This is a genomic window from Salicola sp. AFF1, assembly GCF_056783195.1.
Map to the genome: position 1 here is coordinate 1 of NZ_JBXAYL010000021.1, position 54850 is coordinate 54850.

Sequence of the window (54850 nt, forward strand, 5' to 3'; positions counted from 1 at the left end):
TAGGAGAAAGGCCTCCGTGCAGAGGGATGGGATCGCATCTGCTAAGCAGCTAACGCTGCCCCTGGAGTCACCAGGGGATGAACCCAGGCCTGGAAAAGGGAGCGAACCTGACTCCGTTCAACCGTCGCCGTTGATGGCGCGCGTACTGAGCCGGGACAACCTCAGTCGCGCCCTGAAACAGGTTCAACGTAACAAGGGGGCGCCGGGCATTGACGGCATGACCGTCCAAGCCCTGCCGGATTACTTACGCCAACACTGGCCCGGGATTCGGCAACAACTGCTCCAGCAGACCTACCGGCCGCAACCGGTCCGTAGGGTTACGTGTGGAAGCAATGGGACCGAAGAGGGTATCGTGAGCTGAGAAAGCGTGGTGTCTCGGTCAAGCTGGCCTGGAACACCGCGAAATCGGCCCACGGTCCGTGGCGGCTGAGTCATTCGCCAGCCCTGCGGCAAGCCCTACCGGCCCGGTTGTTCCGGAGCTATGGACTGCCCGAATTGGCAGCACGGTAACGGGTTGAATCAAGCCACTGAATCGCCGTGGTACGTGATCCCTATCCCGATTATGCCCATCTCAGCTGCATCATCTTGCCATAATCACGCTTTACGTTAATAACGCGACGCGTTACCCTTAGGTCATGATCATCTCGTTCAAGTGTAGGGATACCGAGAAGCTGGCCAGCGGGCGGCGCGTCAAGCGTTTTGTGAATTTGGAGCGGGTCGCGCTGAGGAAGCTCCGCCAACTTCAATTAGCAAACCAGCTGGAGGACCTTAAAGTGCCGGCCGGCAATAGGTTGGAAGCATTGAGTGGTGATCGCCGAGGCCAGTACAGCATCCGGATTAACCAGCAATTTCGACTGTGCTTCCGGTGGACGAAAGCTGGCGCGGAAGATGTCGAAATCGTTGATTACCATTAGGGGGTGATTTATGCGCGATATTGATCCTGTAACGCCTGGCGAGTTACTGAAGGAAGAGTTCCTTGATCCTATGGGGATCTCTCAATATCGCCTCGCGAAAGAAATTGGGGTACCGGCTCAGCGTATTGGGCAGATCATTGCCGGGAAGCGCTCTATAACCGCGGATACGGATCTGCGACTCTGTCGTTTCTTTGGGCTATCCAATGGCTATTGGCTTCGGGCACAAGCTGCTTATGACACCGAAGTGGCAGAAGATGCTCTGGCCGATCAGTTGAACAATATTCGGCCTTGGAATTCGGGTTCCCCCGCAGATCGCAGGGCATAACCAGTCGCGCCACACGGACGCGCTAAAGCGCGCCGGTGCGCTTGGCCGTTGAATCAGTAGTGATATCGAACCTGGGCGATAAGTAAGGCGTCATCCGTGACCTTGTAAACCATTCGGTGTTCCTCATTGATTCGGCGAGACCAGTAACCGGCGAGGCTGTGCTTCAGGGGTTCTGGTTTACCAACACCTTCGAACGGTTCTCGTTTGGTCTCCTTGATCAGCTTGTTGATTCGGTTAAGGATCTTTTTGTCGGTTTTCTGCCAGTACAGATAATCTTCCCAGGCGTTCTCAGAGAAGATGAGTTTCATTCAAGAAGTTCCTTTTCTTGACCCCCGTCTTGCTCCAGCTCGGCAACAGATTCCATCAAACGCCGGGCGTTTTTGGGTGCGCGCAGAAGGTAGGCAGTTTCTTGCAGCGCCTCGTAGTCCTCAAGGGAGATCATTACCACGGACTGCGACTTGCTCCGGGTGATGATCACAGGGGAATGGTCCTCACAGACCTGCTCCATGGTTTTTGCTAGGTTGGTTCTAGCGGCTGTGTAGCTAATGGCATCCATAAGGCGCCTCCTGTACAAAATGTTGATCCTGTACAGGATACCGTACGCTAAAGGATCTAACAATCGGCTGCACAGCGACCGATTTTCCGGCGCTTCGCGGCTCCAAACCGGCGCGTGAGCAGAGGCGTTAACATGCAGGATAAGGCCATGGAGGGAGAGTTGCTTACTCGGGACGAAGCAGGGAAAGCCTTGGATGTTTATCCGTGGAATGTGGTGGGATTAAGGAGGTCAAAGTCCTCCTGCCAGGCTCAGTCAATCTCCAGCCGGGTATCCAGAATGGGCGCATCAATCCGGTCAAGGATCGTCTTCTCAACCTCCTGCAGGCGGTGTTCCTGCAGCCTCGGATCCGGACCGGTGGTGATCACGCTCCATGTGGCCAGCCCCGGGTCGTCCTGGTCGGCAATCTCGGCCACGGCCAGGTCGGGTTCCTTGCCCCAGACCCGGCGCATGGCGGCGAAGACGCGTTTCTTGTCCCTGACGGTGTCGCAACCATAGACCTGGAAGCGCAGGGTCATAACGGCCACATGGGGGTGTTCCATCAGTCCTCCACGTTGGGCGTTGCGCGCTCAATGATGGCGGCACAGTCCACGTCGTCCGGCAGGTTGCCGAACTGGAAGTGGTCGCGCTGGCGCAGCCGGCCGGCGCAGAAACCGTGTGCCACCGTCTGGCTGCCGCCCCGCAGCAGCAGTGAGGCCTGGATGGCGAGCGCCATGCGGTCCGTGAGGTTGCGGGCCCGGTATTCCAGGTTGTCGCTGTGGCGGAATTCGCTTTCCAGCTCATTGGTGAACGCATCGAAGTCCGCATTGGTGCCGCGGGCCTGATTCACTTCCGCGAAGAAGCTGTCCAGCACGCCGGGTTCCTTGTTCATGGCCCTTAATACATCCAGGCACTGGACGTTGCCGCTGCCTTCCCAGATGGCGTTAACCGGGGATTCGCGCAGTAGCCGGGGCATGATGCAGTCTTCCATCAAGCCGCTACCGCCGATGCATTCCATGGCCTCATAGGCGTGCTGGGGGGTGCGCTTGCAGATCCAGTACTTGCCAACGGCGGTGACCAGGCGCACGAGGTTGCGTTCTTCCGGGTCCTCCTGGTTGTCCATGGCCCGGGCCATGCGCATGCTCAGGGCTACGGAGCCTTCGCTTTCCAGGGCGAGGTCCGCGAGGACGTTCTGCATCAGTGGCTGCTGGTTCAGGCGCCCGCCAAAGGCGTCCCGGTAGGCGCAGTGGTGCAGGGCCTGGGCGGCTGCCTGGCGCTGGCCGGAGGCGGAGCCGATCATGCAGTCATACCGGGTCATGGCCACCATTTCAATGATGGTGGCGACCCCCCTGCCTTCATCCCCCACCATCCAGGCGTGGGCGCCGCGCAGTTCCGCCTCACTGGAGGCGTTGGCCACATTGCCCATCTTGTTCTTCAGGCGCTGGATCTGGAGGGCGTTCTTGCTGCCATCCGGGTGCCAGCGCGGCATGAGGAAGCAACTGAGGCCACCGGGCGCCTGGGCCAGTACCAGGAAGGCGTCGCACATAGGCGCTGACACGAACCATTTGTGGCCCACCAGCTGATAGGCCTGCCCGGGGCCTTCTTCCGCCACCGGGTAGGCCCTGGTGGTGTTGGCTCGCACATCCGAGCCGCCCTGTTTTTCGGTCATGGCCATGCCGATGGTGACGGCCTGTTTCTCGGAATCCGGCACGTTGCGCGGGTCATACTGGCGATTGAGGATCTTGGGCAGCCAGTATTGCGCCAGCTCTGGCTGTTTCTTCAGTGCGGGTACGCACGCGAAGGTCATGGTCACGGGGCAGCAATGGGCGGCTTCCACCTGGCCGTGCAGGTAGTAGCGCGCAGCCCGGGCCACATGCGCCCCCTTGCCGGGCTCGGACCAGGGCGCGCTGTGGAGTCCGCCCTCCAGCGCCATCGTCATCAGCTCATGGTAGGAGGGGTGGAAGCGGACTTCGTCAATGCGATGGCCAAAGCGGTCGTGGGTATGGAACTCAGGCTTGTTGGCGTTTGCGCTGAAGCCCAGTTCGATGACGTCCTGGCGCCCGGTAATGGCGCCGTAGACGTCGAGTTCGCCTTCAGCCCAGCTGCCGCCTTCGCGGTGAACGGCTTCCTGAAGGGCAAGGTCTTCGCGGTAGAGGTTGTAGTTTTCCAGTGCCGGTGGCTGGTTGAAGACGTCATGGGTGTCCGCCAGGAAATGGTTATCGGGGTTGTTCTCAAAAGGTGCGTTCATTGTTATTGGCCTCCGGGTGCCCGTACGGACTGAAGACAGAATCGTACGATGTCATGGATTAACTGTTCCGCCTGGGACTCTTTCAGCCCCTCTGTCGCAGGCGACAGGGGGCCGATCAGTGCCTCGGCAATGGCACCTACTGTGGCGGCACTGCTGAGTTTGGGGTTCTGTTCCGGGTGGAAGCGGCCTTCGCGCATGCCCCGGACCAGCGTCTGTTCAAAAAGTTCCGCATAGGCCTGGCGGTAGCGAAGGCGTGCCTCCTCGACCAGGGGATCCACGGGTTCCGCAATCAGCGCCCAGGCCATGGTGGGGGCCCGGATGGCGCGTCGCGCGAAGACCTCCAGCGCGGCCTTAAGAGCCTGGTCCGCAGGCGCCGTGGAGTCCAGCGCTTCAGCTACCCGGTTGACCTCCACCTCGGTGGCACGCTGGAACACTTCCGCAAAGAGGTCGCCCTTGGAGTTGAAATACCGGTAGACGGAGCCGGTGGCGACTCCGGAGGCCTCCGCCACGCGGGCCACCGAGGCAGCACCAAAGCCGCCCGAGGCAATCATCTCATGGGTGGTTTCCAGGATGCGTTGGCGGGTAGCCTCCTTGCGGGCCCGCATCCGGGGTGTTTCGCGATAGGCCATGCTGTTCCGCTGTCACCGTCATTTCAAATAAGTGAATCACGGTTCAGTTTTTGGGTCAAGACGCATGACCCGCCTTCGGTAGCGGCAAAAAGCCGGGCGCGAGGCCCGGCTGAACAGTGGTTCAAGGGATAAAGGCCCGGCGCTGGGTGGGCACCCGACCTTGATTCAAGTCTAGATGGTGCAGGCGGGATGGGCCTGTGCAGCAACAAAATGTCACATGCCGGGGTGGGGAGCGATCCTGCCCGGGATCTGCCCCGGATCTGGCATAATGACGTCTGTAACCGGACCAACAGCAACAGGAGGCAAGCCGTGAGCCGCCATAGCCGAGAGTTTCCCGCGACCCGCATGCGCCGCAACCGCCGCGATGAGTTCAGTCGTCGGCTGGTCCGCGAGTCCCGGCTCGGTGTCGATGACCTGATCTATCCGGTCTTTGTGTTGCCGGGCGAGGGCCAGACGGAGGCGGTTCCTTCCATGCCAGGGATTGAGCGCCACAGCATCGACCGCCTGTTGGTTCACCTGGACGAGGTGGTGGAGCTGGGGATACCGGCAGTGGCGCTGTTTCCGGTGACCCCGGCTGAGCTCAAGAGCGAGGATGCCGCCGAAGCCTGGAACCCGGACGGGCTGGCCCAGCAGGCAGTGCGGGCCATCAAGGAGCGCTTCCCGGCGCTCGGTGTTATGACCGACGTGGCTCTGGATCCGTTCACGAGCCACGGCCAGGACGGAATCATTGATGACAGCGGGTACGTGCTCAACGATGAGACGCTGGTGGCACTGGTTCGCCAGGCGGTATCCCATGCCCGAGCGGGCGCGGACGTGGTGGCGCCGTCAGACATGATGGACGGGCGCATTGGTGTGATCCGGGAGGCACTGGAAGATGACGGTTGTGTGAACACCCGGATCATGGCCTATTCTGCCAAGTATGCCTCCAGCTACTATGGCCCCTTCCGGGATGCGGTGGGCTCGGCCTCCAACCTTGGCGGGGGCGATAAGCGGACGTACCAGATGGACCCGGGGAATCTGGACGAAGCGCTGGAGGAAGTGGCCCTGGATCTGCGCGAGGGCGCGGATATGGTGATGGTCAAGCCCGGCATGCCCTACCTGGATGTCATCAACCAGGTGCGTAATGAGTTTCGTGTGCCGGTGTTCGCCTATCAGGTGAGTGGCGAATACGCCATGCACATGGCGGCTGCCGAGAAGGGTTGGCTGGATGGTGATGCGGTCATGATGGAAAGCCTGAGCGCCCTGCGCCGTGCTGGGGCCAGTGCCATACTGACCTACTTCGCCGTCCGGGCCGCGCGCCTTTTGAGGGGCACCAATGAATAAGGACGTAGCATGAACCAGGCGGTAACCGATACCAGTGATCTGCAGCTGCCGGACCTGAAAGCGCCGGAGAATTACTTCAATCGCGAGATCAGCGACCTGCAGTTCAATTACCGGGTCCTGCGCCAGGCCTGTGACGAAAACCATCCCTTGCTGGAACGGCTCATGTTCTGCTGTATCTTCAGCAGTAACATGGACGAATTCTTCGAGATCCGCGCCGCTGGCTTGCGCCAACAGCTCAAGTATGGCCGGGAGGTTCCCGGGCCCGACGGTCGGGCCCCGCAGCAGACCCTCAACGAGATCTCGGACGTTGCCCACCGTTATGTGGCGGAACAATACCGGATCCTGAACGAACGGATCATCCCGGAGCTGCGCGAGCAGAACATCCACTTCGTGCGCCGCCGTGACTGGACCCGCGAACAGGCGGACTGGGTGGCCCGCTATTTCCGGGATGAGATCATGCCCGTGGTTAATCCCATTGGGCTGGACCCGTCGCATCCACTGCCGCGACTGGTGAACAAGAGTCTCAACTTCATGGTGGAGCTGGAGGGCAAGGATGCGTTCGGCCGGGAGACCGGTATGGCCATTGTGCCGGCGCCCCGTTCCCTCCCCCGCCTGGTCCGGTTGCCGGACGAGGTGTGTAGCAGTGGTGACAACCTGGTCTTTCTGTCATCCATGATCCATGCGCATGCCGACCTGCTGTTCCCGGGCATGCAGATTAAAGGGTGTTACCAGTTCCGCCTCACGCGCAATGCGGACCTGGAGCTGGAGGACGATCTGGAGGATCTGGCCTCGGCGCTGCGCGGCGAGCTGCTGAGCCGGCGGTTTGGGGATGCGGTGCGCCTTGAGGTGGCGGACAACTGCCCTCGGCACCTGGCGGATTTCCTGTTGCGCCAGTTCGGTCTCACCGAGCGTGAACTCTACTGGGCGAACGGGCCGGTTAACCTGGCGCGGCTGACCGCTGTCAGCCAATTGGTGGATCGTCCGGATCTTCAATACCCGGCCATGACGCCGGGGCTGCCCAAGAGCCTGAAGGGGCGTGACAGCACGCTTGATGCCGTCCGCCAGCAGGATGTGCTCCTGCTCCACCCTTATGAGAGTTTTTCGCCCGTGGTGGATTTCCTGCGCCAGGCGGCCCGTGATCCGCAAGTGTTGGCCATCCGCCAGACCCTCTACCGAACCGGGGCGGACTCTGAGATGGTGGAGGCGCTTGCCGAGGCGGCCCGTCGGGGCAAGGAGGTGACCGCCGTCATCGAGTTGCGGGCCCGCTTTGACGAGGCGGAGAACCTGGAGCTGGCGAGCCGGCTCCAGGAGGCGGGTGTGATCGTGGTCTACGGCGTTGTGGGCTACAAGACGCACGCCAAGATGATTCTGATCGTGCGCCGGGAGAACGGGCGCCTCAAGCGCTATGTGCACCTGGGTACCGGCAACTACCACGCCGGCAATGCGCGCCTTTACACCGATTACAGTTTCATGAGCTGTGATGACGCCCTGGGCGATGATGTGAACAAGATCTTCCAGCAGCTCACCGGCATGGGCAAGACGCTGCGCATCCAGAAGTTGCTGCATGCGCCCTTTACCCTGCACCAGCGGGTGCTGGAACTCATTGACCGTGAAACCGAGAACGCTCTGGCTGGCAAGCGGGCGCGCATCATGGTCAAGGTGAATGGCCTCACCGAGGCGGCCGTGATCCGGGCCCTCTACAGGGCGTCCTGTGCCGGTGTGCAGGTGGATCTCATTGTGCGCGGCATTTGCTGTCTCCGTCCCGGGGTTGAAGGGTTGTCGGAGAATATCCGGGTGGTGTCCATTATCGGGCGCTTCCTGGAGCACAGCCGGGTCTACTGGTTTGCGAATGCGGGGGAGCCGGAGGTGTATTGCTCCAGTGCCGACTGGATGGAGCGTAACCTGATCAATCGGGTTGAAACCTGTTTCCCCGTTGAGGACCGGCGCCTGGCCCGGCGGCTGCGGCGCGATCTGGAAGTGCATCTGCGGGATAATGCCCAGAGCTGGGAGCTCCAGCCCGATGGCCGTTATGTACAGCGTGAGCCCGCTCCGGGTGAGAAGCGTGTGGCCTCACAGCAGGCGCTCATGCGGCGATTGACGGGGTCGGGTTGAATCATGCGCTGGTTGCCCCTGATAGCGCTGGTGCTGCTGGTGGGGATTGCTGCCGGTGCGCCCTATGGCTTGGGCGCGCTGGCGGAGTCCGAATTCCGCTCGGCGGTGGCTGAGCTGGACGACCCGCAGCGTGACTGGCGAATCACCAACCTGGATTACGAGCGCGGCTATCTCACGGCGCTTGCCCGTTATGAACTGCGCTGGGCTTCCAGCGACGGGGGCGAACAGGTGCTTCCGCTGGAAACTCACTTTAATCATGGCGTTACGGATATCCAGACCCAGACCCGTCTAGCGGACCAGGCGCTTGATCCGCTGCGCAGCCTGATGCCGGAAGGCCAGCGCCCCAAGCTCCAGGTGGAGGTGGGCGTGGGGGGCAACGCCGATATCCGGCTGAGCGTTCCCGAGCTCAGGTGGGAACCGGATACCGACGTGCGCTGGCTGGCCGGCTCCAGGGGCCAGGTCTCGCCCATTGAGCTCACGGGCGCCTGGTCCTGGGGCGGTGAGCACCACCTGAGCACGGAGTGGCCGGGGCTGACCATGGACCTGGGGGATGCGCGCATCAAGGTGGGTAAGCTCAGCCTGAACCATAGACTCAGCCCGCTGGAGGACCACCTGTGGCAGGGCGAAAGCCGGCTCAAGGTGGATCAGCTCTCCCTGGATCCCGTGCTGGATGACCCGATTGTTGCCGATAACGTCCAGCTGCGCTTCCAGGCGGGAACCAGTGATGGCTGGCTGGACGCTGGCCTGGAGGGTGTGATCGGGGAGCTGCGTAATGCGGGGCGTTCCTTCGGCCACCAGGCGCTGGTGCTGAAAGCGCGCGAACTGCACACCACAACGCTGGACGCGGTGGTGGACAGCGCCATGGCGCTGAATGCGGCGCAGGCGCGGCACGATGGCGGCTCCATGGAGGCGCCCATGGCTGAATATGAGCGTCTTTCCGACAACCTCCAGGCGCTCTCTGCCCGCGGTGGCCGGCTGAGTCTGGAGGAACTGTTGCTGACCTTGCCGGACGGCACCGTGGAGGGGGAAGGGTTCATCGAATACCCTCGGCTGCCGGAGTCGGAATGGGAGGAGCCCGTCAGCCTGCTTCGCCACGCCAGGGCGGAGGGCGTGTTCAATGTGGACCGGGGCATGGTTTGGGCGCTGCCGCGCGTGGCCCGGCGTGTGCTTGAGCGGCTGGAGCGCGAGCAGGTGGTGACCCCCCGGGAGGGCCGCTACCATCTGGATCTACGCCTGGAGTCCATGGAGCTCCGGGTTAATGATGACCGCTTTGAGGTGCCGCCCCTACTGTGATTCTACCGCCTGGTGCGTGAAACCGGCGCGCCCGATGCCCCTGGGGTCGGCCGCTCCCTGGATGGCTCCCGAGCGTCGCTTCCTCTGGATCAACTGCATATTGCCGTAGGTCCGGTCCACGTCATGCAGGTTATGCCCCATTGCCCGTAGCGCCTGTTTTTCGGCCTGCGAGAAGGTTGTTGGCTCGTGCTCGATCCGGTCCGGCTCGTACTGGTGATGGAACCGGTCGCGCTTGACCACTGTTCGGGGCGCCTTGCCCTCAAGCACATCCAGGGCCGCCAGGAAGTTCATGGTGATGATCCGGCTGCCGCCCGGTGCGCCCAGGGCCGTGATGCGCCGGGGAGTCTGGATGATCAGCGGGCTCATGCTTGAAAGCGGGCGCTTGCCGGCTTCCACCTGGTTGGCAGCACCGCCAACCAGCCCCCAGGCGTTGGCGTGGCCGGGGCGGATACTGAAATCATCCATCTCGTTGTTGAGTACAACCCCCGTCTGCCTGGACGTTACCCCAGAGCCGAACGGGTAGTTGATGCTCAGGGTTGCGGAGACAATGTTGCCCGCCGCATCCATGACCGATAGGTGGGTCGTGTGGTGACCGTCGGTGCCTGGGCCGTTGAGATCCGCGCTGGGCGTGGCCTTGGAGGGGTTGATGCTGTTGGCCAGGGTCCGCAGGTAGGCGGGATCCCGCAGCCGTTCACGGGGGATGTCGGTGTAGGCCGGGTCGCCCATGTGCACCGCGCGGTCCCGGTAGGCCCGCCGCATCATCTCGGCCAGCCAGTGGACGCGGCGAACCCGGTCCGCGCCATCGGGCACGGGCCGGTGTTCCAGCATGCCGAACAGCTGGGCCAGGGCCATGCCGCCTGACGAAGGGGCTGGTGCGGTCAGCAGGGTGGCGTTGCCGTAATCAATGCGCACGGGGTTGCGCTCGATCACCTTGTAATCAGCCAGGTCTTGCGCGGTCCAGATCGCGCCGGCCTTACGGGCATCCGCCACCAGCTGCTGCGCCACCGGGCCCTGGTAGAAACCGGAGCGCCCTTCGCTGGCCAGGGTTGTCAGTGTCTGCGCCAGCTCGGGCTGACGGATTTCATGGCCTTTCTCCGGGACCTCGCCGGCATCCAGAAAGCGCTCACGGGTCCCCGGGTATTGCTGCATCACCTCCAGCCGGAACCCGGCCAGGTTGCGGTAGCGCTCGTCCACCGGAAACCCCTCACGGGCCAGGCGGATGGCCGGTGCCAGGCTCTGGCTGAGCGCCAGCTGGCCGTAGGCCGAGGCCATGTGGGCAAAGGCGGCTGGTTGCCCCGGAATGCCCGCGGCGAGTCCCCCGTTCAGCGAGGGCTTACCGTCTTTCACCTTGCCTTCTTCGTTAAGATAAAGCTGGGGATGGGCCTTGCTGGGGGCTTCTTCACGGGCATCAATGACGACGGAGCTGCCGTTGGCTTGCTGGATGACCCAGAAACCGCCGCCGCCGATGCCCGAGCTGTAGGGCTCGACAACGCCCAGCGCGGCGGCCGTGGCGATGGCTGCATCCACGGCATTACCGCCGTTTTCAAGCGCCTCAAGCCCGGCCTTTGTAGCCATGGGGTGGGCCGAGGCCACGCCAGCATTGGGCTCGGAGGGGCCCGTCAGGGCGCACCCGGTAATGAACAGCGCTGTCAGCGCCATGGTGAACAGGCTGCTGATGCGGATCATGGGGTAAGCCTCAGTCGTTGCGTTGCTGGAAGTGGCGGTGGAGGCTCCCGGAAACCTCGGGGTCCACAAAGCCGCTGACATCCCCTCCGAGGCCGGCAATTTCCCGGATCAGGCTGGAGGAGATGAAGGACAGGTGATTGGCCGGTGTGAGGAACAGGCTCTCCACGCCCGGGGCCAGCTCCCGGTTCATGTCCGCCAGCTGGAACTCGTATTCAAAGTCCGATGCCGCGCGCAGGCCCCGCAGAATGATGTTGCCGCCCTGCTCCCGGACAAAGTCCGCCAGCAGTTTGCTGAAGCCGACAACGCGGATGTTGGGGAGATCTGAAAGGACGTGTTCGCAGAGCCGGACCCGTTCCTCAAGGGGCAACAGGGGGCCCTTCTTGGTGCTGGCCGCCACGGCGACCACCACTTCGTCAAAAATGCGGGATGCGCGCTGGACCAGGTCCGTATGCCCGTTGGTAACGGGGTCAAAGGTGCCTGGGTAGATGGCAGTGTTCATCAGCGTTTCTCCAATGCCTTATGCGTTGCTCTGGAGTCGCCCAGCCTTGGTGTGACTGTTGCGTGCTGCCAGAGCATACACGGTCAGCTTCGGATTCGCACCCACGCTGGTGTGGCAGGTTAAGGCATCGCGAACCGGGAGGCTGCGTTCAGGAATCAGTCAGCCAGGCCTGTTCTGTATTCATCATAATCGTCGTAGTGGTCGTAAAGCTCCTGCATCCGGCCGGATTCCACCAGTTCGGGGAAGCGTTCGTCGTAGATGTCGCGCAGTTTCTGGCCCCTGGGTGTGCCCTGGAACGCTGGGTAGAGGGGTAAATCCAGGACCTTGATCAGTGTCAGGTCGTCCCCGGTCAGGTCCACGCTTTTCATGGCCTTTGTAATCTCCAGGCCATCGTCCAGGACGGCATCGATGTGGCCATGTGCCACCATCCGGAGGCCGGACTCGATCCGGGGCAGTCTTGTGGGGTTAACGCTTACGTCCAGGTACTGGTTATAGGCATAGCCGCGAACCCAGCCTACGATTTCGCCCTCAAGGCTCTCTTGTCCTGTGAAATCATCGCTTCTGGCGGTCCGGACCGCGGCCTTGACCGTATCCGCATCAAAATAATGGTCTGGCTCGGGGTAAAGGGCCGCTTCTTCCTCATCCAGGTAGGAGCCTACCCAGAAATCCGCGTGTTCGTTCTTGACCATGTTGACCGCCCGGACATAGGGAAAGACATCCTGTTCCAGATTGTAGCCTGCGGGTTCGTAGATTTCGCGCATGACGTCCCAGTAGAGGCCGGTCCCGTCGGCATTGGTGACCCCATCCCATGCTTCGCTCACCATGTAAATGCATTTACCGTGAACAGGCGCGCACAGCAATAGAGTTAGGAGGGAAGCAAGACAGCGCTTGATCGGTGGACTCATCGAAGCTCCTTGGGCACGGGGGGAGGTGCGTTTCCAAAGCGGGCGCCGGTGGTGGGCGATCCGTGTGCCATAGCGGAGTGGCTCCCGAACGTTAGTTGGCCAGTCCTGTCCTGTATTCGTCGTAAGCCTCGTACTTGTCGTAAAGCTCCTGCATCCGGCCGGAATCCACCAGTTCAGGGAAGCGTTCGTCATAGATGTCGCGCAGCTTCCGGCCCCGGGGGGTGTTCTGGAAAGCGGGATAGAGGGGCAAGTCCAGGACCTTGACCAGTGTCAGGTCGTCCCCGGTCAGATCCACGCCCTTCATGGCCTGCTGGATTTCCCAGGCATCATCCATGACCGCGTCCACGCGCCCGCCGGCCACCATGCGCAGGCCCGTTTCAATCTTGGTGAGTTCCTTGTGCTTCACAGTCACATCCAGGTACTGGTCATAGGCGTAGCCACGGACCCAGCCCACGACCTTGCCCTCAAGGCTCTCTTGTCCTGTGAATTCATTGCTTCGGGCAGTCTGGACCGCGGCCTTGACCGTATCCGCATCAAAATAATGATCGGGCTCGGGATAAAGGGCCGCTTCTTCTTCGTCCAGATAGGATCCCACCCAGAAATCCGCGTCCCCGTCCTTGACCATGTCGACCGCGCGAGCGTAGGGGAAGACATCCTGTTCCAGGTTGTAACCTTCGGGTTGGTAAATCTCGCGCATGACGTCCCAGTAGAGACCGGTGCCGTCAGCGTTGGTGGCTCCCTCCCATTCTGCGCTTACCATGTAAATGGACTCACCATGGGCAGGGGCGCAAAGGCACAGGGCCAGCAGGGCGGCAAGACAGCTTCTGATCGGCGACTCCATAGAGGCTCCCAGTACGCTGGTTGGAGGACTCATTTAGTTTTAATGTAGTTCGGGAATGCACCTATTTCCAGTCGAGGCTCTGGGAATCTGACCGTTCAGACGTTACTGCAGGGGGCATGCCGCGGCCTTGTTGACCGGGTTCAGGAAGCGTTGGATCCGTGGTCTAGGTGTGCAGAGCCTGTGGAGCCCCGCACCCGCCAGAGAGCTGGCTGTTTGGGGGTTGGGGCTCGCTCCTTGAATGCTCTCAGCGGATGAACAGCTTGTAGATCACCTTGTGCATCAGCGTGCCGTGTGGTGCGTGGATCACCTTGCCGCTGTTGAGCCGCTGTTTGCGCATGATGCCCCTGGCATTGCTGAAGGTGATAAAGCCCTCGCGGCCATGGTAGTTGCCCATACCGGAGTGGCCTACGCCTCCGAATGGCAGGTCATCCTGGCCCACGTGCACCAGCGAATCGTTGATGCACATGCCCCCGGAGTGGGTCTGTTCCCGCACGTGGCGCTGCTCGCTGCGGTCATAACCGAAGTAGTACAGCGCCAGAGGCCGTGGGCCATTGTTGATGTAATCAAGGGCATCCTCGAGGCGGTCGTAGGGCACAATCGGCAGCAGGGGGCCAAAGAGTTCGTCCTGTAGCGCCTGCATATCCGTGGTGGCGTTAAGGATCAGCTGGGGGGCCAGTTTACGGGTGTCATGGCCAAAGTATTCGTTGCCTGGATTGACCTGGATGATGTCCGCTCCCTTGTCCCGGGCGTCGCCGAGAATGCCCATGAGGCGCTCATGCTGGCGTTCATTGATGATGCTGGTGTAGTCCGGGTTGTCCTTGAGGGTGGGGTACATGGTCGCTACCGCGCTGCGGAAGCTGTCCACGAAACTGTTGATCCGGTCACGGGGGCAGAGGACGTAGTCCGGTGCCACACAGGTTTGGCCGGCGTTGATGCATTTGCCGAACGCAATACGCTCGGCGGCATCCTTCATGGGCACCTCGCGTGAGACGATCGCGGGCGATTTGCCGCCCAGTTCCAGGGTTACCGGGGTCAGGTTCTCGGCGGCCGCCTTCATCACCATGCGACCGATGGGCGTGGAGCCGGTGAACAGAAGGTGGTCGAACGGTTGCGACGAGAAGGCCTGTGCCACGTCCGCCTCGCCGTTGATGACGGTCACGAGGTCGGAGGGGAAGGTCTCGTGCAGCAGGCGTTCCAATAATGCCGAAGTGGCCGGCGTGTATTCGGAGAGCTTGAGCATGGCCCGGTTGCCGGCGGCCAGGGCCGCGGTCAGCGGTCCGGCGCCGAGGAACAATGGGTAATTCCAGGGCACCATGATGCCGACCACACCCAGTGGCTCGTAGTGAACCTCGTTACGGGCTGGCTGGAAGAGCATGTGCACCTTGCGCTTCTCGGGCTTCATCCAGCCACCCAGGTGGCTCAGGGTGTAGTTGATGTTCTGGACCGAGGGCATGATCTCCGCAAGCAGGGATTCGTCCCGCGAACGGCCGCCAAAATCCTCGCTGATGGCATCGCACAGCGCGTCCTGGTTGGCGAGCAGCATGCGCTTGAGCCGCTTGAGGTGCTCGCGGCGTTCGGTAGCGCTGGGCATGGGGTGGGCCCTGAAGGCCTCGCGCTGGGCATTGAAGGCCCGGTTGATCTGCTGGATCTGTTTCCGGTTATCCGTCAGATGAACAACGTTGGCGACCATGGCTGGTTCTCCTGTATCGTCCCGGCGGTCTGCCGTGGACCTTGTCGCAGAGTCGCACTGGCAGAATTAGAGTATGAACTCTAGTATCAATGTTAGAGCATAAACTCTAGCAGTCAATACGCTAATGCCGCTGAAATGCTCCGACAGAGCCCAGGAAGCCCATGAAAACCCGTGACCGGATTCTCAAAGCCAGTCTCCAGCTGTTCAACGAGCAGGGCGAGCGCAATGTAACCACCAACCACATTGCCGCGCATCTGGGTATTTCGCCCGGCAATCTCTATTACCATTTCCGCAACAAGGCGGACATCATCTACACACTGTTCCGGCAGTACCAGGGGCTGGTGGACCGTTACCTGAAGGTGCCCAGGGATCGCGCGCTCACGCTGGAAGACAAGATGTTCTATCTGGAGTCCGTGTTTGACGGACTCTGGCATTACCGGTTCTTTCACCGTGACCTTGAGTACCTGTTGACCATGGACGAGCGGCTGCGCCGTGATTACCGGGCGTTCACATACCATTGTCTGGGCGAGATCCAGGCGGTGCTGAAAGGGCTGCAGGAGTCCGGAATCCTCAGGCCGCATTCAACGCATGAGCATGAACCCATGGCCCTGAATGTGTGGCTGGTGGTTACCAACTGGATGGCTTTTCTCAAGACGGCGAGTACCGAGGGCGCCAATGACGGCAGCAGCCAGCGGGAGCTCAAGCAGGGCATCTACCAGGTGCTGACCCTGGAGATGCCGTACCTCACCGATGAATACTACGAGCGCGTGGCGGCGATCCGTGAGCAATACCGGCCAGACATCACTATTATGGAAGATGGAGGCGAGCTGGCGCCGGATCCGTCAGGCTGATGCCGTCTGCGCATCAAGCAGCCAGTCACTGAGGTGGTTGCGGGCTGGTTCCACGCCCTGGCACTTGAGCGCTGAAAACGGCAGTATATGCTGAATGCATTCAATGCCTTCCAGGTCCTGTCGGACACTGTCGAGCTGACGCCGTGCCGGGTTGCTCTTGAGCTTGTCCGCCTTGGTCAGCAGCAGCATCATGGGCAGGCCGTGGTGTTCGCACCACTCGATCAGCATGGCATCAAACTCCGACAACGGGTGGCGCAGGTCCATGATCAGGGTCATGCTCACCAGTGACTGGCGCTGCGCCAGGTAGTCACCCAGGTGTTTCTCCCATTGCTGCTGGGTATTGCGTGAGACCCGGGCGAACCCATAGCCAGGCAGGTCTACCAGTCGTGCGCCGGGCGTGCTGAGTGAGAAAAAGTTGATCAGCTGGGTACGGCCCGGGGTCTTGCCGGTGCGCGCCAGGCTGCCGATGCGGGTAATGGCATTGATGGCGCTGGATTTGCCGGAGTTGGAACGCCCGGCAAAGGCGACTTCGCGCCCTGTGTCCTCCGGGCACTGGTCGAGCCGGGCGGCGCTGGTCAGAAAGCGCGCGCTGTTGAAGGCGATGCGATTGGGATTTCGGGTCATGGCGCGGCCTGCGTCCATTGATTTCAGTAACGGGTGAAACATGTATAATACCACACCAGTTTGCGGGGCCGGTTCTGTTTTGAGGACCGGTCGAACGGACAATGTGTAATCCGAGTGGTGTCACGATGAGAAAACTGCTGACCGGTCTTGTACTGACGTTTGGCCTGGCTGGATTGGCCCAGGCGGCCGACCCCAGTGCCGGGAAAGAAATCGCCCAGAACCAGTGCGTGTCCTGCCACGGCCCCAAGGGCGTTGAGCCGCTGCAGCCGAACTACGCGCGGCTCGCCGACCTGGGCGAGGATTACCTGTTCAGGCAGCTGAAGGCCATCAAGAGCGGCGACCGGAATGTGCCGGCGATGATGGGGGTTGTGGCGAACCTGGATGAGCAGGACATGCGCAACCTGGCGGCATACTTCGATCAGCAGGAAATGCCCCGTGGTGAGGCCGATTCGGAGAAGGTTGAGGCCGGTGCCTCCTTGTACCGTGGCGGCGATCTTTCCCGCGACATAGCCGCCTGCATTGCCTGTCATGGTCCTAAAGGGCTGGGCAATGAGCCTGCGGTTTATCCGCGCCTGAGTGGCCAATCCGCCGGATACGTGGTCAAGTCACTGAAGGACTATCGCTCCGGCGCTCGTGTTTATGACGAGCACAGCCAGATCATGGGCGACATTGCCAGCAAGCTCAATGACGAGGAAATGAAAGCGGTTGCCGAGTACGTTGAGGGGCTCTACTGAGCGCCAGTGGAGGGCTTTATCCAGGCCCTCCCTTGCCGGCTCCTGCAAAGTTCGCTTCAATAGGAGGCGTTTCAATGGACCCTGACCGCAGGAGAACGGCATGCTTTACCGCAGTCTGATCGCTTTGATCGCCTTCCTAGCCCTGGTGCCTGCCGCCCTGGCAGCTGAATGGGAGGAGGGCACTCATTACAAGACCCTTTCCAACCCGGTTGAAACCCGCTCAGGTGATCAGCTCGAGCTGGCCGAGGTCTTCTGGTACGGCTGCCCGCACTGCTACCGCATGCAACCCTCGATAGAGGATTGGAAGAAGGATAAGCCCGAGGATGTGAATCTTCGGCACGTGCCCGCATCCCTGCGCAGTGACTGGGAACCCCATGCCAAGGCGTTCTATGTGGCACGTGAGCTTGGCGTTGTGGAAGAGATTCACTCCGAACTGTTTGAGGCGCTGGCGGGCGAACATCAGGACTTGAGTGATGTCGATGCCATCGCCAGCTTCTTTGAGGAACAAGGCGTGGCGAAAGCCGATGCGGTCCGCGAGGCCTGGAACAGCTTTGCGGTGGATACCGCCATGCGTCGCGGCCGGCAATTCCAGAAAGGGGCCAGGGTCACCGGTACCCCGACGCTCGTGGTTGAGGGTAAGTATGTGATCTCCGCCAGTGCTGCGGGCAGCTACGAGAATATGCTGGCCATTGCGGACTACCTCCTGAGCAAGGAACGCACCGACGGCTGAACCGTGTATCCGAAACTGCGCGACCAGCTCTGGCGATTGGCAGCGCCGGAGCGGCCCCGAGGGGTAGCCTCGGACGCCGAACGAGCCCCGTCCCTGGCCGAGGCAGGCCGTATACGGCTGCTCACTTTCAATATCCAGGTGGGCATCGCCACGGCAGCCTATCGCCACTATGTCACGCGCAGCTGGCAGCATCTTCTGCCCCATTCCCGGCGCCGGGAAAACCTGGACCGTATAGCGGAGCTGTTGTGCGACTACGACGTGGTGGCCCTCCAGGAGTGTGATGGCGGCTCGTTGCGCAGTGGGTTCGTTAACCAGGTCCAGTACCTGGCCAGCCAGGGTGGGTTCCCGTACTGGCGCCAGCAGCTCAACCGCAACCTCGGACGCATCGCCCAGCACAGCAACGGTATCCTCAGCCGCTACCAGCCCCTATGGGTGGAGGAACACCGCCTGCCGGCCCTGCTCCCCGGGCGTGGCGCCATGATGGCCTTTTACGGCAACCCGGATGATCCGCTGGTACTGGTGCTGATGCACCTGTCCCTGGGCAAGGGAGCCCAGAATCGCCAGCTGGACTACATCCGGAAGCTGATCGCCCCCTATCAGCATGTGGTGTTGATGGGCGACATGAACGCCCATGCCGAGCAGCTGCTGACGCATTCGCCACTGCGTTCCGCCGAGCTTATCCCGCTGCCGGACTCGGCGATGAGCTTCCCCAGTTGGCGTCCCGAGAAAGCTCTGGATCATATCCTGGTCAGCCCGACGCTGGATGTGCATGACACCCGGGTGGTGGATTATCCAGTGTCCGATCACCTGCCCGTCAGCATGGAGATTGAGGTTCCCTAGTCCTCATCGGACAGAAGGATGAATCCCTCCTGGTCCCGTTCCACCCGGGTAATCCCCGGGGCTTCGGATTCCAGCCGGTCCAGTTCCTTTTTCTGGCTTTCCAGTTCGCGCCGCTGGCGCCGGACGGTTTCCGCCAGGCGCCGGTTCTCCAGAGCCATTGCCTTGTAGCGCAAGGCTTTATCCAGAGTGATGAGCAGGTCATCGTTGGACCAGGGCTTGAGGATGAAGCGGTACACTTCCGAGTCATTGACCGCCTTGATGACCCCTTCCAGATCCGCCTGCCCACTGAGCACGATCCGCAGGGCATCCGGATGGGATTGCTTGAACTGGTTGAGCAGCGACACTCCATCCATCCCCGGCATCCGGTAGTCGGAAATGATCAGGTCAAGCGGGTGGTGCTTGAGCTCGGAATGCGCTTTGCGAGCGTCGTTGCAGGTCACCGTGATCCAGTCCCGTTGACGGAACAGGCGCACCAGGGCATTCAGGATATCAGATTCATCGTCGATCACCGCGATGGTCGGCTTCTGCTCGTCCGACATGGGATCACTCCTCGTTGGCGTGGCCGTCAGTTGCCGGTACCGTGACAGACACCTTGAGGTGCCTGCGGTCTTCCCGGTTCATTCGCTGCAGATGCTTGATGGCGCTCTCATTGAGCACGGTCCCCTTGACCATCAGGAGGATGCCATTGGCGTTGACCACATCCCGGGTCAGCTCCATACCCGGCCGCAGGTCCGAAATGGGCAGGACCCTGCCGGTTCCATCGTCCTGCGGTTCCAGGCTGAACTGGCGGACCAGAGGCTCCAGCGCCGTCAGGACTGCCGGGTCGTAGCAGCGTCCGGATTGTTCCTTCATGCTGGCGTAGGCCTCCGAAGGGGAAACGGGGGGCTCCCTGAGCAGGGGCGTCTGCTGGCCCACAAAATCCCGTGCTACCCGGATGATACGGGCCCCCAGGGGCACCTCGTTGCCGCTCAGACCGTCCGGGAAGCCACTGCCATCGAGGTTTTCCATGTGCGCCCGGATCAGCTCGGCGCAGGGACGCAGCGCCTTGATCGGCATCAGGGTCATCTCGCCCAGCGCCGGGTACTGGCGGTATTCCGGAAGGTCGCGGAAAGTCAGCCGGGTTTCTGAGCGGCCCAGAACGTCGTCATTGAGGCTCAGCTTGCCAACCTCGTGCAGCAGCGCGGCGTAGTAGATGTAGCGGGTCTGGGCGGTTTCCAGCTCCATGCGCTGGGCAAGGCGCCGGGCAAGGTCCGCCACCTCCCGGGAGCGGCCCTTGACCAGGTGGGGGCGGGAGGCGATGACTGAGGAGAAGACGCGGACAAAAGCGTCATAGCTGTTCTCGAGCTGACGGAAGGCCTTCTGCAGATCGGCGGAGCGGGACTCCAAAGCACGCGTGCGTTCATTGACCCGTTGTTCCAGCTGCTGGTTGAGTTGCTGGAGCTTACGGTTGTTTTCCCGGCTCTCGTCCAGGAGTTTCTTTTTCTGGCGCTCCAGTTTGCGGATGCGCAGGCCTTCCTCGATAGCCTCGATCAGCGCGTCGTTATCCCAGGGTTTGGAAACATAGCGGTTGATCCCGCCCTGGTTGAGCGCATCGATGGTAGCGCTCATGTCCGCATAGCCGGTCATCAGAAAACGCACAGTGAAAGGCCAGCGCCGCCGGACTTCGCTGAGAAAGTCGGCGCCGTCCATCTCCGGCATGCGCATGTCGGAGACCACCAGGTCGATTGGGGTCTCTTCCAGTATTGCCAGGCCCTCGCGGCCGCTGGTGGCGTACCAGCAATCGTACTCATGGCGGCGCAGCAAGCGCCGCAGGGAACTCAGGATCGCCTCTTCATCGTCAACGAACAGGAGGCGGAAGCGATAGTCGCTCATCCTTCGCTCTCCTGCGAAGTCTGCTGGATGGGCAGGATGACGTGGAAGCTCGTGCCCTCGCCCGGAGTGCTCTCGACCTGCAGCTCACCCTGGTGGCTCTGCACAATGCCGTAGGACAGGGACAAGCCGAGGCCCGTGCCCTTGCCCACTGGTTTGGTGGTGAAAAACGGCTCAAAGAGACGATCAAGGTTCTCGGCGGAGATGCCCGGCCCGTTGTCGGTAATACGAACCGCGATCCGGTTGTCGTCAAAGCGCTCCGTGGTGATGTGGATCAGGCCTTGCTCCTCAATGGCCTGGGCGGCATTCACCAGCAGGTTGAGGAAGACCTGGCCCAGCTGGGAGTCCACGGCTGTGATCGGGGGGAGTTCCGCTTAATGGGTCTCGACCGTGGCCTTGTATTTGATTTCATTACGGGCAACGGACAGTGCCTTGTTCAGGCATTGATGAATGTCCAGCGACTCCATCTCGCCAGTGTCGGTGCGGGAGAAATCGCGCAACGACCGGATGATCTTCTCCACGCGTTCAATGCCCTCGCTGGATTCCTCCAGCAGTGAGGGCAGGTCCTCGCGTATGAACTCAAGATCGTGAGTGCGGCACAGGGCCTGGAGTTCCGGCGTATTGAGGTCCTCCCCCAGGGCCTTGGCGAACGCGTCGTTGAGCGTAAGCAGGGATTCGGTGTATTCCCGCAGCGAGGAGAGGTTGGAACGCACAAAACCGATGGGGTTGTTGATTTCATGGGCCACGCCGGCCGCCAGTTGCCCGATGCTGGCCATTTTCTCGGACTGCATCAGCTGGTCGCGGGCCTGCTTGAGTTCCCGGATCAGCGTATCCTGCTCCTCCTGGCGCTGCTTCAGGGCGGCATTGCTTTGTGCCAGTTCCTCCATCAGCGAGTTGCGCTCCATGGCGCTGATCGCCTCATGGATCAAGCGATGGGCGTTGAGTTCGTTTTCATGAGTGAAGGGCTCGCTTGCGGCGCGGCGTACCAGAATCAGCGTCAATTCCTGCTGCTCCCCGTGGCGGTAGGGAAGCGTCATCACCGGGACCGTGACCCCGGCCAGCGACAGAGTGCTGCTGTGGGGCGTCTCCGGCGCGATCAGCTTGTAGCCCTGCTGCTCCCAATCGCGGACCTGTTCAAGCGTCAGCTCATGCCCGACCCAGGAGAGCTGGTGCGTTGGATCGCGAGCGATACCGCCTGCCTGCGCATTACACAGAAGGCAGGCCCGCGTCAGGATCTCGTGAAAGACATTCGGCTGTTCCCTCTGGACGTTACGGAGCCACTCATGAATCTCCGACCAGAGGTAATGCTGATAGGTGCTCATGGGTCCGGTGTCCATTCGCTGGTTAGGATCTGCTCATCCTCAGTTTAATTGCTTTTGCGCATTATGCCCGCAGTGGATGTAACGCCTTTGTTTCCGCCAGTGAGTTTTTGCGTTTGGCGGGCATGAAATCGGCACAGTGGCTATGCTCAGGGAAAAGCAATGGAGATGGTCGCGATGAAACACTCCGCAGCGTTCCCTCGCCTGCTGCTGTGGGGCCTGGATGAGGCTGAATGCGACCGGCTCGCCAGCGCCAGCTCTAGGATCGGGTTCCCCGAGGCCGAAATGGTATCCGCCGTGACGTCGCCCGACGTGGAGGCCCTGCTGGAGGCCGGGGACGTCGATCTGGTTGTGATGCGCGGCGATGGCGGCGGCCCAGGCGCCTCCCAACCCACAATGACTGACCATCTGGTGGCGCGTCACCCCGGCACCGGCTTTCTGATCCTGGGCGTCGATGACGGGCAAGCCCCGGGCAACGGGCGCTTCAACGTTCAGGTTCTGGCGGAGTCCGACGCCCGGGGGCAGGCCTTTGAGCGGGCGCTGGGGCAGCTGCTCAACCAGGTCTGGTTCTGCCAGCGCTCGGCCCTGTTCCACGCCTGTGTCGAGGCCAGCGTGAACGGCATTCTGGTTGTTGATGCCGGGGCCCAGGACATGCCGATTGTCTACGTCAATGAAGCCTTTTCCCGGATTACCGGTTATGAGCTGTCGGAGGTCTATGGCTTGAACTGCCGTTTTCTCCAGAGCGGCGACCGCAAACAGCCCGGGGTTGATCAGCTGCGCATGGCCGTGCGCGCGGGGCAGGAGGCAACGGTCCAGCTGCGCAACTATCGCAAGGACGGGACCGAGTTCCGTAATGAGCTCCATATTTCGCCGGTGTGGGAGAGCGACAACCGCATCAGCCACTATGTGGGGGTGATCAGTGACGTCTCCGCCCGTGTGCGGGCGGAATCCACGCTCGCCTACCGGACCCGCTATGACGTGCTTACGGGGCTGGCCAATTTTGAGCACTTCAAGGGCCGCCTGGGCGATGCCTGCAGGGAGTCGGAGCATCATCACAACGCCGTGGCCCTGACGCTGTTGAATATTGACAACTTCAAGGCCATCAATGCGACTTTCGGTGCCGCTGCCGCGGACCAGCTGCTCCAGGCGGTGGTGGAGCGGGTAGCGCCATTGTTGGGGCGCGGTGACCTGCTGGCCCGCCTGAGCGCTGATGAGTTTGGGATTCTTCAGACCGAGGTCCTGGGGACCCAGGATGTCAGTTCGGTGGTGGAAGAGGTTGTAGCGGCCATGGCCATCCCGTTCCGGGTGGAGGGGCATGAATTGTTTGTGACGGCGAGCGCCGGTATTGCCTGGACCCAGGAAAACGCGGTTGGGCCTGATGATTTGGTGAGTCATGCGAGCCTCGCACTGCGCAATGCCAAACAGGCGGGAGGTGGCAGTTATCGCTGGTACAGCGAGTTTCTCGCGGAGGAAGTGGAGTGGACACTGAGGCTGCATAATGACCTCCAGCACGCGCTGTCCAATGAGCAGTTCGAGGTCTATTACCAGCCGGTTGTCGAATCGCTCAGCCAGGAAATCGTGGGCGTTGAGGCCTTGCTGCGCTGGCAGCACCCCGAGCAGGGGTTGCTGTACCCCGGCGATTTTCTACAGGTGGTTGAAAGTGGCGGGCTGATGGTTGAGCTGACGGATTGGATTCTGGACCAGGTGTGCTCCGACCTGCAGCGGTTCATGGAGGAAACCGGGCGCGTGCTGTGGGTGTCGGTTAACATCTCTCCGAATCACTTTGTTCGCGGGGATGTGGTGTCGTCGGTCAAGGGTGCGCTGGAGCGCACCGGCCTGGCGCCGTCCTGCCTTAGCCTGGAGCTTGTCGAGTCCACGTTCCTCTCCTTTGACGAGCCGGTGCGCCGGGCGCTCGACAATGTTCGCGCCCTCGGTGTGGGGTTGATCATTGACGATTTCGGGGCGGGCTTTTCCAGTCTGAACTACCTGAAGCAGGTCCCCGCCTCCCGGATCAAGATTGATCGCTCCTTTGTCCGCGATGTGGTCTCGGACAGTGCGGATGCGGCAATCACGCGAGGGGTTATTGCGCTCGCCCATAAGCTGAACCTGAAGGTTGTTGGCGAGGGCGTGGAGGATCAGTACCAGTTGGCGTTTCTATTGCGCAATCATTGCGATCTCGTTCAGGGCTTCCTGTCCGGGAGGCCGATGCCGTTTGAGCAGTTGCTGACATTTGATCTGAGCGCCGAGATCCGGGCCGCTTTTGCCGAGGTGAACGGTGGTGAGTCCGGTAATCAGGCCGCCCGGCGCCTGTTGATTCTTGACGATGAGCCTAACATTCTCCGGTCGTTGAAGCGGCTTCTCAGAAGGGATGGCTATGAGATCCACACCGTAACCTCGGCGGAGGAGGCGCTTAACCTGCTCGCTCTGTACGAATTCCAGGTGGTGCTGTCGGACCAGCGCATGCCCGAGATGACGGGGACGGACTTTCTGAGTCGCGTCAAGGATCTCTATCCGGATACGATCCGCATCGTCCTGTCCGGCTATACCGATCTTGATTCCGTTACCGATGCCGTAAACCGGGGGGCGATCTATAAGTTTCTGACCAAACCCTGGGATGATGAGCAGTTACGGGATCAGATCAGGCAGGCTTTCCTGCATCATGCCGCCGCCCTGGAGGATAGGGGGCAGTAGTATCGAGGAGCGCCCCACCATGGGGTGGGGCACGCGGGAGCCGGCTTACTTGAGCTTGGTTTCCCGATAGGGAACGTGCTTACGCACAACCGGATCGTACTTTTTGATCTCAAGCTTGTCCGGTGTGTTCCGCTTGTTCTTCGTTGTGGTGTAGAAGTGGCCCGTGCCGGCGCTGGATGCCAGCTTGATCTTTTCGCGCATGGTTGTCTCCTCAGACCTTCTCGCCGCGGGCACGCAGGTCTTTCAGGACCGTCTCGATACCCTTCTTGTCAATGGTGCGCAGACCCTTGGTGGAAACGCGCAGTTTTACAAAGCGCTTTTCGCTTTCCACCCAGAAGCGGTGGGTCTGCAGGTTGGGCAGAAACCGCCGCTTGCGATGGTTCATGGCGTGTGAAACGTTGTTACCGGTGGCCGTGCGCTTACCGGTCACCTGACAGATTCTGGACATATTCGGCCTCCAACTGAGCGTTGGTCATAATGATTGAAATCGAATCCCGCGCCCGGTGGTGCCCTGCCGCCTTTGCATGCATCCGCTGACAGCTCGCGCCCGACGCTCCCGGAAAAGGCCGGTTTTATACCAGAAAAGGCCGCCTGACGCAAAGGTTTTCGTTCTCAGAGGTGCCCCGTTTCCGCCATGGAGGCCACCTCATCATGGCCCACGATCATGTGGTCCAGTACGCGCACGTCAATCAGTCCCAGCGCGGAACGCAGCCGTTCCGTGAGGGTGACGTCCGCGCTGCTGGGTTCGGCCACGCCCGAGGGGTGATTGTGCGCCAGGATCACGGCGGCCGCGTTGGTCTCCAGGGCGCGGCGGACCACCTCACGGGGGTAGACGGCGGCGCCGTCGATGGTACCGGTGAACAGCTCTTCATACCGGATCACCCGGTGCCGGGTGTCCAGGAACAGGCACGCGAAGACCTCGTGGTGGCGAGTTACCAGTTTCGTCTTCAGGTAGCTCCGGGTAGCTGCCGGCGAGGTCAGGGGCTCGCCATTGATCACCGGTGATTCCAGCACGCGCTGGGTCATGGTCAGAGCCGCCTGGAGCTGGGCGTACTTGGCGGTACCCAGCCCGGGCGTCTGGCAGAAGCGCTCCGCCGAGGCCCCCGTAAGGGCGCGCAGGCTGCCAAAGGCGCTGAGCAGTTCTCGGGCCAGTGTCATGACCGGGCGACCGGCGCTGCCCGTGCGCAGGAAGATGGCCAGCAGTTCCGCGTCGGTGAGGCTGTCGGGACCGTGGTGCAGCAGCTTTTCCCGCGGGCGTTCCGCGGCGGGGAGGTTTTTCAGTGACATGGCGGCTCCTTCGCTGATGGGCCTGATCCTTCAGGGCACCGCTTAATGGCGATGTATCTCAAAGTCTAGCGCTGGCAGGGCCGGCTGCCAATACCGGGGTGGGATCTGGTATCTTTAGCATCAAAACAGTTCCCAGGGGCGACAGTGGGTAAACGGATTCTTCTCGGCGTTACCGGTGGCATTGCCGCCTACAAAAGCGCGGATCTGGTGCGCGGGCTGCAACGCCAGGGGCATGAGGTGCAGGTGGTGATAACCCGTGGCGCCCGTGCCTTTGTGCAGCCGCTCACCTTCCAGGCCCTGAGTGGCCATCCGGTGCGGGAGAGCCTGCTTGATCCGGAGGCGGAAGCCGGCATGGGGCACATTGAGCTGGCCAAATGGGCGGAGCTGGTGCTTATTGCTCCCGCCTCGGCGGACAGCCTGGCCAAGCTGGCTACCGGCCTGGCGGATGACCTGCTGACGACGGTCTGCCTTGCCACCGAGGCCCCGATTGCGCTGGCGCCGGCCATGAATCAGGCGATGTGGCGCAATGCGCGTACCCAGCGTAACCGGACGCTGCTGGCGGAGGATCCGCAGTTCCGGGTATGGGGCCCTGACGCCGGGGACCAGGCCTGTGGTGATACCGGACCGGGGCGTATGCTGGAGCCCGACGTGCTGGTGCAGGCAGTAGCTGACCTGGCGGAGCAGCCGCTGGCCGGGCTCAAGCTGGTGGTGACCGCTGGCCCCACCCGGGAGGCGCTGGATCCGGTGCGCTACATCTCCAACCACAGTTCCGGTCGCATGGGCTTTGCATTGGCCGAAGCGGCGGCGCAACAGGGGGCGGAGGTCACTCTGGTGGCCGGCCCCGTTGAACAGCCCACACCAGCGGGAGTGACCCGCATTGACGTGACCTCTGCCCTGGAGATGAAAGACAGGGTGGACCGCGCGGTTGCGAACGGTGCGGACTGGTTCATTGCCACCGCGGCGGTGGCGGATTATCGGCCGCTGGCGGCTGCCGACCAGAAAATAAAGAAGCAGGCGGAAGGCGAAACGCCCTCCATTGAGCTGGTGGAGAACCCGGACATCCTGGCTGGCGTGGCCGCACGCCAGCAGCAGCGCCCTTTGACCATTGGCTTCGCCGCCGAGACGCGGGACCTGGCCGACTACGCCCGGGACAAGCTCAGCCGCAAGGGCCTGGACCTGATCGTGGCGAATGACGTCGCCGCGCCCGGCCTTGGCTTCAACAGCGACCGTAATGCGGTTGAGGTGTTCTGGGCGGGCGGCAGTGAACGGTTCGAGGCGCGCCCGAAGCGCGAGCTGGCCAGGGACCTGATGCGTTTCTTCCTGGCCTGTGCCACACACCGTTAATCCCAACTCTAGAGGAGTTCTTCCCTGTTATGGCGAATCCGTCCATTGAAGTCCGGGTGCTCGACGAACGACTGGGCGACAGTATCCCCATGCCCGATTACGCCACGCCCGGCTCTGCCGGGCTGGACCTGCGCGCCTGCCTCAAGGCGCCATTGACGCTTGAGCCGGGCCAAACCGAGCTGCTGCCAACAGGGATGGCGGTGCACATCGCCGATCCAGGGTTGGCGGGCATGATCCTGCCCCGCTCCGGGCTGGGCCATAAACACGGCATCGTGCTGGGCAACCTGGTCGGGTTGATCGACTCGGATTACCAGGGGGAACTGATGGTTTCCTGCTGGAACCGGGGGCATACCACTTTCACCGTGGCCCCCGGGGACCGCATCGCCCAGTTCGTGGTGGTGCCTGTGGTGCAGGCGGATTTCCGGGTGGTTGAGTCATTCGGCGCCTCCGAGCGGGGCGAGGGAGGCTTCGGCTCCACGGGCGGCCAATAGGATGCAATCCCCGGCCAGCCATCTATACTGGCGTTCACAGCCCATCCAGATCCAAGGATAACACCATGAAATTCCGACTCAGAAAGGCCGACTCAGGGGCGGGATCCGAATCGGGCGGCGCCCGCGCTTTTCCGCTGTTCCGGGTGCCGGCGCTCCAGTCGCTGGTTGTTGTCGCCGGCCTGGCTCTGGCGGGTGTCCTGCTTAATGCCCTGCTGGTCTCGCCGGCAGAGCATCAGGTCCTCAAGGACCAGGCCCGGGAGCGCACTGAGGAGCTCAAATCCCGCTTCGACCAGCACCTGGGCTATCTCCACGATGTGGTGGCCGGCTTTGCGGCTCAGGAATCCACCCATGAGGCGGCTACCGGCAGTGGTGACCAGAAGGATACCGCTCGCGTGCTGCAGGCTACGCTGCCGGCGGCAAAGGCCGTGTTCCTGTTTGAGCCCGGGGATGTCAGCCAGCCGGAAGGCCGGAGCTGGGAGCTGGGGTTTGCCAGTATCGATCTGGCGCGCCAGGCCGAACGCTCTGGTGAGCCCAGTATGGATGCGTTCCAGCGTGATGGCAGCTGGTTTGTTCAGGTTGCGGCGCCGGTTGCCGGCTCGGAGGGCGGTAGCCTGTTGGCGATTTTTGATGACTCGGTCATGGCGCCGGTGTTCTCGGCTACAGGGGAGCTGGCAGGGCGCGTGACGCTGCGCCAGCGGGTGGACGGGCGCGAGGTGCCTGTTTTCGCCCGGGGGAGCGCCCAGGGCGATGGCGTGGTGCGGGATCTGGCCGTCAGTGGCTGGTCGGTGCGTTATGTGCCGGCTTCCCGGGAGCCGCAACTGATCTCGCCGGTGGCATTCTGGGGGGTGCTTGCCGTTGTGGCCTTGCTGACCATAGGCGGGATCTGGTCGGTCTTCGGGCAACTCCAGAAGCAACTCCGGCAGGATGTATCCGGGCTGAGCCAGTGGGCCCAGAAAGCCCTGGCGGGTGAACGGGTGGCAATCCCGGAACTCCGTATCCCCGCAGCGAGGGCCCTGGCGGAGACCCTGCAGCGCCTGGCCCGGGAACGCCCGGCGGCAGCCCATGGCGAGAGCCGTTCGGCTGGGCCCGGCACGGCGTCGCCGGGCACCCCGGCAACGTCGTCCGCCACCGGAGCCGCACCGGCTGCGCAGGAAGAGGCTGGTGGTGACAGCGAACCGCTGTTCGGGGATGATGCGCTCGACATTGACATGCTCAACGGCGACGAGGATGTGCTTGGACTTGGAGACAGCCCTGAAAACAGCGGCAGCAGTGAGGACAGCATGAGCATTGAAGAAGACACAACGCCACTAGTGGAGGTTCCGGATTCCATCTTCCGGGCTTATGACATCCGGGGTGTTGTGGGCGAGAGCCTGACTCCGGAGATTGTGGAGGCGATTGGCCGGGCCATAGGAAGCGAGGCGCTGCAGCGGCGCCAGAACCGCATCTGCGTTGGCTATGACGGGCGCCATTCCAGCCCTGAACTGGCCGAAGCCCTGGCAAGCGGCATCCTGGCAACGGGTGTGGACGTGATCAGTATCGGCCGGGTACCAACACCGGTGCTGTATTTTGCGACCCATTATCTGGAGACGGGCTCCGGTGTCATGATCACTGGCAGCCACAATCCCCCCGCCTACAACGGCCTCAAGATGATGCTTGGGGGCGAGACCCTGGCGGGCGATGCCATCCAGGCTCTGTTGGCCCGGATTCGTAACCGGCAGCTGGAGGAAGGTCAGGGGCAGCGCAGTGAGCGGGATGTGCGCAAGGCCTATATCGAGACCATCGCTGGCGATGTGGCGGTGGCCGCTCCACTGCGGGTGGTCGTGGATGCCGGTAATGGGATCGCGGGTGAGCTTGGCCCGGAGCTGATCCAGGAACTGGGTTGTGAGGTGACCCCGCTGTATTGCGATGTGGATGGCGATTTCCCCAACCACCATCCGGATCCGGGCAAGCCGGAAAACCTGGAGGCGCTGGTCCAGACGGTGCAGAAGGAGGGCGCGGACCTGGGCATCGCGTTCGATGGCGATGGTGACCGCCTGGGCGTGGTCACCAACAGTGGCAAGATCATATGGCCGGACCGGCTGTTGATGCTGTTCGCGCGTGACGTGGTCTCCCGCAACCCGGGCGCCGACATCATCTACGACGTGAAGTGTTCGCGCCGGCTTGCCGGGGTAGTGAACGAGTACGGCGGCCGGCCCGTCATGTGGAAGACCGGCCACTCCTGGATCAAGGGCAAGATGAAGGAGACGGGGGCGCTGCTTGCGGGTGAGATGAGCGGTCACATCTTCTTCCGGGAGCGCTGGTACGGCTTTGATGATGGCCTCTATGCGGCGGCACGACTGCTGGAAATCCTGGGGATCGAGGACCGCGAGGCGGATGCCATCTTTGCCGAGTTCCCCGAGGACGAAAGCACCCCCGAGATCAACGTGGCGGTTGCGGATGAGGACAAGTTCGCCCTCATCGACCGTCTGGCCAGCGGTGGTGACTTCGGCGAGGCCAGCATTGCCGACATTGACGGTCTGCGTGTGGATTACCCGGACGGTTGGGGGCTGTGCCGTGCCTCCAACACCACGCCCAACCTCGTTTTGCGCTTCGAGGCCCAGAACGCCGAGGCACTGGAACGGATCCAGGGCGTTTTCCGTGACCAGCTGCAGAAGGCGGAGCCCTCGCTGCAGGTTCCATTCTGATTTCAGGAGCAGAGCATTCCATGACCATGGATCGTGACACGGCCATGCAGGTGGCCTCGGTACTCAGCCGGGGGCTGCCTTACATCCAGCGTTTCACCGGCAGGACCATCGTGGTCAAGTACGGCGGCAACGCCATGGAGAACGAGGAGCTGAAGAACACCTTCGCGCGGGACATGGTCCTGATGAAGCTGGTGGGCATCAATCCGATCGTGGTCCATGGCGGTGGGCCCCAGATCGGGGATCTCCTGGAGCGGCTCGATATCCACTCCGAGTTCGTGAACGGCATGCGCGTGACCGACAGCGAGACCATGGATGTGGTCGAAATGGTGCTGGGTGGCCGCGTGAACAAGGAGATCGTTTCGCTGATGAACCAGCATGGCGGCAAGGCCATTGGCCTGACGGGCAAGGATGCCGGACTGATCCGGGCGCGCCAGCTGGAGGTCCGGAACCCCTCGCCGGAAGTGACCCGTTCTGAGATTGTGGACATTGGGCATGTGGGAGAAGTTGTCTCCGTGAACACGGACGTCATCAACATGTTCACTGCCAGTGACGTGATCCCGGTGATTGCGCCGATTGGCGTGGGGGATGATGGCGCGGCCTACAACATCAATGCCGATTCCGTCGCCGGCCATGTGGCCGAGGCGTTACAGGCTGAGAAGCTGATTCTGCTGACCAATGTGGAGGGGCTTCAGGATGGAGACGGTGAGGTTCTGACCGGCCTGAGCGCTGAAAGGGTGGATGAGCTGATTGCGGATGGCACGATCCAGGGGGGCATGCTGCCCAAGATCCAGTGCGCTCTGGATGCCGTGAAAGGCGGGGTGACCTCGGCCCACATCATTGATGGTCGGGTGGCTCATGCCACCCTTCTGGAGATCTTCACAGATGAGGGCGTGGGAACGCTGATTACTCGCTCCTGACCGTTTCCGAATCCACTGGCGCGAAGTAGGGGGCATACTGGTGGATCCACTCCGCGGCCGCCTGATCCAGGGTCAGGTAACGCCCCTTCTGGATGACCTGATCCAGGCGGTACTGCTGGATGTGGCAGGCCTGTTCAACGAGTCGCATCCGGTACGCGTCCGTTGTGTCCTCGAAGGCCACCCCCACTTCGTAATGGTCACTGCAGGCCTCGCACCAAGCGACGTGGCCGTCCATGCTCGCAGTGGGTGTACAGCAACTGATGCCAATGCGTACGGGAGTGCCCTTTTCCCAGGGCTGTTCCGAGGAGAACGCCACGCCACCCAGGCTCAGGTTGCGCATTTCTTCCCGGTACCGTTCGCCCTGGCGAGGCTCCACGTCAATCGGCATATCGATGGGGTGCCGGATAAAGGTCCGGCCTGAATATTGGTGCGCGTTCATGGCGCCTCCTGTAACCCGCGGCAGTTATCCTCTGCCTCTTACCCCTACTATAGTGAATGTCATACGTTTTGCCCGGCTCATGCTGCGGTGTGTGCGATGGTTGCCGCATTATCGCGCATGGATCAGGTACGATAGGATGTTCATCACGTTTTGTCCTACGCCATGACCCCGGACGGTCGACTATGAAAAGACTAACAGGCGCCCTGGTGATCCTGTTGCTGCTCGGAGCGAGCGCCTTCTATGCCTCGCTCTGGTACGGGGCCCGGTCTGCGGCCCAGGAGTTGGGCCAGGCGGTCAGTCCGTGGGGCAATCTTCGCTGGGATGTGGTCCGCCCGACATGGGATGGCAACGTGATGTTGCAGGGGGTTCGGTGGCACTGGTTTGACATTACGCGGCCGGTCAAGGCGCAGCGTGTCATCCTTGAAGCACCCGGGCTGCTGGCGCTGCCAAAGTGGCTCCTGCGGGGCGAGCAGCCGTCTCGTTGGCAACTGCAGGTGGATAACCTTGAGCTGGTGGTGGAACCCGATCTTTTCCGACCCTGGGCCCGTACCCAGCGCGCCCTGTCGCTCAAGCGCCACCCCCTGCATTTCCACGGCTGCGGCAAACAGCCGGCGCTGACACCCGCGGACCTGTTGCGCATGGGAGTGGACCGGGCCAGTGGCGACGTGGAACTCGTGGATCGTGGCAGTGGGGCGGATGGCTACCGTTACCATGCGGCGGTGGATGCCGGGCGTCTCGGGAGTCTGTCACTGGACTGGCGTTCGCAGCCGTTGCGGCTGCCGGTCCTGTCCGACGACTGGACCCGGCCCGCGTTGCCCACGCAGGCGCGATTGCTCGTCCGGGATGCCGGACTGATGAGGCGCCTTTCCTCGTTCTGTGCGGCGGCCGAGGATGAGCCCGTGGGGGAGTGGGTACGCCGTGCGTCGCGTAATTGGGCGGCCGGGATGGCGGAGCAGGGACTGGTTCCAACCGGCGCCACAACGTCGCTTTACCGGGATTGGCTCGCTGAAGGGGGGGAGTTGGCGCTCGAGTGGGCGTTGAAGGGAGAAGCATGGCCCGGCACTGGCACGTCAGCGCCTCAATGGCAGCAGAAATCAGGGCTCCGGGTCATCCACAACGATCACGAGCTGGAGGGTATTGGTTTCAGCGTGCGCGAACCCCGGGAACCGTCCGCCGAGCCGGAGCGTTCGCCCCTGGTGTCCGAGGACGGGCCCAAGCCGGAGCCGGCATTCCGAGAGTCGGATACGGAAAGGGCCAGTGCCTGGATCGACCGTCGTGTGCGTTTGGAGCTGAGCTCGGGACGACGGATTGAGGGCCGGCTTGTGGCGCGCGAAGGGGACCAGCTGCACATCCGGCGCAGGCTTGAGGGCGGTACAGTGGTGGCGCCGTTCCAGGTAACGGCTATCGAACAGTTTGAGGTCTGGCGGCGCGCTGATGATATGGGTCGTCCGGTCTCCGATGGCGAACGTGCGCCGGGGCTGGATGATTTTCTGAACCCGGACCTTGGTCAAATACACCCCATACCGCCAGAACCAGGCTCTCGGGAGAAGTAGAATGCAACGACCGATTCCGGATATCCGGACGATGCTGGGCGAGCTGGTGGCCATGCCCTCCGTCAGCAGTGTGAGCCCGGCCTGGGACCAGAGCAATGAAGCGGTGGTGGCACGGTTGGCGCAATGGCTGGGCGATCTGGGGTTCAGCGTGGAAACCATGCCGGTGCCCGGGGCGCCGGGCAAGTCCAACCTCATCGCGACCAAGGGCCAGGGCCCGGGTGGGCTGGTTCTCTCCGGCCATACGGACACCGTTCCGTTTGATGATCAGCGCTGGCAAAGTGACCCGTTCGCGCTGACCGAGCACCAGGACCGCTGGTACGGCCTTGGCACCTGCGACATGAAAGGTTTCTTTCCTCTGGCCCTGGAGGCGGCCTGGCGGATGCGCGATCAGGCGCTCGCGGCGCCCTTGGTGATTCTGGCCACGGCCGACGAGGAGAGCGCCATGGGCGGTGCCCGGGCCCTGATTGAGGCTGGGCGCCCCAAGGCCCGGCACGCATTGATCGGCGAGCCCACGGAATTGCGGCCCGTCCGGATGCATAAGGGCATCATGATGGAGCGCCTCATTTTCCGTGGCCAGTCCGGCCATTCCTCCAATCCCGCGCTTGGTCGGAATGCACTGGAAGGTATGAATGAGGCACTGGGACGGATCCTGGCGTACCGGGACGAGCTGCAACGCGACCACCGTCATCCCGGGTTCCGGGTGGCGTACCCGACCCTGAATCCGGGCCATATCCATGGGGGCGATAACCCCAATCGCATCTGTGGCGAGTGCGAGCTTCACTTTGACCTGCGTCCGCTGCCGGGAATGGATCCGGCCGCACTGCGCCAGGGCATTCTCGAGCGGGTGCAGCCGGTGGCCGAGCAGCGGCAACTGAGCTGTACCTTCGAGCCGCTGTTTGACGGTGTTCCGCCCTTCGAGGAACCGGCCAGCGCCCGCCTGGCAGGCATCTGTGAGCGCCTGACCGGCCATGCGGCGGAAGGCGTTGCCTTTGCCACCGAAGCGCCCTTTCTGCAGCAGCTTGGCATGGAGACCCTGGTGCTGGGGCCGGGCTCCATTGATCAGGCCCATCAGCCGGACGAGTTCCTGGCCCTCTCCCAGATCGAGCCCATGGTGACTATACTGACCGGCCTGATCGAGCAATGCTGTAGCAAGGGAGGAGCCCAGGGTGAGTGATCACGACTGGCTGTACTGGTTTCGTCATTCCGCCCCCTACATCAATGCCCACAGGGGACAGGTGGTGGTCATCAACCTGGGTGGCGAGGCGCTGGCCCATCCCAACCTGACCACCATTATCCATGACATGGCCCTGCTGGCGAGTCTCGGGGTACGGCTGGTGGTGGCCTTTGGGGCGCGTCCGCAGATCCACCAGCGCCTGTACGAGGCGGGCGAAACCTCGGGCTATCAGGGGGGACTGCGGGTGACCACGGAATCTCAGCTGCCGCTGGTGCTCGAGGCCGTGGGCCGGGTCCGGGCGCTGCTTGAAAGCCGTCTGTCGATGGGACTGGCCAACTCGCCCATGCATGGGGCCCAGATCCGGGTTGCCAGCGGTAATTGGCTGACCGCCCGCCCCATAGGCGTTATTGAAGGGGTAGACCATGGCTATACCGGACGGGTGCGCCGGGTGGACGCGGCCAGTATTCAGGAACAGCTGGCGCTTGGCCAGGTGGTGCTTCTGCCGCCGTTGGGGTATTCCGCCACGGGGGATGCCTTCAACCTTTCCCACGAGGAAGTGGCCGGCGAGGCCGCGGCAGCGCTGGAGGCGGATAAACTGATTCTGTTCAGTAACCGCAACGGCATCCCGGATGCCTGTGGCGGCCTTATCCGGGAGCTCAGCGTTGCCCGGGCCCGGGAGCTGCTCAACGCAGGCAGCCTGGACGATGATGATGCTGCCGCCCTCGGGGCGGCAGCCAATGCCTGCGATCGCAACGTGCGCCGTGCGCATGTGATCAGTTATGAGCGCGAAGGCGCCCTGCTGGAGGAGCTCTTCACGCTTGATGGGCTCGGTACCCTCGTGACCGATGACGATTATGAGCACATCCGCATCGCCACTCCGGAAGACATCAACGGCATCCAGGAACTGATCCAGCCCCTGGAAGCCAGGGGCATCCTGGTCAGTCGGCCCCGGGACCTGATCGAAACCGAGATCGACCGGTTCCTGGTGGACGAACGGGACGGACAGGTGGTCGGCTGCGCCGCGCTCTACCCCTATCCCGCCAGCGCCATGATGGAGCTGGCCTGTTTTGCCGTGAGCCCGGATTACCAGGGCGGCGGGCGTGGTGACCGCCTGCTGGCGATGGTTGAGCGTTATGCCCGTGCGGAAGGACTTGGTGAACTCTTTGTGCTCACTACTCAAACCTCTCACTGGTTTGCGGAACGCGGCTTTGCGTCGGTTGGGGCGGATGCTTTGCCGCCTGAAAAGCGTCGTGACTATGATACAGGCCGCAACTCGCGGGTTTTCGTAAAACAACTCTAGACTACGGATTACCGTGATGCGGAAACCCGTAATGGTCTGTCCATGTGGTATCGCCGTACGCTGCTACCGGTATCGGAAATGCAGGGAAACCTCATGGAAAGGGGCAACGCAGGACTGCTCAGCCGCAACGCGGGACGGCGGGATACGCGCCGGCACAACATCCGCCTTGCTGTAAGAGCGGTGACATCGCATGGCCTGTCCTGGCTTTGCCAGGTAACCGACTTCTCCTCGGAAGCGGTTTCCGTGCGCTATCCCGCCTCGCGCGAGCCCGCAGTCCGTCACTGGCTGGATGCGGGCGGGTATGCCCTCCGCCTCCAGTTTCACAACGGAGGGCTAGACCGCTGGCAGACCATCCATGGTTATGTCATCCGTTCCGCTCCCGGGGCTCTGGTGATCCGCTTTGCCGACGATGCCCTGAGGGGGTTCGAGACACTGCTGGCCCAGGCCGGTCTGGCCCCCTCCCATCAGTACCAGGCTCCAGATGTGATCCCGAGTCGAGCCCTCTCCGCAAGGACCCGTGGCCATCAGGCGGAGGTGGCGGTGCAACAGGCCGTGATTCCACCCGTGCCGTCATTGATCGAACCGGCCAATCTTCGTCCGGACACCCGGAGCGGGCCTGCCCTCCAGGAAGCCGTTGCCCAGCTTCATAATCCCGGCCAGGCGGATGGCAGTGCTTTCCCCGCGGCGCTGATTCCGGGGCTGGTCCGCGCCATGGCGGAAAGCCCGCGCATGACGGGGCGTGGCCGGGCATTGCTGGAATGGCTGATGCCAGTGATTGAACGCTGCCTGGAACGGACACCGGAGGCGCTGAGCCGCAGCGGGCATCCGTTGCGCCGCCTTTTGAACCGGCTCGGTGATCTCGAGACAGCGGACCATGAAAACCCGGGGCCCTGGCCCGAGGCGCTGCTGCGCGTACTGCGGTCCTCGCCGGTTCTGGATGAAGAGGCGCTGACCGAGGCGACCCGGATCCTTGGGAGCGAACTCCAGCAGCGCGATGAGGTTCATCGGCGCAATCTGCGGCGTGTGACCAAGGCGGTGGCTGGCAGCGAACGTCTGCGGGAGGCGGAGGCCGCGACGGACAGGGCGCTGGATGAGCGGTTGCTGGGAGCCCCGATTCCGCTCGTGGTACTGCGCTTTGTGGAAAACGACTGGCGCAACCGGCTGGTCCTGCTTCATCTGCATGAAGGCGCAGCCGGACCCACCTGGCAGAAAGCGCTGGCTCTCCTGGATGCGCTCCTGGCGCACCATGAGCACGCTGGAACAACCGCTACCGACGCCATCAGTGAATGGCTTGAGGCCATTTGCACCGACCCGGGCGACTTCGAGGCGGCCCAAGCCATGATCGGCAACTGCCTGGATCAGACCGGGGAACAGGAGCGTGTGCGCCTGAGTGAGGGGTTTGCGCAGGCGGAAGAAACCTCCACAGAGGACGAGCGTTTGCAGCAGTGGCGCCCGGGCCTGGAAGCACTGCCCGTGGGCAGCTGGTTCACTGATGAGCACCATGGCCAACCGCCGGTGAGGCTGGCTTGGACCAATGCCAGCCGTGGACGTTTCGTGCTGGTGACCCCCTCAGGGCGCAAGCAGTACGACCTCAGCCTGGCCGAACTGGCCCATGAAGTGGCGGAAGGGCGCCTCATCCCGGTGACCCGTCAGGACCATTACCTTGTGGATGAAGCTCAAGGCCGGCTACTGGAACGCCTTTATGAACAACGCATCCAGGAGACCATCACCGAGGCCGACACGGGGCTGGTTCATCGGGAGGCGTTCCTGGGATGGCTTGAGCGCACGCTGTGCAATGCGCCACTGGACCGGAAACATGCCCTGGTGATCCTGGGGTGGGATGGGGGCATGGAGGCGTCTGCTGTGGCCTCGGAAGTGCGCCGGGAATTTGGCAGCGGCGATATGATCGGCCGGGTCGGCGCTCGCCGACTGGCGTTCCGGTGCCGGCGGGAGGGCCTTGAGCCCTGGCTGGTGCTGCTGATGCAGCGTTGCAATGCACAGGTCGCGGAAGCCGGCAATCACGTCTGTGCCGGCGTTGCCGTGGGTGATCCGGCGATCGTGACAGCGGCCCGGTGGTATCACCTGGCGGAGGCGGCCCTCAGGCAGGTGTCGCTGGAACACCCGCCCGCCTTCCGTTTTGCCAGTGTTCCCGCCGAACGGAGTCACTACATACGCCAACTGGTGGACAGGCTGGCGGGCAACGGCGCGCTGCGCCAGGATGAACTCGTGCTGCAGGCGCAGCGGCTCATTCCGCTGCATGGCTCAACCCGGATGGCGGCCCAGTATGAGCTCCTGCTGACGTTGCCAGATGAGCACGGCAACCTGATGACCGCCCGGGAGCTGATCCCGCTTGCGGAGCGTTTCGCCGGCGCCAGGAACCTCAATGATTGGTTGATGCAGTCGGTTCTGGATTGCCTTTCCAGCCCCATGCAGGCGTTGCCGGAAGCCAACCCGGGGCTCGGGATCCCGGTGCTTGGGTATACATTGACCGAACCTGGGCTGGTGCGCTTCATACAGGAAGTGTTCCGGATTCATCCCTGTCCGGTGGAACGTCTCTGGTTCTGTATCTCGGAAGTCGATGCGTTGGCGGATCCGAACAAGGTTGCGCTGTTCATGCGCGAGGTGCGCGAGCTGGGGTGTCGCGTCTGTCTGGATGCGGACGAGACGGGCGCCGGGCTGGCTCAGCTGATCAGGCGGCTGCCCGTGGACCTGGTCCGGGTGCGCCCCCGGGTTCCTGAAGAGGATGGCGGGGGTCATGAGTCCAGGATAAGGGCGGTTGTAACGGCGGCCCACCAAATGGGGGCCGAGGTGATTGCCTCCGCGATCAGCCGCCCGGAGCGTATAGAGCGGCTGCGTGAGCTGGGCGTGGACTATGCGCAGGGCAGTGCCATTGCACGGCCCCATCTGCTGCACTACTGAGGCTTGTCAGCGGGGGGTGCCCCGTGCACCATAGCGGATTCCCGATGGGGGGAATACCAGCGCAGACCGGGCCAGTCGATCATGTCCAGCCAGTACCCAGTCATAGCGGTTACCGGGTCCTCCGGGGCCGGAACTACCACTACCGGGCGGGCTTTCAACAAGCTGTTTGCGAGTGAGGGGCTGCGTGCGGCCACCGTCAGCGGGGACAGCTTCCATCGCTACACCCGGCAGGAAATGGCGCAGGTCGCCGAGCGCGGTGACTACGGCGACTTCAACCATTTCAGCCTGGAAGCCAACCACATTGATAAGCTGGAAGCGCTTTTTCAGGACTTTGGCAGTACCGGCACCGGACAGTATCGGGAATACGTGCACGATGACGACCGCGAGTTGATTGCCGCCGGTCATGAGCCCGGCAGTTTCACGCCCTGGCAGAGTCTGCCGCCGGAGTGTGACCTGCTGTTCTACGAAGGATTGCATGGCGGGGTCCAGAGCGAGCAGCATGACGTGGCCGGCCATGTGGATCTGCTCATTGGCGTGGTCCCCATCGTCAACCTGGAGTGGATCCAGAAGATCCATCGTGATACCCGGTATCGCGGGTATCACCAGGAGGAAGTGGTCGAGACGATCATCAATCGCATGGACGACTACGTCCAGGATATCGTGCCGCAGTTCTCCAATACCCACATTAACTTCCAGCGCGTGCCCACGGTGGATACCTCTAACCCATTTGTGGTGAGCGAGGTCCCGTCCGCTGACGAGAGCATGATTGTGGTGCACTTCCGGCATTACGCGGATGTGGACTTCCAGCGCCTTTTACGGATGATCGATGGGAGCTTCATGTCGCGTCAGGACACCATCGTGATTCCGGGCCCCAAGTTGCCATTGGCCATTGACCTGATTCTCAGGCCCCGGATCCTGGAGCTGATGGAGCACAAGCGCTACGCGTGGTAGCGCTGCTTTCAGCCGTGCTTGCGCATAAAGCGCCTTACCACGCGAGCGGTCCGGAGGGGGGCTTCCAGCATCGGCAGGTGGCCAACACCCCGCAGTATCGTTACTTGCGCCCGTGGCAGGAGGGCGCCGTAGTGATGGGCGCAGGAGACATCCACCACCTGGTCGCGTTCCCCCCAGATCACCCGGGCCGGTGCCTGGACGCGCGCCAGCAGTTCCGGGATGCGCTCGCGCGGCTGCATCATGTCCATGAACAGATGCTGGTTGACCGGGCGCCTGTGGCGCATTTCCGGGCCCATGGCCAGGGGCATGACGCGGCTGAATACTGCTTGGCCGCGCCAGGTTGTATACCGGAAGAGCGAACGGGTTTCGGATGCGTCACCCGGAATCAGTGGATTGCGACCCTGGAGAAGCTGGCTTTCCATCGGGCTGTGGCGGGCACTGCCCATGCCGGCGGCGTTCATCAGCACCAGCCCGGCCACCCGCTCCGGGTGATTGGCGGCCAGGGTAGCGCCAATGGCTCCGCCCATGGAGGAGCCCACCCAGTACGCCGGGGGGAGAGCCAGGTGACGTGCCCATTCACCCATGCGGTGAGCCTGGACCTCATAGGTGTAGCGGGCATCCGCGCGATAGTCGCTCTGGCCGAATCCCGGCAGGTCTGGCAGGTAGAGGGTCATGTGGCGCTGCAGGATGGCTGGAATCAGACTGGCCCAGGTCTCCTTGCTGGCGCCGAAACCATGGAGCAGCACCACCGGCGTGCCATGGCCGGATCCAATGCGCCAGTAGTGGATTCGGTGGCCATCAATCTCCATGCGTTCCTCATGGATCCCCGGGATCCAGCTGCTGGCCGCCTGGAGCTTCTGCCAGGCGCTGGGGGCGGGTTGCCACTGCTCCAGTGAGGCTGGGTCTGGCTGAGCAATGGGGGCCTTCAGGTAGGTGTCGCTGACTTCCTGCAGCGAGTCCAGTATCGCATTGAAAGTGGTCGCTTCCATCAGGTTCTCCGTGCGGCGCTCTGGCGTTGACGCTTGCGTTTAAGGGCTCCGGTCACAAGGCGCTGGTAGCCTGCTGGCAGCAGCCGCTGCATCCAGTCCGCTGCATGGGCTTCGGCTCCGATCAAAAGCCGGCGCCGGTCCTGTTTGACTGCCTTCAGTATAGCTTGTGCCGCTTCATCCGCGGTGGTTCGGAACAGCGTTTCGAAGTGGGCCTGGAGGGCCCCTGTGTCCTCGCCCATGAGCTGGGCCATGCTGTCATCCATGCGCGCTGTGCGGGCAATATTGGTCTGGATGCCGCCGGGGTGCACACAGGTGGCGGAGACGCTGCTCTCTGCCAGGTCCAGTTCCTGGCGGAGGGATTCGGTGAACCCGCGCACGGCGAACTTGGTCGCGTTGTAGGCGCTCATGCCGGGCTGGGCAAACAGCCCGAAGATGCTGGAGATGTTCACCACATGCCCTCCTTCTGGTGCCGCTTTCAGGTAGGGCAGGAAGGTTTTGGTACCGTAGAGTACGCCCTTGAAGTTGATATCCAGGATCCAGTCATAGTCGCTGTAGCCAGAGTCGGCCACCAGCCCCGCATGGGCCACCCCCGCGTTGTTGATGATCAGGTTGATGGCGCCATGCTCCCGGGCCGTGGCCTGTGCCCATTCTTCCACTTCATGGCGGTTGGCCACATCGACCGTGGTGTGGGTGACGTGGGCGCCGTGCTGTTCACACAGTCGGGCCGTCTCGGCCAGCGGTTGCGCGTCCACATCACTGAGGGCCAGGTGACAGCCCTCGGCAGCCAGGGCTCGGGCCAGGGCGCGACCGATGCCGGATCCGGCGCCGGTGATGGCGGCTACCTTGTTGGAAAAGGACTTCATGCGGGCTGCTCCTCCGGCGTCGCGGTGGAAGGGCGTGGCTGCTCGGCGGTGCCCGCCGGTGTCTCTGCCTTGCCGGCCTGATAGGCTGAAGCGTCAAACTGGCGGGTCTGACTCCTGAACCGGAAGGTGAAATCCGGCCACAGGGCCACGTTCTTGCCGGTCTCGGGGTGGATGTACCAGCTGGTGCAGCCGCCATCATTCCAGATGGAGCCATTCAGCCGGCTTTGCAGCCGCTTGTTGTAGGCGTTCTGGGTTGCCTCCTTAACCTCGACCCAGTCCATGTGCTTCTGTTCCATGGTATGGATGGCATCCATCACATACTGGATCTGGGACTCGATCATATAGACCATGGAGTTATGCCCCAGCCCAGTGTTCGGACCCATGACCATGAACAGGTTGGGGAAGCCGGCAACGGTCGAGCCCTTGTAGGCCTCCGGGCCATCCCGCCAGGTTTCATGCAGGTCCTGTCCGTCACGGCCCCGGATCAGCCCCTTGGGAACCGGGTCCGTGGATTTGAAGCCGGTACCGTAGATGAGCACGTCGACCTCCCGGTGCTCGCCGTCGCGGGTCACAACGCCGGTTTCGGTGATTTCCTGGATGCCCTCGGTAACCACCTCCACGTTGGATTGCTCCAGGGCCGGGTAATAGTTGTTGGACATCAGAACCCGCTTGCAACCGAATTCATAATCCGGTGTCACCTTGCGCCGCAGTTCTGGATCCCTGATCTGGCGGTGGATGTGGGAACGGGCCAGGTGACGCGCCACCTTGAGCAGCTTCGGGTTGATCAGCATGGGCACGATCCGGCTCTCCAGAAGCCAGTACAGGGCGTTGCGCTGCAGTATCTGGGCGCTGGGCAGGCGCCGGAAGACGCTGCGTTCGGTGTGGCTGATCGCGCGGTCCGGCTTGGGCATGATCCAGGGCGCGGAACGCTGGAACAGGTACAGCTGACCGGCTGCCTTCTGTACTTCGGGCACGAACTGGATGGCTGAGGCGCCGGTGCCGATCACGGCAACGCGCTTGCCACTGAGATCGTAGTCGTGGTCCCAGTCCTGAGAATGAAACGCCTTGCCCTGGAAACGGTCCATACCGGGGACATTGGGGTAGGCCGGGATCGACAGGGCGCCCATGCCGGAGACCAGGACGCTGGCCGTGAAATCACGGCCGTGGTTGTCCCTGAGCTGCCACAGGGCCCGGCCTTCGTCCCAGCGCGCCTCGTGCAAGGCTGTGTTCAGGTGGATGTGGGGGCGGATGCGGTATTTGTCGGCACAGTGCTCGAGGTACTGGCGGATCTCCTCCTGGGGCGCGAACATCCGCGTCCATTCCGGGTTGGGCTCAAAGGAGTAGGAGTAGACGTGGGATTGCACGTCGCAGGCGCACCCCGGGTAGTGGTTCTGGCGCCAGGTGCCGCCAATGCCGTCGTCTTTCTCGAAGATCCGGAAACTGTGCCGGCCTTCGCCCTTGAGCCGGATGGCCATGCCCAGCCCGGAGAAGCCGGAACCGATGATGGCCACCTGGGTGTGTTGGGTCGCAATGGTGCCGTGTTGTTGTTGGGCCATGGGATGTCTCCGTTTCTTCAAGGTATACATCTGTCTACCAACGTAGACGAGTGTATACCTCGGTGTAAAGACTTTCAGTTCAGAAAGTGACATTACCCAATGTAACGGTGTGCAATGGTGTTCCATTGGCGCCCGTGACCGGGCGCCGGGTCAGGAGGGATAACGCTCAGGGCAGGTTGCGGGAGTAGAAGATCTCCAGCATTTCCTTCTGCAGGCGCTGATGGATGTCTTCGGCTTCCTGTTCGTCCAGATCGGAGGCGTTGACGCCGAAGACGTAATTATCCAGATTGAACTCGCGCAGGATCATCTTGGTATGGAAGAGGTTATCCTGATACACGTTCACGTCCATCATCTGGTACGCCGCCCGCGTGTCCTCGGTGAGGTAGTCCTGGATGGAGCTCATCTCGTGGTCAGTGTAGTGCTTCTTGCCGTTCACATCCCGGGTGAAGCCGCGAACACGGTAGTCCACGGTGACAATGTCGGAGTCGAAGCTGTGGATCAGGTAGTTGAGCGCCTTCAGCGGCGAAATAAGCCCGCATGTGGAGACGTCAATGTCCGCCCGGAAGGTGCTGATCCCCTCGTAGGGGTGGCTTTCCGGGTAGGTGTGGACGGTGACGTGGCTCTTGTCCAGGTGGCCTACCAGGGTTTCCGGCAGCGGGCCGGGTGAGGCCTCACTGGTGTCGCCCTCGGGCGCTTCCTCGTGCTCGGCGATGAGCATGGTAACGCTGGCGCCATGGGGGTCGTAGTCCTGATGCGCGATGTTGAGGATGTTGGCGCCGATGATCTTCACCACGTCGGTGAGGATCTGGGTCAGGCGTTCGGCGTTGTACATCTCGTCGATGTATTCAATGTACGCCTGGCGCTGCTCCTCGGTGCGCGCGTAGCAGATGTCATAGATGTTGAAGCAAAGGGACTTGGTCAGGTTGTTGAAGCCGTGAAGTTCCAGCTTGGGTTCCATCGGCGCGCACCTCCAGTCTCTTGCTCGTGGGCCGGTAAAACCGGGCATTATGCCTGTGTGTGGTGCGGGTGAACACCATTGGTTGGCTCAGGGATTTCCCGGAGTGAGTGATCCATCCTCGTACCAGGATTGACAGTCTGGTTCTGGCAGCGACGTCGCTGGTATGGCTCTCCGGGAATCGCTATGAATCCAGGAGCCCAACCACCAACGTCGCTGCCCATGCGCCCCGCAAACGGGAACCTTACTCCCGGAAACTCTTACTCTTCATAGATGGTGTAATCATGCGTGATCTCAACCCCGGCCTTTTCCAGCATGATGGAAGCCGAGCAGTACTGCTCCGCCGAGAGCTGGATGGCGCGGGCCACGCGCTTGTCGTTCAGGCCCTGGCCGGTCACGTGGAAGTGGATGTGAATCGTTGTAAAGACTGACGGGACCGCGTCGGCGCGCTCCGCCGTGATCTCGGCGCGGCAGTCGGTAACGTTCTGGCGGGATTTCTGGAGGATGCTCATCACATCGAAGGAGGTGCAGCCGCCCAGGCCCACGAGCATCATTTCCATGGGCCGGGCGCCGTGGTTTTCGCCGCCGTGGTCGGGCGGGCCGTCCAGCTGGATGTCATGGCCGGAGCCGGTGGTGGCTTTAAAGCTGGCGGCGCCGGTCCAGTTGATTGTGGTGTTCATGGCCATAATCGCGGCAATCTCCCAAAGCGTTGAATGGAGGTGTGGTCGGGCGGTGTTATCCGGGAAGCTCGGTCGCCAGGGATGGCGACCGCGCAAGCGTCCAGGGATGGATTCATAGCGTTTCCCGGATGACACCGCCCGACCGCGCCTCCCTGCAGCACAGTGGCAGGCTACCACAGCGGCAAAACAAGAGGGTATTGCACCGGACGACGAACCCCTTGTGCTGATTTACATTGGGTGCTATCAAAAGGGTATTGTCCCTAAGGGCCAGAAAGGAAACATCAATTGCAGAATCAGGATGCCAAAATGAGCAGTATTGCCCGACCCGTTGATAACAAAACCAAGCACCTGGACTACTTTCTCTCCCAATGCCATCGGCGGCGTTACCCGGCCAAGAGCACCATCATCTACGCCGGTGACAAAAGCGACTCGCTGTTCTACATCGTCAAAGGCTCGGTCACTGTCATCATCGAGGATGACGACGGCCGGGAAATGATCATGGCCTACCTCAATGCCGGAGACTTCTTCGGTGAAATGGGCCTGTTCGACAACATGGACTCGCGCAGCGCCTGGGTGAAGGCCAAGACCGAGTGCGAGGTTGCAGAGATCAGCTACACCAAGTTCCGCGAGATCTCCCAGGAAGATCCCGGCGTGCTTTACTTCATCGGCGAACAGATGGCGTCGCGCCTGCGCCAGACCACGCGCAAGGTCGGTGACCTGGCCTTCCTTGATGTGACCGGCCGGGTGGCGCGCACCCTGCTCGACCTGTGTGAGGAACCGGACGCCATGACGCACCCGGACGGCATGCAGATCAAGATCACACGCCAGGAAATCGGCCGCATTGTGGGCTGTTCCCGCGAGATGGTGGGCCGCGTCCTGAAAACCCTCGAAGAGCAGGGCCTTGTTCAGGTCTCTGGCAAAACCATGGTGGTGTACGGAACCCGATGATGAAAATCTACGAAATGCAGAAAGCGCCCAATCCGCGGCGCGTGCGTATGTTCATGGCCGAGAAGGGCATTCTCGGCCAGGCCGAGTTCGTGCAGATGGACCTGGAGAAGGGCGACAACCTTACCCCCGAGTTTGCCCGCAAAAACCCGATGAAGAAGGTGCCGGTGCTGGAGCTGGATGACGGCACCTGCATTGCCGAAACCATGGCCATCTGTCGCTATTTCGAGGAGCTGTATCCGCAGCCCCCGTTGCTGGGCAAGGATGCGCTGGATAAGGCGAAAGTGGAGCAATGGCTGCGTTGGCTTGAGCTCTATTTCTTCATGCCCACCGGGATGTGCTTCCAGCACACCAGTGGCCATTTCAAGGACCGGATGAACCCGATCCCCGAGTGGGGCGAGGAATGCCGGCAGGGCGTGGAGAAGTTCATGCACTTTCTGAACAAGCACCTGGAAGGACGGGAATTCCTCGTGGGGGACCACTTCACGGCAGCGGACATTACGGCCCTTTGCACCATTGATTTCAACAAGGTGAACAGGATTGGCATCCAGCCGGAGCAGACCAACCTGCAAGCCTGGTATGACCGCATTGCTCAGCGGGAGTCCGCATCCGCCTGATTGATGGCGCTCCCTGGATGGGTCAGGGCACTATCACTCGGGAGGCGCCCTCAGTGGCGCTTTCGGTACCGAGACAATGTGGTCATGGAGAGGCACGAGCCGGGCTAGCAGACGGTTCTGGGCCCAGGTCGGGATGCCCTGCTTTTCCATGATGAGGATCAACTGTTCGGCCAGCGCATTGAACTCGGTTTCGGTGATTGCCATGCCGGCGTGCGCGGAGCGCATGGTTTTGCCCTCATAGGTGCAGGGGCCGCCGCTGAGCTCGCACAGCTGGTCCGTCAGGTTGTGGTGGAAGCGCCTTACATCAATACCACGGAACTGGGGGGCGAGGCGTCGGTCGTTGGCAATTCGCTCCAGAAGTCCGGTTACAAGGGTTTCAATGCCGGCGCGTTTGCCCAGGGCGTTGTAAAGGTTGGCTTTTTCCGCCTGCAGGGGCAGTGACGTCAGCAGCAGGGCGCTGACAGCGCAAACGCTCAGGATGATTCTTGCCCGCATGATCAGAAGCTCCCTTCGATGGACAGATAGGCGCCGTCCTGGGATTCGAGGCCGGCGATGTCGCCCAGGTTGATGTAGGCGGCGGTTATCGAGAGGCGCCGGTCCGGGATCCAGGTGACATAGAGATCCCACCAGTCTTCTTCGTCCGCAAAACTCAGGTTGTCGGGCTTTTGCCGGTATTCCCCGCCCACCAGCCAGTCCCGGCGCAGGAAAAGCCCGGCGCTGGTTTCCGCCACGGTTTCATGGCTGTCCCGCCGGTCGCCGCCGAAGCCGAGCAGGCCGCCCTGGTTGGCCCGGGTGGCGCGGAGCGTGCCGTTCACCACCAGGTTGCGGTCAAAGGGCCCGGCAAGGAATAGTTTGCTGCCACTGAGGTAAACATCGGTGCCGGTATCATCCCTGGCGCCTATGGCCGCCGGGATCTCAGAAACCCGGTGGCGCTTGTGCTGGACTCCAAGGCTCCACTGGCCGTAGGGGCTGTAAATGAGGTCGCCGGCGAGCCGGGCTTTCACGCCGAAGACATCCTGGGTCAGGTCGGATTCCGTCAGGGGCAGGAGCGCGGGTGAGAAAGCCAGGGTATCCAACGCCAGTTCCTGGCGGGCAAAGCTCACCTCAATGCGGTTGCGCCAGTTAAGAGCGGCGCCCTGGACGTTGAGCGTGTAGTCCTGGGTATTCGCCCTGGATAGCGCGACGGTGCCACCCCACTCTTCGTCGCTGGCATAGCCGGCGAGGGTGGCCCAGGGACTGATGCCGCCGCCAGCGCTGCCGTCAATGCTGCTTACCCCGCCCGTGCCCCATAACCGGCTCCCCGGCTCACTGGCAACCGTGGGGCATGCCAGCAGTAACAGGGCCATGATACCAAGATGCAGCATTGGGGTTATGAAGGTCATGTGCCATCTCCACTGTTAAGCAGCCCATGCTCGGCCGCCCAAGCCCGGTACCGGTCGGCCCACTCCGGGATGGTTGCTGCCGGCATTGGCCGTGCCATGAAAAATCCCTGGGCCTGCTCGCAGCCCCACTGCCTGAGAAGGTCCCAGGAACCCCGGTCTTCGATGCCCTCGGCGCACACCGTCAGGTTAAGCCCGTGTGCGAGGCTGATGGTGGAGCCCACGATGAGCTGGTCCTGGTCGCTCCTGGCGAGATTGAGCACAAACGACTTGTCGATCTTGAGTTCCTGCACGGGCAGGTTGCGCAGCTGGGACAGGGACGACTGGCCCGTTCCGAAATCATCGACGGAGATTGAGGCCCCTAGCGATCGCAAGGCTTCCAGTGTTTGTTGGGCCAGCCCGGTATCATTCATCACCGCGCTTTCGGTGACCTCAAAAGTGAGCCGGGACAGTTGTTGCGGCTCGTGCTTGAAATGCGCCCGGACTTCTCCGGCCAATCCCGGGTTGCCAAGATCCAGCGCCGACAGGTTGATAGCAAGCCGTGGCTGCAGGCCCTGAGAGCTCCAGTCGGCACAATCCGCGGCCGCCAACGCCAGCACCAGGCGCGTCAGTGCCAGCGTCTGGCCGGAATTCTCAGCGAGGGGGATGAATTCCTCCGGGCTGATGAACCCCAACTCCGGATGTTGCCACCGCACCAGGGCTTCCACGCCCACGAACTCGCCGGTTGCCAGGGCCACTTTGGGCTGGTAATTGAGGTGCAGGGCCTGTGCTTCGATGGCCTCGTTGAGGTCCCGTATAAGGCGGATCTCGCGCAGGTGCTCCTCGTCGCCACCGGGCTTGTAGGAGGCCACTCGGGCGGGCGTGTGTGACGCCTGTTCCAGCGTCAGGCCGAGACGACGCTGGATTTCATCAATGGTCTGGGCCTGGTCCGGTATCCGTAGCACGCCCAGGTTGACTTGGAGCTGAAGCGGGCTGCCCAGAACCTCCACGGTGGTTTCCATCTGGCTTTTCAATGTCACCATCGCCTGGTGCAGTTCGTCGTCCGGCGCCCACAGCAGGACGGCCATGAACTGACGCCCGCCGGTCCGGGCCAGACTGCCGGGGCGTTTCAGAATCCCGTTGAGGCGCAGGCCAGTGGCGATGAGGGTTTCGTCGCCAAACCGGAATCCCAGCATTTCGTTGATGGGCTTGAGGTTGGGGAGGTTGGCGGCGAGGACTGTGGCTGACTGGTCCTGGACAAGGCAGTCTTCCAATTGCTGGCGCAGCGCGCGCCAATTGGGCAGGCCGGTAAGGCTGTCGTGGGTGGCGGCGTGCTCAATCTGTTTCTCGTGCCGGATGATGTTGTTGCGCAGCTCCAGAAGCGATTGCAGGAGAATCCGCGGTTCGCCGGAAACCCGTAGCGTTGGTGGTTGAGCACTCCGGTCTCGTCCCAGGTCCTGAGCGAACCGGGCCAGCCCGAAAATGGGGCGCCCCAGGGCTCTGGCCGTGACCAGTACCACGCCAGTCGCGATCGCCAGTACCACAGCAAGCACCAGGCCCATTTCCAGCGCCAGGTTGTAGTACCGCGACAGGGCGCTGGCCCGGTCCTTGAGCAGCCAGAGCCGGGCTACCCTGGTGTTGAGACCGTCGATAGGGACCGCCCGCATGAAGTAGTCGCTTTGGCTCCGGAGCGAGGTCTGGTGCGCCGTGGAGTCGGTGGGCTGAAGTGTGGGGGTGTCCTCGGGAGCCAGGCTGGATCCGAGGACGGGCCTGGTATCGCCCCCGGTCATCTGGAAGACGGCTTCGGTGGCGGTGAGGTTGGCAATATGCTGGGCAAAGCTGTCGTCCAACCTGAAACCGGCAATCAGCCAGGCCCGAAGGCCCGCCCCCTTGAGCGGGACCACCAAAACCTGGAAGACGCTGTTATCCCACTGTCCCATGGCCACGGAGGTACCCGATTTGGCGCGGGCTTCCCGCACAATGGCCTGGAAAGGAGCCGGGCTGCCATTATTCAGGCCCGAGAGGTTGGCGATCAGACGGCCCTCAGCGTTCACGATCATCCCCAGGTCTGCATTGGCCCGGCGGCTGAGATTGCGGAGGGCGCTGGTAATGGTGGGAGTGTCGCGGGAGCCGATGGCTGACTTGAAGCCGTAGTCCCGTGCAACCACTTCAAGATTTGATACCAGAAGCTCAGTGCGTGTCTCGATAACCTGGTTGGCCACCCGCTGGGCCACTCCGAGCTGCTCCTCCGCCCGGGCCTGTTCTTCCTCAAAGAGGTTGTAGAGCATCACACCGGCCACGCTGGCACTGCTGAGAATGACCAGGGTCAGCATGGTAAGCATCAGTCTGGCCCGGAAACCGGTTGCGTGCAGCCATCCCATCACAGGTCGTTGAACTCCTGCTGGAGCTGGTCCAGCTTATCGCTGGTGTTGGGCTTCGGCGGCAGTGCCAGATGGATCTCTGTCGCTGCCCCACTGAAGGCAGCCTCCCGGAACCGGGTTTTATTCCTCAGCCTGGGATGCCATACGCGCGCCGTGATGGGCTGGCCTTGCGGTGCCGCACTGCGTTTGAAATGGATACGGCCAGTCTCGTCGGTACGCCCGTAATAGGGCCGGTCGGTGACGATCACAAAGCCCTGCATGCGGTCGTGAATGTTGCAGCCCAGCTCAACAATGCCGGGTTGATCGAAGCGGATCGGGGATTCCGGCTCACCCGCGTAGAGCTCAATATCAAAGGTTTTGGCCTCGGAGAAAGAATAGACGTGGTGCTGGGTATCATCCTTGTTGGGAAAGTTGACCTCGGAGCCGGCGGGCACCGTTAGAACGCGGGGCTGAAAGGCGCGGTCTTGCTGCGCAATGCGGTACGTTCCCGGGCTGGGTTCACCAGCACCCGGCAGGGTGACCACCGCGCCCGGGACCGGGGTGCCGGATTGCTCATCCAGCACCGTGACGGTCAGTGTCTCTGCGGGCGCGCACACACAGAGCAGAAGGCTTGAAAGGCCGGTGAGCCGGAGCAGCGGTAGTGGAACTGCGGGCATGGATGGGACTCGTTCGGCTCGGTATACAGACTGACGATAGCAGATTTCCGTTATGGGTGAAGCGCAGGACTGTATGGAGGGAGGCGCGGTTGAGTCTTTCTCCCTCGAAACGGCAAACCGATTTGCGGGCTGACTGGTTCGGGACCACACTTAATACCGGAACCAGTTGACACTCAGAGGGGCTCGTCATGCAAATTTTCAAAGCGTTTCTAACAGCGACAGCGTTTCTGGCAGCAAGCTTTTTCGCAGCAAACAGCCTTGCCGAACTCACGGACTACGACATCATGACGGAGACCTACCCGCCGTATAACTTCAAGCAGGATGGCCAGCTCAAGGGTATTGCGGTGGAGATGCTGCTGGCGGCCTCCAAGAAGGGGAACCTGGGGCTGAGCCGGGATGATGTTCGTCTTCTGCCATGGGCACGGGGTTATGAAAACGTTCAGAACGATCCGAAGACGATGCTGTTTTCAACCACCCGCACCAAGGCTCGTGAGGATCTATTCCGGTGGGTCGGCCCGATCACCGAAACCAAGGTGGCACTGATTGCGCAGAAGGGGTCCGATCTGTCATTCGAGAGCGAGTCTGACTATGCCTCGCCCACCATCGCTGTGGTTCGGGACGACGTGGCGGAGAGCCTTGTCCGCAAGCAGGGAGCGACTGATGGCAATCTGGATATCACGTCCCAACCGGAACCGGCCATGCGAAAGCTCGCTGCCGGTCGCGTTGATGCGTGGGCCTATGAGTCGAATGTTGCGTTCTGGCTCCTCAACAGCGAAGACTTTGACACGGATAACTATGAGGTCGTGGATGTGCTGAGTGAGTCCGAACTGTACTACGCCTTCCACAAGGAGGCACCTGATCAAGTGGTCAACAGCCTGCAAAAGGCAATTGATGCGCTTTCAGAGAAGGAGCGCCAGAAGATTCTGGATGAATACCTCTGAATGGCGATGGTCTTTATGAGGAAGTATAAGAAAGCTGTCTGGTCCCGGATGATCGATAACCTTTTTGTGAAATAATCCGGGCCGGTCAGCTTGCCATTGTTTCATCGCCTGTATGGGCGGCTGATGGTTCAGGGCCCGTTGAGGGATCTGGTGATTGTAAAGCCAGTTGTAGCGCTTGAGGGTGGTCTCCAGATCCTCGCTGGAATCATAGCGCCGTGTGGCGAGTACGTCACTGATGCGCCTATTGAACCGCTCAACCATGCCGTTGGTCTGGGGCCGTTCAGGGGTAATCAGACGGTGCTCAATGCCAATAGCGGTTTACTGGATGGTTGCCACTGGGGCTGCGCTGACCGCCGCGTGAGAACCGATCTGTGAACGCTTTGCCGTTATCGGTGAGCAGCTTCTCAATCCGGAACAGGGCCTTGTCAGTGAGCTGGTGCAGAAACGCCTGGGCATCGGCCGCGGACTGGCTGTCACGCATCTGCAGAAAGACCCAGCGGGTGGCGCGCTCGATGGCCACGCACAGGTAGCGCCTCTGGTGCTCATCCGGCATCTGACGTTGTACTGAGCAGCGAGCTCGGCGTTGCTGACCGAAGCAGGTGCCTGCTGAATCTCAGCCCGGATTCGGGGCGTGGTTGTGGCCTGTTGATGCAGTTTGATTTCCATGGAGCCGCTCCGCTCCTGGATGACCTGATGCACAAGTTCACGAGCTACCAGTAAAGGATAACTCTTTCTTGAGATCTGATCATCCGGTGCCTGACACCAGTGAAACAGAGAGGGAGATTCTGATTATTCACGTTCAGCTTCAATACTGGGGTAATGCTTCGAGAAAAACTCCTGCATCGAAGGCGCCAGATGCATATAGAATTCCATAAGAAGCTCTGCTTTTTCAGCGACACGCGGATAGTCGGCCATCAATGACTTCATCCGACCCGGGTGCTCAAAAAGCAGCTCGGCATAGGTGTTTACATCGTCATCGATGCGCGTTGTGCCATGGGCGGATATAAAACCTCTTTGATGCAGGTCGGTTTTCCCACTGCCTGTTGGCGAATCCGGGATTTTTCCATGGTCGTAAATATCCGTCTGATATTGAAAATCAGTCGGATTCACGCTCGCCCAATCTGCAAAAGGGAACCCCCCTTCAAACACCAGCAGCGAAGAAAGCTCGTGATGTACGGTCTCAGCATGATACGTGGCCCCTCTTTCATGCGTAGCCCGATTGGCAACTAGATAGATTGCTCCTGCGGAAAGAGAAAAAGTGCCCGAGGCGCTGCTCCCCCGCACTGCCAAGCGCCCAACAACATGCACCCGTTCAAGATAATCCTGAATTAAGGACTGGGGATATCTGGACAATGCTCGTTCCAGGCCAGAAAGAGCTCGCGCAACGTATTGCCCCTCTGGCGCCTCCATCGTCAATCCCTGACGGTCCTGCTGCGGAATTCCTTCATAATACCGCTCTGGCTCAGAGGCATTGACGAGTATCCCGTACTGATCCTCAATCGCAGATATGCTGGAGTCCGGATGAACGGAAGTGGAGTCGAACATGGTCAAAAGTTGGGGATTCAGCCCAATCATCAATAACAGCCCACCTACGAGATAACCAGACCGGAGTATCCAGCTTAAGCGGTGCCGCGCTCGCCATTGGGGCAGATCACTGTTGCTCGGTTTCATTCAACTCGTTCGCGGTTTTTACGCTAATGCCCATCATTGCCAGACTGGCGGGGATCGTTACCGCGTCATCTGCTACACCTAGGCCGCCTGAAAAAAAGTCCGTAACAATCGTTCCTACAAAAAGCGAAAGCCCAGCCGCGATACCCAATACCGTTACTTGTTTAACGGTTTGTCCATTTGGAGCCACTACAGGCTCAGGTCGTGTACCGCGTGACACTCTTTTGGTATTCGGTTCAGGCTGTATCTCCACAACGACTTTAATGTTTGTGGCAAGGAAGGGTTTACCGTGTATCCGACCTTTGAGCTTCGGAAAAACCAGCTGGCCTCTGATCTTTGGAACGGGGCTATTGGAAGACAGTTCCACCCCAATAGTGGTCTTGGGACCGTTATTCCCTTTCGCCTTTAAGGTCAGGTTGCTGCTATAGGTAATCTTATTTGTTTTTTGATCCCAATCCACCTTGGCTTCAGACACAAGATCCTGCAATGCTGCCTTGGTCTCAGCTTTATAGGCGGTTTCCAGTCCACGATTTGAGACCGTGCTTAATGGCACTTTTCTGCCTAACTCAATCACAACATCGCCGGTCAACTTCAAGGTCATCCTAAAGCCCGACCCCCGCTGGTGTACTACCGGTAACTCATCAAGCTCGTACTTCACTGAAAACGGTACTTCAACCTGATCAAGTTGATCATTCAGGGAAGTCGGCGCGACCTCAGGCTCCTTTGACTCTGTTTTAGGGCTGGGACGGGTGCCGCGCGCAATAGGAATCATCAACTTCTGACCGGGATAGATAAGGTCAGGGTTTTCGATACGGGACTGATTTTTCCGGACTACTTCAGAGCGGTTGTTGTAGGCGTAAAGTCTGGGCCATTCACTCCCTGCTCCCAGATGCTGCCTGGCAAGATCCCAGAGCGTATCACCCTTGTCTACCGTTATTCGCTTCCCTTTCATGGTTTGCCTCCCTGTTTGTTACAGTCCATTGTCGTTCAGCGTCAACGCTGAAACCTCAATCGGATATAGATGCTACTTTCCAGCAATATCCAAATCAACTCAGAGCAGCCCGTTTTATTCACCGGCAACAGCTGAAAAATAAAATTACGGTTGGTAAACTACTGTCTGATCAATAAGTTGGCCAGATCCACCAACACCAGGAGGCCATCCGTCATGGGTGAAACCGTATCGAGCCTTACCCCTGCTTTCAACCGCTCCCCTCAACGGGTCCAGTATGGGAGCCACGGGGCGCCTGCGTTGAGCTCAAAGAAGCGACTATTGAATGATCACTCCAGGTATGCAAACCAAGCTACAGAGCAGCCCCTAGTCGAATCGCCGGGACTGATGAATAAAGCGGGGTCAACTGAGTCCTAATAGCGGTGGGCTTTTGGTTCCATCAAAACACCGAAAATTTCGTTCCAGTAACGTGGAAGCCAACCCTTCCTACCTTTAGTATAATCCTGAATCAGTGACTTCGCAGGCCAATATACCCCGCAAAGCGCAAGCTGGGCTAATACGGGCAAAATCTGAATAGA

At 61.6% G+C, this 54850-nt stretch carries 52 protein-coding genes and 1 pseudogene; 22 read left to right on the top strand and 31 right to left on the bottom strand.

Going from position 1 to position 54850, the window contains the following annotated elements; translation table 11 throughout:
- The first annotated feature begins 635 nt into the window (after positions 1-635).
- The gene (locus tag AC1RQI_RS13010; protein ID WP_481905109.1) at positions 636-914 is read left to right on the top strand and encodes a type II toxin-antitoxin system RelE/ParE family toxin; all 279 of its coding nucleotides are present in this window, start codon (positions 636-638) and stop codon (positions 912-914) included.
- Positions 915-924: 10 nt separating this feature from the next.
- Positions 925-1239: a HigA family addiction module antitoxin gene (locus AC1RQI_RS13015; protein WP_416633148.1), complete on the top strand. Its 315-nt coding sequence runs from the start codon at positions 925-927 to the stop codon at positions 1237-1239.
- Between the two features lie 53 nt (positions 1240-1292).
- Here AC1RQI_RS13015 and AC1RQI_RS13020 read toward each other — a convergent pair whose 3' ends face one another.
- The 5 genes from AC1RQI_RS13020 to AC1RQI_RS13040 form a co-directional block, all read right to left on the bottom strand.
- On the bottom strand, positions 1293-1547 hold the full coding sequence (locus AC1RQI_RS13020) for a Txe/YoeB family addiction module toxin (RefSeq protein ID WP_095611661.1): 255 nt from the start codon (positions 1545-1547) through the stop codon (positions 1293-1295).
- On the bottom strand, positions 1544-1795 hold the full coding sequence (locus AC1RQI_RS13025; RefSeq protein WP_092011696.1) for a type II toxin-antitoxin system Phd/YefM family antitoxin: 252 nt from the start codon (positions 1793-1795) through the stop codon (positions 1544-1546). The genes AC1RQI_RS13020 and AC1RQI_RS13025 overlap by 4 nt, the downstream gene beginning before the upstream one ends.
- Positions 1796-2043: 248 nt before the next feature.
- Positions 2044-2334, bottom strand: coding sequence for a DUF503 family protein (locus AC1RQI_RS13030; protein WP_481905110.1), 291 nt, complete (start codon positions 2332-2334; stop codon positions 2044-2046).
- The gene (locus tag AC1RQI_RS13035) at positions 2334-4019 is read right to left on the bottom strand and encodes an isovaleryl-CoA dehydrogenase (RefSeq protein WP_481905111.1); all 1686 of its coding nucleotides are present in this window, start codon (positions 4017-4019) and stop codon (positions 2334-2336) included. Before AC1RQI_RS13035 ends, AC1RQI_RS13030 begins: the two co-directional genes overlap by 1 nt.
- Positions 4020-4021: 2 nt before the next feature.
- Positions 4022-4648, bottom strand: coding sequence for a TetR/AcrR family transcriptional regulator (locus tag AC1RQI_RS13040; protein WP_481905112.1), 627 nt, complete (start codon positions 4646-4648; stop codon positions 4022-4024).
- Between the two features lie 309 nt (positions 4649-4957).
- Here AC1RQI_RS13040 and hemB point away from each other — a divergent pair, with 309 nt between their 5' ends.
- Genes hemB through AC1RQI_RS13055 form a run of 3 tightly spaced genes read left to right on the top strand, consistent with a single transcriptional unit; the run spans position 4958 to position 9376 of the window.
- Positions 4958-5971, top strand: a complete 1014-nt coding sequence (gene hemB, locus AC1RQI_RS13045) for a porphobilinogen synthase (protein WP_481905113.1) — start codon at positions 4958-4960, stop codon at positions 5969-5971.
- A 9-nt stretch (positions 5972-5980) separates the two neighbouring features.
- Positions 5981-8083, top strand: coding sequence for a polyphosphate kinase 1 (ppk1, locus tag AC1RQI_RS13050; RefSeq protein ID WP_416633154.1), 2103 nt, complete (start codon positions 5981-5983; stop codon positions 8081-8083).
- A gap of 3 nt (positions 8084-8086) precedes the next feature.
- Positions 8087-9376, top strand: a complete 1290-nt coding sequence (locus AC1RQI_RS13055; RefSeq protein WP_481905114.1) for a DUF945 family protein — start codon at positions 8087-8089, stop codon at positions 9374-9376.
- Here the strand turns inward: AC1RQI_RS13055 and ggt are convergent.
- From ggt to AC1RQI_RS13080, 5 genes are all read right to left on the bottom strand, one after another.
- On the bottom strand, positions 9368-11062 hold the full coding sequence (gene ggt, locus AC1RQI_RS13060; protein WP_481905115.1) for a gamma-glutamyltransferase: 1695 nt from the start codon (positions 11060-11062) through the stop codon (positions 9368-9370). The two genes, AC1RQI_RS13055 and ggt, sit on opposite strands and share 9 nt — an antisense overlap.
- Positions 11063-11072: 10 nt before the next feature.
- Entirely contained in the window at positions 11073-11561 is a 489-nt protein-coding gene (coaD, locus tag AC1RQI_RS13065; protein WP_416633157.1) for a pantetheine-phosphate adenylyltransferase, read from the bottom strand.
- Positions 11562-11716: 155 nt separating this feature from the next.
- Positions 11717-12385, bottom strand: coding sequence for a substrate-binding periplasmic protein (locus AC1RQI_RS13070; RefSeq protein ID WP_481905116.1), 669 nt, complete (start codon positions 12383-12385; stop codon positions 11717-11719).
- Between the two features lie 172 nt (positions 12386-12557).
- Positions 12558-13226 (bottom strand): substrate-binding periplasmic protein, encoded by a 669-nt coding sequence (locus AC1RQI_RS13075; RefSeq protein WP_481905117.1) that lies wholly within the window; start codon positions 13224-13226, stop codon positions 12558-12560.
- 325 nt (positions 13227-13551) lie between these two features.
- Positions 13552-14997 (bottom strand): coniferyl aldehyde dehydrogenase, encoded by a 1446-nt coding sequence (locus AC1RQI_RS13080; RefSeq protein ID WP_481905118.1) that lies wholly within the window; start codon positions 14995-14997, stop codon positions 13552-13554.
- Positions 14998-15158: 161 nt separating this feature from the next.
- Here AC1RQI_RS13080 and AC1RQI_RS13085 point away from each other — a divergent pair, with 161 nt between their 5' ends.
- Positions 15159-15848, top strand: a complete 690-nt coding sequence (locus AC1RQI_RS13085; protein ID WP_416633159.1) for a TetR/AcrR family transcriptional regulator — start codon at positions 15159-15161, stop codon at positions 15846-15848.
- On the opposite strand, the gene yihA is transcribed toward AC1RQI_RS13085, so the two are convergent.
- Positions 15840-16472: a ribosome biogenesis GTP-binding protein YihA/YsxC gene (gene yihA / locus AC1RQI_RS13090; protein WP_481905119.1), complete on the bottom strand. Its 633-nt coding sequence runs from the start codon at positions 16470-16472 to the stop codon at positions 15840-15842. The genes AC1RQI_RS13085 and yihA overlap by 9 nt on opposite strands.
- Before the next feature lie 125 nt (positions 16473-16597).
- Between yihA and AC1RQI_RS13095 the strand changes: the two genes are divergently transcribed.
- The 3 genes from AC1RQI_RS13095 to AC1RQI_RS13105 all read left to right on the top strand — a co-directional run bounded on the left by AC1RQI_RS13095 (position 16598) and on the right by AC1RQI_RS13105 (position 18776).
- Complete coding sequence (locus AC1RQI_RS13095) at positions 16598-17206, top strand: c-type cytochrome (protein ID WP_416633161.1); 609 nt, start codon at positions 16598-16600, stop codon at positions 17204-17206.
- Positions 17207-17306: 100 nt separating this feature from the next.
- A complete protein-coding gene (locus AC1RQI_RS13100; RefSeq protein ID WP_481905120.1) occupies positions 17307-17936 on the top strand; it encodes a thiol:disulfide interchange protein DsbA/DsbL in 630 nt (209 codons plus the stop codon).
- 3 nt (positions 17937-17939) lie between these two features.
- Positions 17940-18776, top strand: coding sequence for an endonuclease/exonuclease/phosphatase family protein (locus AC1RQI_RS13105; RefSeq protein ID WP_481905121.1), 837 nt, complete (start codon positions 17940-17942; stop codon positions 18774-18776).
- On the opposite strand, the gene AC1RQI_RS13110 is transcribed toward AC1RQI_RS13105, so the two are convergent.
- From AC1RQI_RS13110 to AC1RQI_RS13125, 4 genes are read right to left on the bottom strand one after another with little or no spacing between them, the layout of a single operon-like run.
- Complete coding sequence (locus tag AC1RQI_RS13110) at positions 18773-19315, bottom strand: response regulator (protein ID WP_481905122.1); 543 nt, start codon at positions 19313-19315, stop codon at positions 18773-18775. The two genes, AC1RQI_RS13105 and AC1RQI_RS13110, sit on opposite strands and share 4 nt — an antisense overlap.
- Positions 19316-19319: 4 nt before the next feature.
- Positions 19320-20648, bottom strand: coding sequence for a response regulator c-di-GMP phosphodiesterase, NosR family (gene nosR / locus AC1RQI_RS13115; RefSeq protein ID WP_481905123.1), 1329 nt, complete (start codon positions 20646-20648; stop codon positions 19320-19322).
- On the bottom strand, positions 20645-20995 hold the full coding sequence (locus AC1RQI_RS13120; protein ID WP_481905124.1) for a sensor histidine kinase: 351 nt from the start codon (positions 20993-20995) through the stop codon (positions 20645-20647). The genes nosR and AC1RQI_RS13120 overlap by 4 nt, the downstream gene beginning before the upstream one ends.
- 24 nt (positions 20996-21019) lie before the next feature.
- Positions 21020-21967: a histidine kinase dimerization/phospho-acceptor domain-containing protein gene (locus AC1RQI_RS13125; protein WP_481905125.1), complete on the bottom strand. Its 948-nt coding sequence runs from the start codon at positions 21965-21967 to the stop codon at positions 21020-21022.
- Positions 21968-22141: 174 nt separating this feature from the next.
- Between AC1RQI_RS13125 and AC1RQI_RS13130 the strand changes: the two genes are divergently transcribed.
- On the top strand, positions 22142-24655 hold the full coding sequence (locus AC1RQI_RS13130; protein WP_481905126.1) for an EAL domain-containing protein: 2514 nt from the start codon (positions 22142-22144) through the stop codon (positions 24653-24655).
- Positions 24656-24700: 45 nt separating this feature from the next.
- Here AC1RQI_RS13130 and rpmG read toward each other — a convergent pair whose 3' ends face one another.
- From rpmG to radC, 3 genes are all read right to left on the bottom strand, one after another.
- Positions 24701-24856, bottom strand: coding sequence for a 50S ribosomal protein L33 (rpmG, locus tag AC1RQI_RS13135; protein WP_416633172.1), 156 nt, complete (start codon positions 24854-24856; stop codon positions 24701-24703).
- Positions 24857-24866: 10 nt separating this feature from the next.
- Positions 24867-25103, bottom strand: a complete 237-nt coding sequence (rpmB, locus tag AC1RQI_RS13140; protein ID WP_416633173.1) for a 50S ribosomal protein L28 — start codon at positions 25101-25103, stop codon at positions 24867-24869.
- Positions 25104-25267: 164 nt separating this feature from the next.
- Positions 25268-25942: a RadC family protein gene (radC, locus tag AC1RQI_RS13145; RefSeq protein WP_481905127.1), complete on the bottom strand. Its 675-nt coding sequence runs from the start codon at positions 25940-25942 to the stop codon at positions 25268-25270.
- 144 nt (positions 25943-26086) lie between these two features.
- Here radC and coaBC point away from each other — a divergent pair, with 144 nt between their 5' ends.
- From coaBC to argB, 4 genes are all read left to right on the top strand, one after another.
- On the top strand, positions 26087-27286 hold the full coding sequence (coaBC, locus tag AC1RQI_RS13150) for a bifunctional phosphopantothenoylcysteine decarboxylase/phosphopantothenate--cysteine ligase CoaBC (protein ID WP_481905128.1): 1200 nt from the start codon (positions 26087-26089) through the stop codon (positions 27284-27286).
- A 29-nt stretch (positions 27287-27315) separates the two neighbouring features.
- Positions 27316-27777 carry a dUTP diphosphatase gene (gene dut, locus AC1RQI_RS13155; RefSeq protein WP_416633177.1) on the top strand — a complete coding sequence of 154 codons (462 nt, stop codon included), beginning with the start codon at positions 27316-27318 and terminating at the stop codon, positions 27775-27777.
- Positions 27778-27842: 65 nt separating this feature from the next.
- Positions 27843-30461, top strand: a complete 2619-nt coding sequence (locus AC1RQI_RS13160) for a phosphomannomutase/phosphoglucomutase (RefSeq protein WP_481905129.1) — start codon at positions 27843-27845, stop codon at positions 30459-30461.
- Positions 30462-30481: 20 nt separating this feature from the next.
- Positions 30482-31378 (top strand): acetylglutamate kinase, encoded by an 897-nt coding sequence (argB, locus tag AC1RQI_RS13165; RefSeq protein ID WP_481905130.1) that lies wholly within the window; start codon positions 30482-30484, stop codon positions 31376-31378.
- On the opposite strand, the gene AC1RQI_RS13170 is transcribed toward argB, so the two are convergent.
- Complete coding sequence (locus tag AC1RQI_RS13170) at positions 31365-31817, bottom strand: PilZ domain-containing protein (protein ID WP_481905131.1); 453 nt, start codon at positions 31815-31817, stop codon at positions 31365-31367. The two genes, argB and AC1RQI_RS13170, sit on opposite strands and share 14 nt — an antisense overlap.
- Before the next feature lie 182 nt (positions 31818-31999).
- On the opposite strand from AC1RQI_RS13170, the gene AC1RQI_RS13175 reads away from it, so the two are divergent.
- From AC1RQI_RS13175 to AC1RQI_RS13195, 5 genes are all read left to right on the top strand, one after another.
- Positions 32000-33370: a hypothetical protein gene (locus AC1RQI_RS13175; RefSeq protein WP_481905132.1), complete on the top strand. Its 1371-nt coding sequence runs from the start codon at positions 32000-32002 to the stop codon at positions 33368-33370.
- Between the two features lies 1 nt (position 33371).
- Positions 33372-34544 carry an acetylornithine deacetylase gene (gene argE / locus AC1RQI_RS13180; protein ID WP_481905133.1) on the top strand — a complete coding sequence of 391 codons (1173 nt, stop codon included), beginning with the start codon at positions 33372-33374 and terminating at the stop codon, positions 34542-34544.
- Positions 34537-35844, top strand: a complete 1308-nt coding sequence (argA, locus tag AC1RQI_RS13185) for an amino-acid N-acetyltransferase (RefSeq protein ID WP_481905134.1) — start codon at positions 34537-34539, stop codon at positions 35842-35844. The genes argE and argA overlap by 8 nt, the downstream gene beginning before the upstream one ends.
- Before the next feature lie 93 nt (positions 35845-35937).
- Positions 35938-38763, top strand: coding sequence for a DUF1631 family protein (locus tag AC1RQI_RS13190; protein ID WP_481905135.1), 2826 nt, complete (start codon positions 35938-35940; stop codon positions 38761-38763).
- 81 nt (positions 38764-38844) lie between these two features.
- Entirely contained in the window at positions 38845-39714 is an 870-nt protein-coding gene (locus tag AC1RQI_RS13195; protein WP_416633185.1) for a phosphoribulokinase, read from the top strand.
- A gap of 8 nt (positions 39715-39722) precedes the next feature.
- On the opposite strand, the gene AC1RQI_RS13200 is transcribed toward AC1RQI_RS13195, so the two are convergent.
- The 5 genes from AC1RQI_RS13200 to AC1RQI_RS13220 all read right to left on the bottom strand — a co-directional run bounded on the left by AC1RQI_RS13200 (position 39723) and on the right by AC1RQI_RS13220 (position 44757).
- A complete protein-coding gene (locus AC1RQI_RS13200; RefSeq protein WP_481905136.1) occupies positions 39723-40703 on the bottom strand; it encodes an alpha/beta fold hydrolase in 981 nt (326 codons plus the stop codon).
- The gene (locus AC1RQI_RS13205; protein ID WP_481905137.1) at positions 40703-41566 is read right to left on the bottom strand and encodes an SDR family NAD(P)-dependent oxidoreductase; all 864 of its coding nucleotides are present in this window, start codon (positions 41564-41566) and stop codon (positions 40703-40705) included. Before AC1RQI_RS13205 ends, AC1RQI_RS13200 begins: the two co-directional genes overlap by 1 nt.
- A complete protein-coding gene (locus AC1RQI_RS13210) occupies positions 41563-43122 on the bottom strand; it encodes a flavin-containing monooxygenase (RefSeq protein WP_481905138.1) in 1560 nt (519 codons plus the stop codon). Before AC1RQI_RS13210 ends, AC1RQI_RS13205 begins: the two co-directional genes overlap by 4 nt.
- A gap of 166 nt (positions 43123-43288) precedes the next feature.
- Positions 43289-44080, bottom strand: coding sequence for an adenosylmethionine decarboxylase (gene speD, locus AC1RQI_RS13215; RefSeq protein ID WP_416633190.1), 792 nt, complete (start codon positions 44078-44080; stop codon positions 43289-43291).
- Positions 44081-44337: 257 nt separating this feature from the next.
- The gene (locus tag AC1RQI_RS13220) at positions 44338-44757 is read right to left on the bottom strand and encodes an OsmC family protein (RefSeq protein ID WP_416635660.1); all 420 of its coding nucleotides are present in this window, start codon (positions 44755-44757) and stop codon (positions 44338-44340) included.
- A 306-nt stretch (positions 44758-45063) separates the two neighbouring features.
- On the opposite strand from AC1RQI_RS13220, the gene crp reads away from it, so the two are divergent.
- Together crp and AC1RQI_RS13230 are read left to right on the top strand one after the other, a co-directional pair.
- Entirely contained in the window at positions 45064-45705 is a 642-nt protein-coding gene (gene crp / locus AC1RQI_RS13225; RefSeq protein ID WP_416633191.1) for a cAMP-activated global transcriptional regulator CRP, read from the top strand.
- Positions 45705-46319: a glutathione S-transferase family protein gene (locus AC1RQI_RS13230; protein WP_481905139.1), complete on the top strand. Its 615-nt coding sequence runs from the start codon at positions 45705-45707 to the stop codon at positions 46317-46319. The genes crp and AC1RQI_RS13230 overlap by 1 nt, the downstream gene beginning before the upstream one ends.
- Before the next feature lie 33 nt (positions 46320-46352).
- Here the strand turns inward: AC1RQI_RS13230 and AC1RQI_RS13235 are convergent, their stop codons facing one another.
- From AC1RQI_RS13235 to AC1RQI_RS13250, 4 genes are read right to left on the bottom strand one after another with little or no spacing between them, the layout of a single operon-like run.
- Positions 46353-46814, bottom strand: a complete 462-nt coding sequence (locus AC1RQI_RS13235) for a group I truncated hemoglobin (RefSeq protein WP_481905140.1) — start codon at positions 46812-46814, stop codon at positions 46353-46355.
- A 2-nt stretch (positions 46815-46816) separates the two neighbouring features.
- Positions 46817-47701 carry a DUF3034 family protein gene (locus AC1RQI_RS13240; RefSeq protein WP_481905141.1) on the bottom strand — a complete coding sequence of 295 codons (885 nt, stop codon included), beginning with the start codon at positions 47699-47701 and terminating at the stop codon, positions 46817-46819.
- Positions 47698-50058, bottom strand: a complete 2361-nt coding sequence (locus AC1RQI_RS13245; RefSeq protein WP_481905142.1) for a putative bifunctional diguanylate cyclase/phosphodiesterase — start codon at positions 50056-50058, stop codon at positions 47698-47700. The genes AC1RQI_RS13240 and AC1RQI_RS13245 overlap by 4 nt, the downstream gene beginning before the upstream one ends.
- Positions 50058-50714: a cupredoxin domain-containing protein gene (locus AC1RQI_RS13250; RefSeq protein WP_481905143.1), complete on the bottom strand. Its 657-nt coding sequence runs from the start codon at positions 50712-50714 to the stop codon at positions 50058-50060. The genes AC1RQI_RS13245 and AC1RQI_RS13250 overlap by 1 nt, the downstream gene beginning before the upstream one ends.
- 188 nt (positions 50715-50902) lie before the next feature.
- Here AC1RQI_RS13250 and AC1RQI_RS13255 point away from each other — a divergent pair, with 188 nt between their 5' ends.
- Entirely contained in the window at positions 50903-51655 is a 753-nt protein-coding gene (locus AC1RQI_RS13255; RefSeq protein ID WP_481905144.1) for a substrate-binding periplasmic protein, read from the top strand.
- Here AC1RQI_RS13255 and AC1RQI_RS13260 read toward each other — a convergent pair.
- The 3 genes and pseudogenes from AC1RQI_RS13260 to AC1RQI_RS13270 form a co-directional block, all read right to left on the bottom strand.
- Positions 51614-52211 (bottom strand): annotated as a pseudogene (locus tag AC1RQI_RS13260) (integrase core domain-containing protein); the annotation flags it as partial. The gene AC1RQI_RS13255 and the pseudogene AC1RQI_RS13260 overlap by 42 nt on opposite strands.
- 233 nt (positions 52212-52444) lie before the next feature.
- Entirely contained in the window at positions 52445-53230 is a 786-nt protein-coding gene (locus tag AC1RQI_RS13265; protein ID WP_481905145.1) for a hypothetical protein, read from the bottom strand.
- 76 nt (positions 53231-53306) lie between these two features.
- On the bottom strand, positions 53307-54275 hold the full coding sequence (locus tag AC1RQI_RS13270) for a LysM peptidoglycan-binding domain-containing protein (protein WP_481905146.1): 969 nt from the start codon (positions 54273-54275) through the stop codon (positions 53307-53309).
- Between the last annotated feature and the right edge of the window lie 575 nt (positions 54276-54850).

Bases quoted from the DNA above. Each gene is read 5' to 3' on its own strand.
- AC1RQI_RS13070 (WP_481905116.1), bottom strand. From the start codon at position 12,385: ATGGTGAGCGAAGCATGGGATGGGGTCACCAATGCCGACGGGACCGGC.
- radC (WP_481905127.1), bottom strand. From the start codon at position 25,942: ATGTCACTGAAAAACCTCCCCGCCGCGGAACGCCCGCGGGAAAAGCTG.
- AC1RQI_RS13220 (WP_416635660.1), bottom strand. From the start codon at position 44,757: ATGAACACCACAATCAACTGGACCGGCGCCGCCAGCTTTAAAGCCACC.
- AC1RQI_RS13080 (WP_481905118.1), bottom strand. From the start codon at position 14,997: ATGGTCGCCAACGTTGTTCATCTGACGGATAACCGGAAACAGATCCAG.
- ggt (WP_481905115.1), bottom strand. From the start codon at position 11,062: ATGATCCGCATCAGCAGCCTGTTCACCATGGCGCTGACAGCGCTGTTC.
- AC1RQI_RS13190 (WP_481905135.1), top strand. From the start codon at position 35,938: ATGGAAAGGGGCAACGCAGGACTGCTCAGCCGCAACGCGGGACGGCGG.
- AC1RQI_RS13010 (WP_481905109.1), top strand. From the start codon at position 636: ATGATCATCTCGTTCAAGTGTAGGGATACCGAGAAGCTGGCCAGCGGG.
- AC1RQI_RS13230 (WP_481905139.1), top strand. From the start codon at position 45,705: ATGAAAATCTACGAAATGCAGAAAGCGCCCAATCCGCGGCGCGTGCGT.
- ppk1 (WP_416633154.1), top strand. From the start codon at position 5,981: ATGAACCAGGCGGTAACCGATACCAGTGATCTGCAGCTGCCGGACCTG.
- AC1RQI_RS13255 (WP_481905144.1), top strand. From the start codon at position 50,903: ATGCAAATTTTCAAAGCGTTTCTAACAGCGACAGCGTTTCTGGCAGCA.
- AC1RQI_RS13235 (WP_481905140.1), bottom strand. From the start codon at position 46,814: ATGCGGGCAAGAATCATCCTGAGCGTTTGCGCTGTCAGCGCCCTGCTG.
- AC1RQI_RS13055 (WP_481905114.1), top strand. From the start codon at position 8,087: ATGCGCTGGTTGCCCCTGATAGCGCTGGTGCTGCTGGTGGGGATTGCT.
- AC1RQI_RS13075 (WP_481905117.1), bottom strand. From the start codon at position 13,226: ATGGTAAGCGCAGAATGGGAGGGAGCCACCAACGCTGACGGCACCGGT.
- AC1RQI_RS13195 (WP_416633185.1), top strand. From the start codon at position 38,845: ATGTCCAGCCAGTACCCAGTCATAGCGGTTACCGGGTCCTCCGGGGCC.
- AC1RQI_RS13250 (WP_481905143.1), bottom strand. From the start codon at position 50,714: ATGCCCGCAGTTCCACTACCGCTGCTCCGGCTCACCGGCCTTTCAAGC.
- AC1RQI_RS13130 (WP_481905126.1), top strand. From the start codon at position 22,142: ATGAAACACTCCGCAGCGTTCCCTCGCCTGCTGCTGTGGGGCCTGGAT.
- AC1RQI_RS13200 (WP_481905136.1), bottom strand. From the start codon at position 40,703: ATGGAAGCGACCACTTTCAATGCGATACTGGACTCGCTGCAGGAAGTC.
- AC1RQI_RS13095 (WP_416633161.1), top strand. From the start codon at position 16,598: ATGAGAAAACTGCTGACCGGTCTTGTACTGACGTTTGGCCTGGCTGGA.
- nosR (WP_481905123.1), bottom strand. From the start codon at position 20,648: ATGAGCGACTATCGCTTCCGCCTCCTGTTCGTTGACGATGAAGAGGCG.
- AC1RQI_RS13125 (WP_481905125.1), bottom strand. From the start codon at position 21,967: ATGAGCACCTATCAGCATTACCTCTGGTCGGAGATTCATGAGTGGCTC.
- AC1RQI_RS13085 (WP_416633159.1), top strand. From the start codon at position 15,159: ATGAAAACCCGTGACCGGATTCTCAAAGCCAGTCTCCAGCTGTTCAAC.
- AC1RQI_RS13240 (WP_481905141.1), bottom strand. From the start codon at position 47,701: ATGACCTTCATAACCCCAATGCTGCATCTTGGTATCATGGCCCTGTTA.
- AC1RQI_RS13035 (WP_481905111.1), bottom strand. From the start codon at position 4,019: ATGAACGCACCTTTTGAGAACAACCCCGATAACCATTTCCTGGCGGAC.
- AC1RQI_RS13020 (WP_095611661.1), bottom strand. From the start codon at position 1,547: ATGAAACTCATCTTCTCTGAGAACGCCTGGGAAGATTATCTGTACTGG.
- AC1RQI_RS13175 (WP_481905132.1), top strand. From the start codon at position 32,000: ATGAAAAGACTAACAGGCGCCCTGGTGATCCTGTTGCTGCTCGGAGCG.
- AC1RQI_RS13040 (WP_481905112.1), bottom strand. From the start codon at position 4,648: ATGGCCTATCGCGAAACACCCCGGATGCGGGCCCGCAAGGAGGCTACC.
- AC1RQI_RS13025 (WP_092011696.1), bottom strand. From the start codon at position 1,795: ATGGATGCCATTAGCTACACAGCCGCTAGAACCAACCTAGCAAAAACC.
- AC1RQI_RS13205 (WP_481905137.1), bottom strand. From the start codon at position 41,566: ATGAAGTCCTTTTCCAACAAGGTAGCCGCCATCACCGGCGCCGGATCC.
- AC1RQI_RS13270 (WP_481905146.1), bottom strand. From the start codon at position 54,275: ATGAAAGGGAAGCGAATAACGGTAGACAAGGGTGATACGCTCTGGGAT.
- AC1RQI_RS13015 (WP_416633148.1), top strand. From the start codon at position 925: ATGCGCGATATTGATCCTGTAACGCCTGGCGAGTTACTGAAGGAAGAG.
- AC1RQI_RS13245 (WP_481905142.1), bottom strand. From the start codon at position 50,058: ATGGGATGGCTGCACGCAACCGGTTTCCGGGCCAGACTGATGCTTACC.
- AC1RQI_RS13170 (WP_481905131.1), bottom strand. From the start codon at position 31,817: ATGAACGCGCACCAATATTCAGGCCGGACCTTTATCCGGCACCCCATC.
- coaD (WP_416633157.1), bottom strand. From the start codon at position 11,561: ATGAACACTGCCATCTACCCAGGCACCTTTGACCCCGTTACCAACGGG.
- AC1RQI_RS13030 (WP_481905110.1), bottom strand. From the start codon at position 2,334: ATGGAACACCCCCATGTGGCCGTTATGACCCTGCGCTTCCAGGTCTAT.
- AC1RQI_RS13160 (WP_481905129.1), top strand. From the start codon at position 27,843: ATGAAATTCCGACTCAGAAAGGCCGACTCAGGGGCGGGATCCGAATCG.
- AC1RQI_RS13265 (WP_481905145.1), bottom strand. From the start codon at position 53,230: ATGATTGGGCTGAATCCCCAACTTTTGACCATGTTCGACTCCACTTCC.
- rpmG (WP_416633172.1), bottom strand. From the start codon at position 24,856: ATGCGCGAAAAGATCAAGCTGGCATCCAGCGCCGGCACGGGCCACTTC.
- crp (WP_416633191.1), top strand. From the start codon at position 45,064: ATGAGCAGTATTGCCCGACCCGTTGATAACAAAACCAAGCACCTGGAC.
- yihA (WP_481905119.1), bottom strand. From the start codon at position 16,472: ATGACCCGAAATCCCAATCGCATCGCCTTCAACAGCGCGCGCTTTCTG.
- AC1RQI_RS13100 (WP_481905120.1), top strand. From the start codon at position 17,307: ATGCTTTACCGCAGTCTGATCGCTTTGATCGCCTTCCTAGCCCTGGTG.
- argB (WP_481905130.1), top strand. From the start codon at position 30,482: ATGACCATGGATCGTGACACGGCCATGCAGGTGGCCTCGGTACTCAGC.
- AC1RQI_RS13110 (WP_481905122.1), bottom strand. From the start codon at position 19,315: ATGTCGGACGAGCAGAAGCCGACCATCGCGGTGATCGACGATGAATCT.
- AC1RQI_RS13210 (WP_481905138.1), bottom strand. From the start codon at position 43,122: ATGGCCCAACAACAACACGGCACCATTGCGACCCAACACACCCAGGTG.
- speD (WP_416633190.1), bottom strand. From the start codon at position 44,080: ATGGAACCCAAGCTGGAACTTCACGGCTTCAACAACCTGACCAAGTCC.
- rpmB (WP_416633173.1), bottom strand. From the start codon at position 25,103: ATGTCCAGAATCTGTCAGGTGACCGGTAAGCGCACGGCCACCGGTAAC.
- dut (WP_416633177.1), top strand. From the start codon at position 27,316: ATGGCGAATCCGTCCATTGAAGTCCGGGTGCTCGACGAACGACTGGGC.
- argE (WP_481905133.1), top strand. From the start codon at position 33,372: ATGCAACGACCGATTCCGGATATCCGGACGATGCTGGGCGAGCTGGTG.